This window comes from Streptomyces sp. TRM70350 (assembly GCF_019219825.1).
Classification (GTDB): Bacteria; Actinomycetota; Actinomycetes; order Streptomycetales; family Streptomycetaceae; genus Streptomyces.
Window position 1 is genome coordinate 1 of the sequence record NZ_JAHUXH010000033.1, and the last position, 57,671, is coordinate 57,671.

The 57,671-nt window shown below is 70.2% G+C and carries 47 protein-coding genes and 1 pseudogene (1 of these 48 running past the window's edge); 28 read left to right on the forward strand and 20 right to left on the reverse strand.

What is annotated here, in order from left to right; translation table 11 throughout:
• Positions 1–123 precede the first annotated feature (123 nt).
• The 6 genes and pseudogenes from KWI83_RS32025 to KWI83_RS32050 form a co-directional block, all read right to left on the reverse strand.
• Positions 124–450 (reverse strand): DUF6087 family protein, encoded by a 327-nt coding sequence (locus KWI83_RS32025; protein ID WP_218517890.1) that lies wholly within the window; start codon positions 448–450, stop codon positions 124–126.
• Positions 451–482: 32 nt separating this feature from the next.
• Complete coding sequence (gene tgmC / locus KWI83_RS32030) at positions 483–1,670, reverse strand: ATP-grasp peptide maturase system methyltransferase (protein ID WP_218517891.1); 1,188 nt, start codon at positions 1,668–1,670, stop codon at positions 483–485.
• Positions 1,660–2,630: pseudogene (gene tgmB / locus KWI83_RS32035) on the reverse strand (ATP-grasp ribosomal peptide maturase). Before tgmB ends, tgmC begins: the two are co-directional and overlap by 11 nt.
• Positions 2,627–2,929: a putative ATP-grasp-modified RiPP gene (gene tgmA, locus KWI83_RS32040; RefSeq protein ID WP_218517892.1), complete on the reverse strand. Its 303-nt coding sequence runs from the start codon at positions 2,927–2,929 to the stop codon at positions 2,627–2,629. Before tgmA ends, tgmB begins: the two are co-directional and overlap by 4 nt.
• A gap of 121 nt (positions 2,930–3,050) precedes the next feature.
• Positions 3,051–3,413, reverse strand: coding sequence for a hypothetical protein (locus KWI83_RS32045; RefSeq protein ID WP_218517893.1), 363 nt, complete (start codon positions 3,411–3,413; stop codon positions 3,051–3,053).
• Entirely contained in the window at positions 3,407–3,823 is a 417-nt protein-coding gene (locus KWI83_RS32050) for an ATP-binding protein (RefSeq protein ID WP_218517944.1), read from the reverse strand. The genes KWI83_RS32045 and KWI83_RS32050 overlap by 7 nt, the downstream gene beginning before the upstream one ends.
• 253 nt (positions 3,824–4,076) lie before the next feature.
• Between KWI83_RS32050 and KWI83_RS32055 the strand changes: the two genes are divergently transcribed.
• The 6 genes from KWI83_RS32055 to KWI83_RS32080 all read left to right on the forward strand — a co-directional run bounded on the left by KWI83_RS32055 (position 4,077) and on the right by KWI83_RS32080 (position 9,781).
• Entirely contained in the window at positions 4,077–5,330 is a 1,254-nt protein-coding gene (locus KWI83_RS32055; protein ID WP_218517894.1) for a helix-turn-helix transcriptional regulator, read from the forward strand.
• Entirely contained in the window at positions 5,315–5,845 is a 531-nt protein-coding gene (locus tag KWI83_RS32060; protein WP_218517895.1) for an N-acetyltransferase, read from the forward strand. The genes KWI83_RS32055 and KWI83_RS32060 overlap by 16 nt, the downstream gene beginning before the upstream one ends.
• 105 nt (positions 5,846–5,950) lie before the next feature.
• Complete coding sequence (locus tag KWI83_RS32065; RefSeq protein WP_218517896.1) at positions 5,951–6,784, forward strand: hypothetical protein; 834 nt, start codon at positions 5,951–5,953, stop codon at positions 6,782–6,784.
• The gene (locus KWI83_RS32070; RefSeq protein WP_218517897.1) at positions 6,781–7,566 is read left to right on the forward strand and encodes a hypothetical protein; all 786 of its coding nucleotides are present in this window, start codon (positions 6,781–6,783) and stop codon (positions 7,564–7,566) included. Before KWI83_RS32065 ends, KWI83_RS32070 begins: the two co-directional genes overlap by 4 nt.
• Before the next feature lie 126 nt (positions 7,567–7,692).
• Positions 7,693–8,574, forward strand: a complete 882-nt coding sequence (locus tag KWI83_RS32075) for a hypothetical protein (RefSeq protein ID WP_256363094.1) — start codon at positions 7,693–7,695, stop codon at positions 8,572–8,574.
• A 157-nt stretch (positions 8,575–8,731) separates the two neighbouring features.
• On the forward strand, positions 8,732–9,781 hold the full coding sequence (locus tag KWI83_RS32080; RefSeq protein ID WP_218517898.1) for a YaaC family protein: 1,050 nt from the start codon (positions 8,732–8,734) through the stop codon (positions 9,779–9,781).
• A gap of 268 nt (positions 9,782–10,049) precedes the next feature.
• Here the strand turns inward: KWI83_RS32080 and KWI83_RS32085 are convergent, their stop codons facing one another.
• The 4 genes from KWI83_RS32085 to KWI83_RS32100 all read right to left on the reverse strand — a co-directional run bounded on the left by KWI83_RS32085 (position 10,050) and on the right by KWI83_RS32100 (position 15,430).
• Positions 10,050–10,865, reverse strand: a complete 816-nt coding sequence (locus KWI83_RS32085) for a TIGR03943 family protein (protein WP_218517899.1) — start codon at positions 10,863–10,865, stop codon at positions 10,050–10,052.
• On the reverse strand, positions 10,862–11,980 hold the full coding sequence (locus KWI83_RS32090; protein WP_218517900.1) for a permease: 1,119 nt from the start codon (positions 11,978–11,980) through the stop codon (positions 10,862–10,864). The genes KWI83_RS32085 and KWI83_RS32090 overlap by 4 nt, the downstream gene beginning before the upstream one ends.
• Before the next feature lie 319 nt (positions 11,981–12,299).
• The gene (locus tag KWI83_RS32095; RefSeq protein ID WP_256363095.1) at positions 12,300–14,852 is read right to left on the reverse strand and encodes a tachylectin-related carbohydrate-binding protein; all 2,553 of its coding nucleotides are present in this window, start codon (positions 14,850–14,852) and stop codon (positions 12,300–12,302) included.
• An 83-nt stretch (positions 14,853–14,935) separates the two neighbouring features.
• Entirely contained in the window at positions 14,936–15,430 is a 495-nt protein-coding gene (locus KWI83_RS32100) for a hypothetical protein (RefSeq protein WP_256363096.1), read from the reverse strand.
• A 497-nt stretch (positions 15,431–15,927) separates the two neighbouring features.
• Between KWI83_RS32100 and KWI83_RS32105 the strand changes: the two genes are divergently transcribed.
• Together KWI83_RS32105 and KWI83_RS32110 are read left to right on the forward strand one after the other, a co-directional pair.
• Positions 15,928–19,854, forward strand: a complete 3,927-nt coding sequence (locus tag KWI83_RS32105) for a polymorphic toxin-type HINT domain-containing protein (RefSeq protein WP_308122301.1) — start codon at positions 15,928–15,930, stop codon at positions 19,852–19,854.
• Positions 19,851–20,330, forward strand: coding sequence for a hypothetical protein (locus KWI83_RS32110; protein ID WP_218517902.1), 480 nt, complete (start codon positions 19,851–19,853; stop codon positions 20,328–20,330). Before KWI83_RS32105 ends, KWI83_RS32110 begins: the two co-directional genes overlap by 4 nt.
• Positions 20,331–20,432: 102 nt before the next feature.
• Here KWI83_RS32110 and KWI83_RS32115 read toward each other — a convergent pair whose 3' ends face one another.
• From KWI83_RS32115 to KWI83_RS32130, 4 genes are all read right to left on the reverse strand, one after another.
• Positions 20,433–21,869, reverse strand: a complete 1,437-nt coding sequence (locus KWI83_RS32115; RefSeq protein WP_218517948.1) for a HAMP domain-containing sensor histidine kinase — start codon at positions 21,867–21,869, stop codon at positions 20,433–20,435.
• Positions 21,870–21,878: 9 nt separating this feature from the next.
• On the reverse strand, positions 21,879–22,604 hold the full coding sequence (locus tag KWI83_RS32120) for a response regulator transcription factor (RefSeq protein WP_218517903.1): 726 nt from the start codon (positions 22,602–22,604) through the stop codon (positions 21,879–21,881).
• 73 nt (positions 22,605–22,677) lie between these two features.
• Entirely contained in the window at positions 22,678–23,271 is a 594-nt protein-coding gene (locus KWI83_RS32125; protein WP_218517904.1) for an FMN reductase, read from the reverse strand.
• Positions 23,268–24,359, reverse strand: coding sequence for an LLM class flavin-dependent oxidoreductase (locus tag KWI83_RS32130; RefSeq protein WP_218517905.1), 1,092 nt, complete (start codon positions 24,357–24,359; stop codon positions 23,268–23,270). The genes KWI83_RS32125 and KWI83_RS32130 overlap by 4 nt, the downstream gene beginning before the upstream one ends.
• Before the next feature lie 97 nt (positions 24,360–24,456).
• Between KWI83_RS32130 and KWI83_RS32135 the strand changes: the two genes are divergently transcribed.
• On the forward strand, positions 24,457–24,792 hold the full coding sequence (locus tag KWI83_RS32135) for a YnfA family protein (protein WP_218517906.1): 336 nt from the start codon (positions 24,457–24,459) through the stop codon (positions 24,790–24,792).
• 139 nt (positions 24,793–24,931) lie between these two features.
• Positions 24,932–25,699 (forward strand): SDR family NAD(P)-dependent oxidoreductase, encoded by a 768-nt coding sequence (locus tag KWI83_RS32140; RefSeq protein WP_218517907.1) that lies wholly within the window; start codon positions 24,932–24,934, stop codon positions 25,697–25,699.
• 192 nt (positions 25,700–25,891) lie between these two features.
• Here KWI83_RS32140 and KWI83_RS32145 read toward each other — a convergent pair whose 3' ends face one another.
• A complete protein-coding gene (locus tag KWI83_RS32145; protein ID WP_218517908.1) occupies positions 25,892–27,085 on the reverse strand; it encodes an RtcB family protein in 1,194 nt (397 codons plus the stop codon).
• A 169-nt stretch (positions 27,086–27,254) separates the two neighbouring features.
• Here KWI83_RS32145 and KWI83_RS32150 point away from each other — a divergent pair, with 169 nt between their 5' ends.
• The 3 genes from KWI83_RS32150 to KWI83_RS32160 all read left to right on the forward strand — a co-directional run bounded on the left by KWI83_RS32150 (position 27,255) and on the right by KWI83_RS32160 (position 30,439).
• Complete coding sequence (locus KWI83_RS32150) at positions 27,255–28,094, forward strand: DUF3558 domain-containing protein (RefSeq protein ID WP_218517909.1); 840 nt, start codon at positions 27,255–27,257, stop codon at positions 28,092–28,094.
• 94 nt (positions 28,095–28,188) lie between these two features.
• On the forward strand, positions 28,189–29,034 hold the full coding sequence (locus tag KWI83_RS32155; protein WP_218517910.1) for a DUF3558 family protein: 846 nt from the start codon (positions 28,189–28,191) through the stop codon (positions 29,032–29,034).
• Positions 29,035–29,200: 166 nt separating this feature from the next.
• On the forward strand, positions 29,201–30,439 hold the full coding sequence (locus tag KWI83_RS32160; RefSeq protein ID WP_218517911.1) for a DUF2637 domain-containing protein: 1,239 nt from the start codon (positions 29,201–29,203) through the stop codon (positions 30,437–30,439).
• A 72-nt stretch (positions 30,440–30,511) separates the two neighbouring features.
• Here KWI83_RS32160 and lysS read toward each other — a convergent pair whose 3' ends face one another.
• Positions 30,512–32,257 carry a lysine--tRNA ligase gene (lysS, locus tag KWI83_RS32165; protein ID WP_218517912.1) on the reverse strand — a complete coding sequence of 582 codons (1,746 nt, stop codon included), beginning with the start codon at positions 32,255–32,257 and terminating at the stop codon, positions 30,512–30,514.
• Positions 32,258–32,393: 136 nt separating this feature from the next.
• On the opposite strand from lysS, the gene argS reads away from it, so the two are divergent.
• The 5 genes from argS (at position 32,394) to KWI83_RS32190 (ending at position 40,571) form a co-directional block, all read left to right on the forward strand.
• On the forward strand, positions 32,394–34,163 hold the full coding sequence (gene argS / locus KWI83_RS32170) for an arginine--tRNA ligase (protein WP_218517913.1): 1,770 nt from the start codon (positions 32,394–32,396) through the stop codon (positions 34,161–34,163).
• Between the two features lie 138 nt (positions 34,164–34,301).
• Entirely contained in the window at positions 34,302–35,489 is a 1,188-nt protein-coding gene (locus KWI83_RS32175; RefSeq protein ID WP_256363098.1) for a hypothetical protein, read from the forward strand.
• Between the two features lie 2 nt (positions 35,490–35,491).
• On the forward strand, positions 35,492–37,291 hold the full coding sequence (locus tag KWI83_RS32180; RefSeq protein ID WP_218517915.1) for a hypothetical protein: 1,800 nt from the start codon (positions 35,492–35,494) through the stop codon (positions 37,289–37,291).
• Entirely contained in the window at positions 37,288–38,568 is a 1,281-nt protein-coding gene (locus tag KWI83_RS32185) for a KH domain-containing protein (RefSeq protein WP_218517916.1), read from the forward strand. Before KWI83_RS32180 ends, KWI83_RS32185 begins: the two co-directional genes overlap by 4 nt.
• Positions 38,565–40,571, forward strand: coding sequence for a vWA domain-containing protein (locus KWI83_RS32190; protein ID WP_218517917.1), 2,007 nt, complete (start codon positions 38,565–38,567; stop codon positions 40,569–40,571). The genes KWI83_RS32185 and KWI83_RS32190 overlap by 4 nt, the downstream gene beginning before the upstream one ends.
• Here KWI83_RS32190 and KWI83_RS32195 read toward each other — a convergent pair.
• Complete coding sequence (locus KWI83_RS32195) at positions 40,549–40,965, reverse strand: ATP-binding protein (protein ID WP_218517918.1); 417 nt, start codon at positions 40,963–40,965, stop codon at positions 40,549–40,551. The two genes, KWI83_RS32190 and KWI83_RS32195, sit on opposite strands and share 23 nt — an antisense overlap.
• A gap of 113 nt (positions 40,966–41,078) precedes the next feature.
• On the opposite strand from KWI83_RS32195, the gene KWI83_RS32200 reads away from it, so the two are divergent.
• Positions 41,079–41,906 (forward strand): helix-turn-helix transcriptional regulator, encoded by an 828-nt coding sequence (locus KWI83_RS32200; RefSeq protein WP_256363099.1) that lies wholly within the window; start codon positions 41,079–41,081, stop codon positions 41,904–41,906.
• Positions 41,903–42,151 (forward strand): DUF397 domain-containing protein, encoded by a 249-nt coding sequence (locus KWI83_RS32205; protein WP_218517919.1) that lies wholly within the window; start codon positions 41,903–41,905, stop codon positions 42,149–42,151. Before KWI83_RS32200 ends, KWI83_RS32205 begins: the two co-directional genes overlap by 4 nt.
• Before the next feature lie 53 nt (positions 42,152–42,204).
• On the opposite strand, the gene KWI83_RS32210 is transcribed toward KWI83_RS32205, so the two are convergent.
• On the reverse strand, positions 42,205–42,564 hold the full coding sequence (locus tag KWI83_RS32210; RefSeq protein ID WP_218517920.1) for a DUF805 domain-containing protein: 360 nt from the start codon (positions 42,562–42,564) through the stop codon (positions 42,205–42,207).
• Between the two features lie 342 nt (positions 42,565–42,906).
• Between KWI83_RS32210 and KWI83_RS32215 the strand changes: the two genes are divergently transcribed.
• Genes KWI83_RS32215 through KWI83_RS32225 form a run of 3 tightly spaced genes read left to right on the forward strand, consistent with a single transcriptional unit; the run spans position 42,907 to position 45,515 of the window.
• Complete coding sequence (locus tag KWI83_RS32215; RefSeq protein ID WP_218517921.1) at positions 42,907–43,695, forward strand: DUF4253 domain-containing protein; 789 nt, start codon at positions 42,907–42,909, stop codon at positions 43,693–43,695.
• A gap of 34 nt (positions 43,696–43,729) precedes the next feature.
• Positions 43,730–43,984: an EF-hand domain-containing protein gene (locus KWI83_RS32220; RefSeq protein WP_218517922.1), complete on the forward strand. Its 255-nt coding sequence runs from the start codon at positions 43,730–43,732 to the stop codon at positions 43,982–43,984.
• Positions 43,985–44,039: 55 nt separating this feature from the next.
• Positions 44,040–45,515: a glutamate--cysteine ligase gene (locus KWI83_RS32225; RefSeq protein ID WP_218517923.1), complete on the forward strand. Its 1,476-nt coding sequence runs from the start codon at positions 44,040–44,042 to the stop codon at positions 45,513–45,515.
• A 65-nt stretch (positions 45,516–45,580) separates the two neighbouring features.
• On the opposite strand, the gene KWI83_RS32230 is transcribed toward KWI83_RS32225, so the two are convergent.
• Positions 45,581–50,122, reverse strand: a complete 4,542-nt coding sequence (locus KWI83_RS32230) for a glycoside hydrolase family 38 C-terminal domain-containing protein (protein ID WP_218517924.1) — start codon at positions 50,120–50,122, stop codon at positions 45,581–45,583.
• Between the two features lie 196 nt (positions 50,123–50,318).
• Positions 50,319–51,218, reverse strand: coding sequence for a BadF/BadG/BcrA/BcrD ATPase family protein (locus KWI83_RS32235; protein WP_218517925.1), 900 nt, complete (start codon positions 51,216–51,218; stop codon positions 50,319–50,321).
• 332 nt (positions 51,219–51,550) lie between these two features.
• Here KWI83_RS32235 and KWI83_RS32240 point away from each other — a divergent pair, with 332 nt between their 5' ends.
• From KWI83_RS32240 to KWI83_RS32260, 5 genes are all read left to right on the forward strand, one after another.
• Positions 51,551–52,717, forward strand: a complete 1,167-nt coding sequence (locus tag KWI83_RS32240; RefSeq protein WP_218517926.1) for an ROK family protein — start codon at positions 51,551–51,553, stop codon at positions 52,715–52,717.
• 219 nt (positions 52,718–52,936) lie between these two features.
• Positions 52,937–54,268: an ABC transporter substrate-binding protein gene (locus KWI83_RS32245; protein WP_218517927.1), complete on the forward strand. Its 1,332-nt coding sequence runs from the start codon at positions 52,937–52,939 to the stop codon at positions 54,266–54,268.
• Positions 54,269–54,391: 123 nt separating this feature from the next.
• On the forward strand, positions 54,392–55,369 hold the full coding sequence (locus KWI83_RS32250) for a carbohydrate ABC transporter permease (protein ID WP_218517928.1): 978 nt from the start codon (positions 54,392–54,394) through the stop codon (positions 55,367–55,369).
• 18 nt (positions 55,370–55,387) lie between these two features.
• Entirely contained in the window at positions 55,388–56,266 is an 879-nt protein-coding gene (locus KWI83_RS32255; protein WP_218517929.1) for a carbohydrate ABC transporter permease, read from the forward strand.
• A 28-nt stretch (positions 56,267–56,294) separates the two neighbouring features.
• On the forward strand, positions 56,295–57,671 hold the 5' portion of the coding sequence (locus tag KWI83_RS32260) for a hypothetical protein (RefSeq protein ID WP_218517950.1). 573 nt of this gene lie beyond the right edge of the window; 1,377 of the gene's 1,950 nt are visible here — the first part of the coding sequence; its start codon is at positions 56,295–56,297; the stop codon falls past the right edge of the window.

Consider the following 57,671-nt stretch of genomic DNA (forward strand, 5'->3'; position numbering starts at 1 on the left):
TAGTGCCGGAGCCTCGGCGAAAGACACGCACCCGGCCCACGAGCCCAGGCAGCCAACGCGCACTACGTCGAGGGCCACCCCGCCGCTCCGCGCCCGCCGCAGCCTCAGGCGCGGCGGCGTTGATCACCTCTCTGCCCGGCCGCCACCGTCCGGCCTGGGCGCCTGGGGTTTGCGGTGCTTGCCGGTGCCGGAGCCGAGCGGCTTCGGCACCGGCCCTGAGGGTGAGGGCTTGTTGGCCTCCGGGTACAGGATGGCTTGGGCCTCGACCAGGCTGGCTGCGAATCCGTACAGCTCCCATGTGTGCCCGTTCCAGCGCTCGATGGCGCGGGGCGCATCCGGATTCAGATGTGATGCCCTGGGCCCGTCGCCGGGCATGACAAGCACGGCGCGCAGTCGGCCGATCTTCGCGTCACGGCGTTCCGCCCAGTCCTTCAGCGGCTCGTCGTCCATCCTCGTGTTCCTCGCGTCGGTGGCGGCCTGTCTCAGGAGGGTAGCGGCCACTGCGGGCCGTTCGGGTTCCCGAGCCAGACGGCCTGCTGGTCGCGGGAGACGTTCACGCCGAACGCCGCGGTGTTCGGTGAGCCGTACTCCTCCCAGGTGGCCACCGCCGACTCGATCGCGTCCCACAGGCGGCGGGGGCCGCCCTGCCTGACCTGCCAGCCGCCGTCCGTGGGAGCGAGGACGGCGAAGGAATCGGTAACGCTGTCCAGCAGAAACGTGCTGACCGGGCCGCCATCGACCGCCATCGAGAAGAAACGGGCGTCCGGCGCCGCGAGCTGCGCCATGAACCCCGACCCGGAGCTGGTGAGAAGCTCTGGCCCGCGTACGGCTTTCCGTACCGTTCCGTCGTCGGGGGCCGGCACCATGCCGAGGCTCTCCGGTGCGTCCTGCTGGCGGGCGATCATGAAGCTCGGGTCGTCCTCGCTGAACCACCCGCTCGCGCTGTCACCGGTGACAATGAGTTTGACCAGGCCGAGGGAGCGCATCCAGCCGCGAAGGGTGGTGAGGATGAGGCCGCCAGGGCGGACCTGCTCCAGCCAGGCGGGCGGGATGCTGCGGAAGCCGCACGTGGCGATCAGCCGGTCGTACGGGGCTCCGTCGGGGTGGCCGACGCGGCCGTCCCCCACCAGCAGGTGGGGGGTATGACCGGATCCCGTGAGGGCGTGGCCGGCTCGTCGGGCCACGCCCTCGTCCGTCTCGATCGAGGTCACGCTCTCGCTGCCAAGCCGGTGGCACATCAGTGCTGTCGAGTAACCGGTTCCGGTGCCGATCTCCAGCACCTTCATGCCGTCCTGCACATCCAGGTCTTCGAGCATCCGGACCACGAGGCTCGGCAACGTCGATGACGAGGTCGGGATCGCATTGCTGATCGGCTTCGGGTCGGCCCAGTCGATGTCCCGGCCGTCGAACTGGGTCATCCATGTCTCGTCGGTGTAGACGAGCCGGAGCCACTCCTCCTTACCGACCGTCTCCGGTGTGACCGGCTCCCAGGTGGTGACGCCCGGAGCGCGGCTCTCCCGGTAGAAACGCGGGATGAATCTGTGGCGGGGCACGGCCTCCACGGCGGCCCGCCACTGCGGCGAGCGCAGCCAGCCGTCCTTCTCCAGTTGTCGGGCGAGCCAGCGCCGGAGATCGGCTGCGGCCGTCTCGATGTCGGTTTCACTGGCCACGGAGTCCTCCTTCCAGGAGATCGGTGAGTGCGGCAGTCATCGGCAGACCGGTCGGCGGCTCCATCCATGCCCACTGCCCGGAAGGATTGCACTCGATGAAGATCCACTCGCCGCGGTCGGTCAGAGCGAAGTCGAACGCCCCGAAGGCGAGCCCGAAGTGCTTCAGATAGGCACGCATCGACCGCTCCACCGCGGGTGGCGCGGCAAGCGGCGTGTATGTGTGAGTGCCGTAGTCCGTACGCCAGTCGAGGAGACCGGAGTCGATCCGCACGGCGAAGATCTGCTCGCCGATCACAGTCACCCGGATATCGGCAACCTTGCGCACCCGCTTCTGGAAGAGGTGCATGGTGCCGGACACGGAATCGTCGATCTCGTCGGCGGTCACCTCGGTCACGGGGACGGTCTGGGCCTCGCCGTCGACCAGGTAGAGCGGAACCGAGATCGGCTTGAAGATGACGGCACCTTGCGCCTTGATGAAGGCCCGCGCGTCGTCGGGAACGTTGGTGATCAACGTCGGCGGAAGCGTGAAGCCGGCCGCCGCCGCTGCCGCGAGCCCGGCTGGCTTGTACTCGCGTCGCCGATGCGATTGGGGTGGTTGACGTAAAGGCAGCCGGGCAGCGAGGTCAGGATGCCTCCGAGCCCGTAGCGCGCCTGGGCGACGGCGAACCGTTCGTCCTGCTTGTCGAGGTGGGGGAAGGCAAACCCGGAGGGGCGCCGGTAGTACACGGAACGCACCGCGCCCAGGTCGGCACGTCGGCTCGGGGTCTGCACGCTTCCCCGCCAGCTGTGGGTGCCGCCGATGGCGGCCGAGCACGACAGGGTGGCGGGGAAGTCACCGGAGTCGAACCGCACGACCGGGACGCCCCGGTCGTGCAGCTCGGCGATCACGAAGTCCGCGGTCGGGTCGTCGAGGTTGGTGACGACCAGGACCGGACGATCGTCGTTCGTCACCAGAGTCACTGGTCGGTGTCGTTCCCCGTGTCGCTGTCCGGGGAGTCGCTGTTGCGGTCGCCCTGGCCCGTGGTGCCGGTCGCGGGATTCGTACCGGAGGATGTGCCGTGGCCCGGGGACATGGTGGGCGCCCCGGAAGTGTCGAAGTACCGGGCGGTCTGCGTCTCCGGATCCAGCGTCACCGTCGCGTAGACGGGGCCCTCGACGGGCGGGTACGGGGCGATGCGACGGAGACCCCACGGGGCCGCCGTCAGATGCCCCTGCGGCAGCGGGCTGCCCGTTGGGAATCGATCCATGTGGTTGAACACGGTCTTCCTTCCTGTCAGAAGTTCTGTCCTTCGCCTGACTTGCTCACCCGCACGGCATCGAGGAACACGATCCTGCTTGTGCGGGAGTCTCAGGGGCGCCGGGAAGAAGAGGCGCCGGGGCCTACCTCGAAACCGGACCGGGATTCCGCAACCCGTCCAGGACCCGTTGAAGGAGGCTGATGTCCGGTGCGCGGGCCTCGACTGCCAGTCGGCCGTCGCCGTACCAGCGGCTGAGCTGCTGCCGCCACGCGATCTCGGCACGTTGCATCTCCGCGCGGATCTCGCCGAGAGCCAGTCCCGACTCGACGCGCAGCCGCACAAGGTCGGCGGGAGTTATCCGGACCGACTCTGGGACAGCAACCGCGCCGGCCTCGTCAGACGGACGCGTCGGGCCGAAGGCCAGCTGCACGCACGCGTCCGGGAACGGGTCGCCGACCAGTTCCTCCGAGGGCAGGAGTCGTAAGGAGATACGCGAGATCAGCATGCGGCCGGCACCCGCAGCTCTGCCCAGACGAGCTTGCCCCAACGATGCAGGTCGTAGCCCCACCGCCAGCTCAGCGACTCGACCAGGAGCAGACCACGGCCGCCCTCCGAGTCACCTTCAGGACAGCCCGGTTCCGGGGTGTCTCGGCACTTGTCGGCAACGCCGATCCGAATCACTTCGGCCGTCTCGCGCCGAATCATCACACGAACCACGCGACAGGGCGTGTGGCTGACGGCATTGCTGATCAGCTCCGAAACGATCAGAGTGCCCACCTCGGCCAACTCGCCTATGCCCCAGGTGTCCAGAGCCGCGGAGACAAGCAGACGTGCGCGGCGCGCGGATTCCGGCTCGCACGGCACCGTCTCGGTGTAGCCCGGAACACCGGTCGTGGTTGGTTTGGCGGCGGTCATCGTCACGGGGTCATCCCTCCGAGGCTGGGACGCCCGCCCCGCGACGGGTGCGCAGGGGCGGGCCTTCCTCCACGCCATCGAGAGGCAGGAAGGGGAAACTCGCCCGCTCAACGGCTGGTACCGAGTCAACGGCCCTTGGCCGACGGCGAACAGGAAATGTCGCGCCCCGCCGTGCCTCCGCGAACCGGAAGACTTTACGCTCCGGTGACCTCGGGTCTGGTTCGGCCAGTGACCACAGGGCTACGGTCGGTCCATGGGAGCGAACGCCATCCTCAAGAGTCGGATGGAGGAACTCGGGCTCACCCAGGAAGAATTGGCTGGTCGGATGAACGCTGCGCTGGCAGAGATCACCGGCAGGCCCGGTGACGTCTCCGACCGTACAATCCGCAACCTCCTCAACGGGACCTCCCGCCGCCCCATCGGACGCACGTGTGCAGCCCTGGAGCGGGTGTTCGGTTGTCCCGTCGAGGACTTAGGGTTCAGCGCACCACGCACCATGCAACACCCGCAGGAGGACCCCGTGCGGCGTCGCACTTTCCTCACCTCAGCGACCGGAAGCGCAGCTGCCGCCGTTCCCTTGGTGGCGCAACGCCGGACCGTCGGCATGTCGGACGTGGCCCGGGTCGCTGCCGGGATGAACGCCCTTGTCGAAGCCGACGACCGCCAGGGCGGACACACGGCACTGGAGAAGGCCGCCGCCCAGGGCCGCACCAGGGTGCTGGAACTACAGCAGCGCAACGCCGGCGAACGCGTCCGCCGAGCCCTGTACGCACTGGCCGCCGAGTACACCACCATCGCCGCCTGGTCCTGCATCGACGCCCGCAATCTCGACCAGGCCCAGAGCTACCTGAACGAATCAGCGACGTACGCCGGCCTCTCCCAGGACGGCCCCACCGAAATGCGGGTCTGGGTCAACCTCTCGATGCTCGCCTACCAGCGGCAGAACTGGCCCGAAGCCCTCGCAGCGGCGCAGGCCGCGCAAGCCTCCTCAGCGGCTCGCCGAGACCCGTTCTTCGACTCGCTGGGCCGAGTCCGCGTCGCCCTCGCGTACGCGGCTCTCGGTGACGGCCGTGCGGGCCTGCGTTCACTGGGATCAGCCCAGGACACCTTCACCAGGGTGGCCGACCGAGAGCGTCCGCGCTGGACCGCCTTCTACGGGCAGGCCGAACTTGACCACCTCGCCGCAATCGTCCAGTTCAACAGCGGACGCCACCCTCATGCCGAAGCCATGGCTCACCGCGCGCTGGCCAGGATCCCGACCGCCTTCCGGCGCAACAAGGCCCTCGCGACGGCCCAGCTCGCTCTCGCACAGCTCCACCAGGGAGAGGCCGAACAGGCCACGGCCTCAGCCACCGACGTCTTCACCATCATGGATGGCGACCCATTGCCCGGCCGTATGCGCACGCTCATGGGCGACTTCCACCGGGGCCTGTTCGTCATGGCCCCCTCCGCCTCCTACGTACGAGACTGGGCAGACCGCATGCGAACCGAATGGAGCCGAGCGTGACCGACCTGCGTCACTTCCAGCACGGAAACCTTCCCGAAGGCTTCCGGCAGATGCTCATCGACGTCCACGCCGACGCCTACGCCGACCAGATGGACGACCCCTTCCACCAGCGCTTCGCCTGGTTCGTCGACCACTGGACCGGCATGGACGGCTTCTCCTGTGTCGTGGCCTACGACGACGAGGAACCCACCGGCTTCGCCTACGGCGCCCCGCTCGCCCCCGGCCGCGAATGGTGGCGCTCCACCGCGTACGAGCCGAACAACGGCTATTCCTCCACCTACGCGGTCTCCGAAGTGATGGTGCGCCCAAGCTGGCGTAAGCAGGGAATTGCCGACCGCCTGCACGAGGCGCTACTCAAGGAACGTACGGAAGACCTCGCCGTGCTGCTGGTCGACGTCACACACCCCAAGGTCCAAGCGCTCTACGAGACATGGGGATACGCCAGAGTCGGCGAGCAGCAACCGTTCGCCGACTCACCGGTGTACGCGGTCATGGTCAAAGACCTTCGGGACTGAGTCAGGAACTGGAGCCCATGACTCCCTTGGCGCTGATGGCAAGGCGAGGTGCCAGGACGACGAAATCGACCAGTGCTGTCAGTGGGGCAGGGCAGACTGGACACCGTGACGACACCCGACATCCGGGGGCTGGAGCAGCTTGAGCGCGCCGTCCTGGATGACACCGCCTCTCTCGCTACCGCCCTCCGGCGGTGCATCATGCTGGCTGGCTACGCCCACCACGGGCAACTGCGCGCCTGGGCGCTGAAGGAGCTGGAAGGGTACGCGGCGGCTGATGAGCTGCCCTCGTACCGGAAGGTGCCAGCCGCGCTCGAAGTCGTGGTGGACCTCTATCTACCGGGCCAGATCATCCGGGGCAACACCCAGCGGATCAGCCCTGGGCAGCTACCCGAGCCCGCTCAGGATCGTGGCATCGGAGAGAGCGCACCGATCCGGCAAGGAGTCCGGGAACTCGAAGCCGTCGTCACTCGCGGGGACAGGGTGGTACGTCTGAGCCCGCCCGGCTCGGCTGAATACGTCCTGCTGATGACACAGGAACAGCACCAGTTGGGAAACGAAGGCTCCCACATTACGTCTCTGCACTGGGACGTCTCCGTTGCCAGCATCGAAGGCGTCCTCGATCACATCAGAACTCGTCTGACCCAGTTCGTCGCGGAAGTGAGAGCAGCCATGCCCGCCGGCCAGCAGAACCCCAACCCCGACCAGATCGACTCGGCCGCACAGCAGGCCCTCAACATCACGGGAGGCGACGGCTCCACCTTCAACATCACCGCGTCGAACGCGAAGGCGGACCGGGGCGGCACCGCGAGCGCCAACGTCAACGAACCCACGCCCGCGCCTCCGCAGCCCTGGTGGCACCGCAGCTCAGTCGTCTGGACCGCCATCGGAGCGGTAGCGGCGACCGCCAGCGTCATCGCCACCGTGGTCTTGACGAAATGAGACTCGGCCGAAGCCGCCTCGACCGGCTGGAGCGTCATGTCCTCAACGAGAGCCGCTCGCTCGCCCCGATCCTGCGGCAGGTGATTGCCCTCGGCGGAGACGCCCACTCCGCAGCGCTGCGCACCTGGGCCCTGCATGAACTCCAGGGCTATGAGGGTACGGATGTGCCGGTCCCCGACTACCGGAAGATTCCGGCGCCCCTGGTAATGGACGGCCACAGCGGAAGGTTCCAGTTCCGGGAACAGCCGGTCAGCATGTTCGACCTACCGGACTTCGCCCGTGACAGCCTGGGCGACGAACTCCGCCTCGGAGTCGGTGTGGGCCAGATCGAGTCGCTGGTCGCCAGGCATCCAGGCCAGACCGTGCAGCTCGGTCCGGCCATGGCTGCCGAGCTGGCTGTCGTGATGAGCCAGAACTCCCCCAGGCAGGTGCTCAGGGTGTACTGGTCGGTGCACGTGTCAGCCCTGGAGGGAGTCCTCGACCAGGTCCGTACGCGGCTCCTTCAGTTGGTCGGGGAGCTGCGGGCAGCGATGCCGCATGGCCAGCAGGACCCGACACCGGACCAGATTGCTCAAGCCCTCCAGAACATCAACATCGTCACCGGCGACAATTCCTCAGTGACTGTCACCGCGCCTGTCGCGGTCGCGCACCGACACGGATCAGCGCGCGCAGAGGTTGGAGGAACGGCACATCGCACCTTCCCACGGGCAGTGGGCGTGTGGGCTGTCTTGGTCGCCCTCGTAGCCGCCGTTGCGGTCGCTCTTTGGGGCACGTGGCTCTGAGCCAGCCCTATTCGACAGGGCCTATGAGCATGGGAGACGGCGCCGACCCCAGGCCAGCTCAGCTGGCTGCCAAGCTCTGTAGAAAATGCCGGGCGTGGCAGGGTCTTGGGGGCGAGGATGCTCATCATGGACGAGAGTGCAGTCGACGGCTGGTCACCGGCAGACAACCCCTACGCAATCGCCGTATCGGAGGCTCAGTGGGCACGGCGTGATGTCGCACTGTGCGTCCGGCGCATCCATGCTGGCGATGAAGTAGTCAGCGGGTTCGACTCCCGACAGATCGACGCGAGGCACTTGTGTATCGCGCTGCGGCAGTTGCTGACGGCGGAGACCTTGGAGCAGGCCGCGCTGGCCGATCTCGGCATGGACCCGGAAGTCGGACAGGCGCTGGAACAGGCACGCAAGCGATTCGAACTGTCGCTGCCGGACATCACACAAATCCGAAACGGACTCATCCACTTCGAAAACTGGTCGCGTGGCCTGGGCCACGGTCCGCAGAGCCAGCGGGTCAAGGCTGGTGACGAACCGCGCGACGTGGCTCGCGCCTTCTGGGGTTTCGGCTACGACATCACTACCGACACTGTCTCCATGGGGCCCTACCGAATCAACGTCACTGCCGCCGAGGAGGCTGCCGCCGAACTGGCTCATGCGATCTACATGGCCGCGCGCGCTGTCGACATGAAGAACACCGCCGACCATCGTGATGCCGCCGCCCAGGTCCTCACCGACGCCGAAGTCCCTTGCGCACCGGCGGGGCCGGTCCAAGTCTCCGCAGCGCTCGACGGACGTGTGTGGCTCTCCCTCGACTCCGCGGCCGTCGCTGAGGAGGCCGAACGCCACACCTTGTCTAGGAGGGCACTCTCCGCACTCGCTGGCGCGGGGTTCGGCATCACGTCGCTCGGGCACTTTCAGGCTGACGATCCAGCTCTCCAACTCGCTGCTGGGCAGGCGCTCCGCATCGAACCATGCGCCGCACGGCAGGCGCTCGCTACGGCGCCGCAAGGCTGAAGGGCGACAGTGCTGCTGCGGAGTACCTGGCTTGATGGAATCGCAGACCAACTGGTCTCTGCCCATAGCATCAGATCTGCTAGCCCAATTCCGTCTTGCCCTCACATCCGCACCCACAGCCAGGCACACTGTCCCGCAGAGAAGAAAGCGGGAGCACATGGACGGGACAACAGCCATACGCCTCGGGCTGCGGCACTGCCGCACAAGCCTGACTGAGAAAACCAAGCTCCAGGATTCGGCCTCCAGGAGGAAGACCTTCTCCGCCGCACTGCAACAGTTCGAGGAACAGATGAAGGCGGCGGAGGTCGTCTCACCCGCCACTCGCCCCATCAACCTGTACTACGGCCTCGTCCAGGCCGGGCTGGCAATAACGGCTGCCCATGCAGAAGGAACATGGACCTTCGACAAGCACGGCCTGAAGATCCCAGACATGAAGCGCGGCGTTCCTGACATCGCCGTCCGGCCCGAGGGCGTGGGGGCCTTCCAGGCGGTGTCCGACGCCACAGGATCCGAGCGCACGACGGACGCCATCACTCTCGGGGCCTTGTGGAACTCGCTCCCTGAGCTTGCGGAGATCCCTCTCGAAGGAACGAACGACATCCTTGCGGTCGAGCTCTTGGCGGACAGCCGCACATCTACCGAAGCCACAGACGTCTGGTCGGCCGACCATATCGCTGAGTCCGCTGAATTCCTTTGCGCGACTGTCTGGGTAAACGAGGAAATGCCCTCACTGCCAAACCGCAAAGCGTGGCTGCAGGACTTCATCACCAAGTACCCGGGCCTGGAGGGCTCAGAGCCGTGGGGTGGCGAGGAGGAGGCATTCAGAGAGGCGCGCGCCCGCCGCTTCTCCGTCGAGCTCTGCTGGCCGGCCCCGAAAAAGGGCATGCAGACAGGAGAGATCGCGGAGTTCTTCGACGTCCGGGCCCCTGTCTACCGCTTCAACGAGGACCGCCACCTGCGGCCGGCGTTCGAACCCAGCAAGGCACCACCGACACCGCTGATGTCCTGGTGGCTGCTCCTCTACAGCTTCTCCATGCTGGCCCGCTACCAGCCCCGCCAATGGACCAACGCCCTGGACATCGACAAGTCCCCCGACGCCGCAGCCCTGGAGTACGCCCTGGACACCGCGCTCGAAGTGATTCCCCACCTGGTACTGGAGGGCCTGCGTCAGACGCCGATCCTGCTCTCCAAGCCGCTCGCCTTGTAGGCGGCCAGGGCACATCCAGGGCACATGAGCCTGGGAAACGGCGTTGACCCGTGAGAACTACCGAGAGGAGTTTTCCCAGGTCAACGCTCATTCCCTTGCGAAGCCCCAGGTCAGCGCCCTCCCGCCCCCAATCGCTGCACGAGTGGCAGGACTTCTCGAAGCGGCTTCACGAGGCGGGGCATCAGCCGTATTGCTTGGTGTGGCCCTGAGCTGAGGGCCCGTGGTGTGTGGGCGGGGCTTTCGAGCCCCGCCTTCTTCCTGTAGGCCGTCATGGCGGCGTGAGCGGCAGGGCGTCCGTATAGCCGTTCGTCGGCTTGGGGATCTTCCTGACGGTGTGGGCGTCGAGTGCCGCCGAGGCCGACTTCGTGCCCAGGGTGCCGGACGCGTGCCAGGTGCCGGTCAGGGTCACCCAGGTGTCGGCGGGCGGCGCCTGGACGCCGTGGATACGGACCTTCACCGACTGGGCGTCCGCCGCACAGCAGCTCAGGATGAGCCGCGTCAGATACCAGCCACCGTCCCCGGCCGGGGTGACGAAACCCGTCAGCTGGACCGTGCGGCCCTTGATTGCCTGCTCGCGGTCCTGCTGGACGCGTTGCGTGAAGTCGGTGAGGGTCATCGGCAGCGGCGAGGTCGCGGGCAGCGGGTCGAAGTGGTCCTCCTCCGCGATGGCCTTGGGCGCCTCGCGGGAGGCGGTGAAGGCGCCGAGGGCCGGTGGGGCGTAGAAGAGCAGGCTGAGGGCGGGGAGGAGCAGCAGCCAGGCGACCTTGGGAGTGCCGGAGTGGTCATGGGCACCCTTATCGCGGGCGCCCTCATCGTGGGCGCCCTCATCGTGGGCGCCCTCATCGTGGGCGCCCTCATCGCGGGCGCCCTCATCGTGGGCGCCCTCATCGTGGGCCCCCACGTCCTCCTTTCGTCCCCACCAGGCCTCCGCGGCCGCCAGGGCCAGCAGCAGCACGCCGGATCCGATCAGCAGCGGGCGCATGCCCTCCTTGACGTAGCGCAGGTAGAGGTCGCTGAAGAGGGAGGCGTGCAGGACGCCCAGGCCGCTGAGGGCGAGCAGGGTGATCTGGAGGAGGCGCTTCACAGGAGTACCGCTCCGATCAGTGCGCTGGACACGATCGCCACGACCGTCGTGGCGGCGGAGAAGCGGATCGCGAAGGCCCGGCCGAACGTGCCCGCCTGCAGCGCGATCAGCTTCACGTCGACCATCGGCCCGACCACCATGAAGGTCAGCCGGGCGACCGGCGAGAAACCGGTGAGCGAGGCCGCGACGAACGCGTCGGCCTCCGAGCACACCGCCAGCAGGATGGCGAGCGCGGCCAGGAAGAGCACGGACAGCCACGGTGAGCCGGAGAACGTCTCCAGTACGGAGGGCGGGACCGCCACGTTGAAGGTGGCCGCCGCCATGGCGCCGACGACGAGGAAGCCGCCCGCGTGCAGGAAGTCGTGCTGGAAACCGCGCCGGAACTCGCTCCAGCGGCTGTGGCCCGGGTGGTGACCGGTGTGCCGGACAGCGGGGCGCAGCCATTCCGTCCGGCCCAGTGCCAGCCACAGCCAGCCCATCGCCACCGCCGTGACGAGCGAGGCGAGCAGGCGGGCCAGCACCATCTCCGGGCTGCCGGGGAACGCGACCGCCGTGGCGGTCAGGACGATCGGGTTGACGGCGGGCGCCGACAGCAGGAACGCGAAGGCGGCGGCCGGGGTGACGCCCCGTCCGATCAGGCTGTTCGCGACCGGCACCGAGGCGCACTCGCAGCCGGGCAGGACGACCCCCGCGGCCCCGGCGACCGGGACGGCGAGCGCGGGCCGTTTCGGCAGCAGCCGGTTGAACACCCGCGCCGGTACGAACGCGTTGATCGCGCCCGACAGGGCGGTACCGAGCAGCAGGAACGGCAGCGCCTGCACGGTGACGGCGAGGCACACCGTCCGCCACGCCTGCACGGCCGGTTCGTCCGCCCACCGGCCGACGGCGAAGAGCAGCACGCCGGGGAGGACGGCGGCCGCCAACAGGAGGAGCGGCCAGGAACGCGGCCAGGTGCCGACGGACGCGGCGGCGGCACCGTCCCGCGCCACGCCGTCCCTTTCCGCTCCCGCTCCTTGCGGATCCGCTCCCGTTCCCGGATCCGCTCCCGCTCCCGGATCCGCTCCCGCTCTCGCTTCCACTGCCTCTTGCGTGGCGAGTTGTTCCGTCTTCCGCATGCATGCTCCGCGCGTCGGCTGATCGGAGCGACGATAGCGGGCGCTGCGCGACTCCCGACGCCCAGCGCCCGCCGCGGGCCTCAGGGCGGCGGGTTTCGAAAGTCCCGTCCGGCCCGCGACGCGTGGCAGGGCGCCTCGCTGCGTTGTCGGGATCGCCCGCGTACGCCCACGTACGCGGGCGATCCTCCGCCTCGCGATGCTCGCCCACTGCCTGAACGGCGTGGGAGGTACCCCCAGCACCGGACGCCGCGGGCCCCGCCCCCCCCCCGGGCGGACGGCGCTCCTTTCGAAACACGCCCCAGGGCCTGCCGGGCGTCGCTCAGGCGCCCGACTGCCCCTGCTGGATACGGGCCTCGCCGCCCTCGGTGCGGAACACGTACGCCCACGCCGAGCCCGCGTCCGTGGTGTACGTGAAGGCCGCCGGGTCGGTGGCCGACCGTTCGGTGCCGGTCTGCTGCCAGGCGCCCCACGTGCCGAAGGCGCCCTGCCGGGTTTCGCGGGTGTTGTGGATCGTCCCGTCCGCTGCCCGCGCGACGACCTCGGTGAAGCCGGAGACGGGGTTGATGACGGCGGACGGTGCGCCGGCCGCGGTGAGGTCGCCGGCCTGGGTCCAGGTGGCGGGGAAGGCCGCCCCTTCGCCCGCCTGGACGAGGTTGACGACCTTGCCGTCGGTGGTGCGGGCGAAGACACCGAGCCGGTACCCGGGGTAGACCACCACCGAGGGAACGTGGGTGGTCTTCTGGTCGCCGAGATCGGTCCAGGAGCCGACCGCGCCGTCCTTGAAGGTGGCGGTGCGCAGCTGCCCGGTGGTGTCGGTGCCGAAGAGCTGGATGCCGTCGCGGACGGTCACGGCCGTCAGCGGTCCGGCGAAGCCCTCGCCGTCGAGCCTGATCCAGCCCATGAAGTCCACGTTGGGCCGCTGCTGGGCGCGGTACCAGGGCGTGCCGTCGGCGTCGACGGCGAACTGCACCAGCACGTCGTCGGGCCGCTTGGCGGTGACCGGGGGCTCCTTCATCGCACCGGCCAGGTTGACCCAGTTGCCCCAGGACGAGCCGCCCGCGCTGTGCCGGCGCCACCAGGTCTCGCTGTTGACGTTCTGCGCGGTCAGCGCCACCGCCCCGTCGGGCTGCTCGGCGAGCTGCGTCCGGCCGGAGAACGTCTCGGTGTCCGGGCCGGTCGTCCACTGGACGGAGCCGAAGTCGGCCGGGTCGGTCTGCCGTCCGTGGACGATGCGGCCCGCGTTGTCGGTGTAGGCGTACTCGATCTCACCGGTGGACGTCTGCAGCACACTGGCGGGGCCGGTGCGGTCGGCGTCGACGGCGGGGGACTCGGGCGTGTGGTCGGCCCGCAGGCCGCAGGAGTCCGGGGCGCCGCTCACGCTGGTGTAGCCGGCCCAGTGGGCGCCCGAACCGATGAGGAGGTTGTAGACGCCGCCGAAGTCCCCGGACGGCTCGTGGTAGCGGTAGTGGCGCACATCGCCGTTGGCCTTGACCCGCATGATCACGTCGCCGCCGAAGGACGTGATGTTCTTGGAGTCCCGCCAGTCGGCCCAGCTGACCGTGACGTGGCGCTGGAGCCAGCGCTCGCTCTCGAAGTCGTAGCGCGAGCGCAGCAGATGGCCGGTCGCCGAGTCGATCCCGTACAGCACGCCGTCGTCGGTGGCGACGATGTGGCTGTAGCGGCCCCAGCCCGAGTCGATCTTCTTGTTGCCGGCCGGGTTCCAGCTGTTCGTGGCACTGGTGTACTGGACCCACCGCAGGTCACCGCCGCCGTCGACGTGCCAGATGTGGCCGCCGCGGTCGATGCTGATCTTGTTGCGGTTCTCGGGCAGTCGGTACGTCGTGAACCCGGTGCTGATCTTCCGGTGGTGGATGTCCCACGCGCCGGTGGAGGCGACGCGGTGGCTGAAGTGGAGCCCGTCGGCCTTGATGCCGTAGAAGCTGGCGTGGGGTCCGGCCAGGACGCGGGGGTACTGGTCCCAGCCGGAGTCGATGGTGGAGGCCTCGGGGACGGTGGCCGTGCCGTTGGCCGGGTCGCCCACGTTACGGCGCAGAAGGCTGCCGGCGGTGGTGACGGAGTAGAGGGCGCCGGTGGAGGCGCAGGCCGGACCGACGTTGGCGTTGATCCAGGTGCGCACCTTGTCGATGCGGACGCCGATCGCGCCGGTGCGGGTCTCGGACTCGTCGGTGCCGAAGCAACCGCCCTGCCAGGAGCGGCTGTTGACGCCGACGAGCTGCACGGTTCCACCGGCCTCACGGAAGGCGGGGCCGCCGGTGTCGCCCTTGCAGACGGCGGCCCCGTCCTTGCCGGTGATGCCGACCTCGGTGGCGCTCACCGAGTCCACGGTGAAGGTGCCGGTGTGCAGGCGCAGCGGGGCCCATTCGTCCTTGGTGCGACCGTATCCGGCGACCCGCAGCTCCTCCCCGGCTGCGGGGGCGGTAGCGCTCAGGGCGACGGGCGTGATGCCGGTGACCGGGCCGGCGAGCTTCGCCAGTACGAGGTCCTGGTCCGGGTGGGGGAGAAGCTGGACGACGTTGCGCACCTGCCCGGTCGTGGTGGTCAGGTCGGTGCGGCCGATGGTGGCGGTCGTCGGCAGCGCGGGCGCGCCCGCGGGCACGTCCAGGCCGGCGGCGGGGTTGTCTACGAAGCAGCTGGCGGCGGTGAGCAGCCACTGCGCGTACACCAGCGTGCCGGAGCAGGCGCGTTGGCCGTCGCCGATGTCCAGGCGGGCGGTGAAGGCGTGGGCGTTGTCGGACGCGGGCGCGCCGGTCACGGCCTGGGCCGGGGCGGCGGACACCATCATCGGGGCCGCTGTGAGAGCCGCGCTGAACGCGGCCAGCGCGGTGAGGCGGGTGCTGCGGGGTCTGGGCATGTCCATTTCCTTGAGGGGGGTACGGACGGACCTGGCGGCTCGCAATACAGAACGCCGGTCCGTGAAGAGGCCTGGTCGAAGGGCTACTTGGAGGTGACGATCTCCACGAGCATGTGCTGGCGCCCGTCCGGATCCAGGCCCTCCCCGACCGGCGTCCAGATGTTCTCGTCGACCTGGAAGGTCTTCTCCTCGCTGCCGACGGTCATGTTGACCTCGGTCTGGTAGTCATTTCCCTTGATCGCGTAGACGGCGGGCAGCTCCAGACTCAGATAGCCCTGGTTTCCGGTGACCCGGAAACAGAACTTTTGCCGGCCCCGCGCCGACACCTCCAGCAGTCCGTCCGGACCGCAGTCGGCGAGGACGATGTGCCCGTCGCCGCGCTTGAGGATGATTCCGCGTTCCTGCTGGATTTTGTCGGCCTGCGGATACGCGAAATCCTCCACCGCGAATCCCGGGGCTTCGCCGGCCACCGTGCGCACGGCGGCGGTGTCCGTATCACCGGGTGCACCAGCCGTGTGAGCCAGCACCGCGAGGCCGACGGCGGCACTGGCGGCCACCACCCGAGAAAGCAATCTCATCAGTGTCCCTTGCCTTGAGTTCGTGAAATGCGCAACGCACGCGGGCAAACAGACGACCCAACAGACGGAACCACCAACTCGTCGCGCATCGGATCGAGTTGATGATCAGTGAGTCGGGCCGAATCCGCATCCTGACACCCGCGCACTTCCGCACACAACAGTGACTCGGGACACACGTTTTTGAGGCAGTTCGCCGTTAGACCCACAAGGTGAACGCGCGATTAAACCGGAACACCCCGTTCAGCCACCTGGAAGTCGACCGGAGTTGACCACCCGTCGATGGTGAAAGTCGTAAGGCTATAGTAAAGATCAAGTCGGTCGCACGGACGTGACGTGTCGGTGCGGGCGTCGGGCACGCCCGACGGGACCTACGGGGGAAAACGTGCGCCGATACCAGAAATGCCCCATACGCGCCGTGCTCCGGGCTCCTTCGCCGCGTGCCCCGCTGAATGACAATCAATTAGGGGAGCAACGCGTTGAATGCCAGATTGCGAGCCGTGCCGGGATGGCACGGCGTCGCGGCGGCGCTGACAGCCCTGGTGATGGTGCTGGGGATGGATCTGCGCCCTGCCGCGGCCGCCGACGGCCCACCGGAGTACCAGAGAGCCGACGTCCTGCTGGAATGGGAATACGGCGGCCCGGGCGTACGGCGGGCGGCCGAGGCGGCCCTGCTGGGCTCGGACGCCGACATCGAGACGTTCATCGATCAGGACCTGCCGACCCTCCAAGTGGAGGACATGCGGGTCCAGGTGGCGCAGATCATGGCCGTGGGCGGTCCCGGTGTGCGGGAGGCGGCCAATGTCGCCCTGAGCGGCGGGGAGGCGGAGCTCCAGGCCTTCCTGGACGGCGGTTTCACCCGGCCGTACGAGGACGATCTGCGCGTTCAGGTGGCGCAGGTGATGGCGTTCGGCGGTCCGGGCGTGAAGGCGGCGGGCAGTGCGGCGCTGGACGGCACGGCCGACGACTGGGCCGCGTTCCTCCAAGAGGGCCAGTACCGGGCGCGCGACGACGACAACCGCGTCCAGGTCGCCCGCCTGCTGGCCACGGGCGGCCCGAACGTGAAGCTGCTGGCGGGACAGGCCCTGGACGGCACGGCCGAGGACGTCCAGGAGTTCCTGGACCACGGCTGGGAGGTCGCCGCCGCCCGCGACCAGGAAACGCTCACCGTCACGCAGCTGGCCCAACTCGCCGACAACGCGCAGAAGCAGGCGCAGGAGCTGACCGAGACCGCCAAGGAGGAGGCGGCCAAGGCGGAGGCCGCCACGAAGGCCGCCAAGGAGGCGGCGCAGGTCGCGGCGCAGGAGGCACTCGCGGCCAAGGGCTCGGCCGGCAAGGCGGCGGCGGCCGCGTCCCGGGCGGCGGCAGCCGCGGACCGGGCGGCCCAGTCGGCCCGTACGGCGGTGTCCGCGGCCGCGGCCGCGAACGCGACGGCACGGGTGGCCGCCACCGCCGCGGCACAGGCGGCCTACGCCGCGAGCCAGGCCGGAAACGCGGCATCCACGGCCAGGTCCGCAGCCGCCGCCGCGGCGGGCGACGCCGCCCGGGCCCAGCAGGCGCGGGTGGCCGCGCAGAAGGCGAACGCCGCCGCGTCCGGAGCGCGGAAGGCGGCCGACGCCGCCCACCAGGCCGGCATCGCCGCCGACAACGCCGCGAAGGCCGCCGGAGCCGCGGCCAGCGCGGGCGCCAACGCCGCCGCGGCGGCAGCGGCCGCCGCCGACGCCGGCCGCTGGGCCGGTGAGGCGGGTGCCAAGTCCGACGAGGCACAGGCGGCGGCGGCCCGGGCCAAGCGGCTCGCCGACCAGGCCACGCGGGCGGCGGGCGCCGCGCAGACCAACGCGAACCAGGCCGCCACGGCCGCACGACAGTCGCGGGACGCGGCCAACGACGCCGCCGCGCACGCCGAGGCCGCGGCGATCGCGGCGAACAAGGCGGCCGACGACGCGGGCAAGGCGGTGGACGCCGCCAAGGAGTCCACCGCTGCCGCGAACGCGGCCACCGTGGCCGCCAACAACGCGCTGAAGGCGGCCACGCAGGCCTCGAACGTGGCGAAGCTGGCGCGCGAGGCCGACGCCGAGCGGCTGGCCCAGCAGCAGGACGAGGCGGTCCGCGCGGCAGAGGAGGCCAACCGGGCCCACGAGGCCCGCCGGACCGCCGCCCAGTGGGAGGTCGGCCGCCTGCAGGAACTCAACGCGCAGACGCAGCAGTTGCTGCAGGAGGCCGCCGCGGCGACCGACCCGGCGGTCACCGCCGCCAAGGGCCGACAGGCCGCGGTCAACATGCTCAACAACGGCGGAACCTGGGTGAAGGACGCCGCCGAGGCCGCTTTGGCGGGCACCGACGCGGACGTGGCCGAGTTCGTGCGCACCAGGCTGGCGGTGGCGCTGGAACAGGACGACCGGGCCAGCGTGGCGCACATCGCCACGACCAGCGAGATCCCCGCGCAGCGGCAGGCCGCCCTGGACGTGCTGGACAAGCCGATCGACCAGGTGCGGGAGTTCCTGCGCACCCGCGCCTACCCGGGCAAGGAGGACGACGACCGGGTCGCCGTCGCCAGGATCGCGGCCGTGGGCGGACCGGGTGTGAAGGCCGCCGCCAGCAAGGCGCTGGACGGTACCGCGGCCGACGTGGCGGAGTTCCTTCAGGTCGGGCAGCACAAGGCCCGCGAGGACGACGACCGGGTGGCGGTCACCCAGGCCCTCGCCACCGGCGGCCCCGAGGTCCGGGCCGCGGCCCAGGCCGCGCTGTCCGGTCCCCCGGACGGCCTGCGCGGCTTCCTGGAGATCGGCCTGCACAAGGCCCGGCAGCGGGACGCCAACGCCGCCGCGCACATCGCCGGGATCAACACGTTGCTGCAGGCCGCCTACAAGTCGGCTTCGCTCGCCCACAAGGACGCCGCCGAAGCCCAGAAGGTGGCCGCGGAGGCCCGCAAGGACGCCGCGAAGGCCACCGAGTGGGCGAACAAGGCCAAGGCGTCCGCCGACCAGGCGAAGGAGTACTCCCGGCAGGCCGACGCGTCCGCCGACGAGGCGGCCGAGTCCGCGGACCGCGCCGCCGAGTCCGCGAGGACGGCCAGGGCAGCGGCCGCGGCGGCCCAGCAGGACGCGCAGTCGGCGGCCCGCTCCGCGGAACGCGCCCAGCACTCCGCCAGTGTCGCCTTCACCTACTCCCTGGAGGCCAACACCGCCGCCTACAACGCCGGTGTCTCCGCCGAGAACGCGGACCAGGACGCCGCCGCCGCGGCCAAGGCCGAGAGCGAAGCGCTGAAGACCGCGGCCGACAAGCTGGTCGCGGAACTGAAGGCGCAGATCCAGCAGGAGGCGCAGGAGCCCAGCAAGCCGCTGTCCGACGAAGAGCTTCGTAAGGCTCTTGAGAAGCGGTTGGTCGAGTACCGCAGCGAATACGTCATGGGCAACGAGGACTGGAAGTCCGGCGACGTCATGCTCATCTGCGGCGGTGACGGCGCCGGTGGCATGGGATGCATCACCAGCACCTATCTCGACCGCCTGATCGCCTGGTACGTGGGCGCCGAGGAGATCGAGGCGTGCCTTCGGGACAAGAAGCCCTCCTGTCTCAAGGGCCTCGCCCTCAGCGCTCTGAAGCTGAAGATCCTGAAGAAGACGACCTGCGGGAAGAGCAGCTTCCTGCCGGGCACCCGCGTGCTGATGGCCGGTAACCGGACCAAGGCGATCGAGGACGTCCGGGTCGGCGACCAGGTCATGGCCACGGACCCGCGGTCCGGCCGCACCGAAGCGAAGAGCGTCAAGGCGACCATCACCAGCGACGGTCCGAAGAACCTCGTGGACCTCACCGTCACCGGTCCCGGCGCCCGGACCACCGGCACGGTGGTCGCCACGGACAACCACCCCTTCTGGGTGGCCGGTGAGAAGAAGGCCTGGCTCGACGCCGCGCGCCTCACGCCCGGCGACCGGCTGCGGACCGCGGCCGGTGCCTCCGCGCGGGTCAGTGCGGCCAAGGCGTGGAGCACGTCCGAGCAGCGGGTCCACAACCTGAGTGTCGCCGACTTCCACACGTACTATGTGCTGGCCGGTGCCGCTCCTGTTCTGGTCCACAACGCGAGTTGCCCGATCGGCTTCACGCAGGACACGGTCGGGGATGCCTTCACGGGTATGAACAAGGGTGGCGGGCACGCCATCCGGCACCTGATCAAGGATGGGGTGATCCCCAACAAGGGAAGCGTCGCCTCCCAGGTCAAGTACTTCCAGGACAACTTCTCGCAGATTCTGACGTCGCCGGACAAGACCTTCGACTGGAAGGTCGGTGACACCCAGGCCAAGGGATTCGCCAAGAGGGTCAACGGCAAGGTGGTGGTGATCATGGTGGCGAAGGAAGGGCCGTATCAGGGCAAGGTCATCACGGCCATGGTGCCCCCGGCCAAGAACCTGGCGAAGTGGGGCCTGTTGTGAGTTCCCTCAAAGAGGCCATCACCTGGAGCGGCCCCGCGGTCGTCATCCTCTTCACACTGGGGCGGGCCGAATCCTCCCTGGGACAGGAGGAGTTCGACGTGGCGGGTACGCGCCCGGACGAGGTCGAAATCTTTCCGATCTCCCCCGAGCCAGGGGGGAGGAAGGCGGTCGTCCGGGAGTACGACCTCACCTTCCACGACGTCGACCAGGTCGCCGCCCCCTACCTGCGGCAGTGCCTGCGGAAAGCGGCTGCGCACGCCGAGGGCATCGCATGGTTGGCGTTCGAGGGAGCCTTCCATTTCGACCATCTCTTCACGGACGACATCGCGGACCAGATCTACGGCTATTGCGTGACAGGGGAAGACCCTGTCGTCGCCTGGGATCACGCGACCTTGGCGAGCGATGGCTGGAAGCAGGGGATCGGGGAAGTGCGAGCGGTTCTGGACCGCGCTTTCCCTACGGAGGAAACCGCCTGAAGGAAACCGCCTGAATGAAACCGTCTGAATGACCGCCTGAACGAAGCCAGTGCCGGTGCCTCCCGATGAGATCTCTCATGGGGAGGCACCGGCGTTTTCGCCCTATGCCGAATTCCCGCCCACCGTGAACCCGATCACCGCCCCGCCCCCCTCCCGCCCATACGCGAACGGCGCACCCCCATGCGCCAGCGCCACCTCCCGCACGATCGACAACCCCAGCCCCGACCCCGGCAGGGACCGAGCATCCGCCGCCCGGTAGAAGCGGTCGAAGACACGCACCAGGTCGGCGTCCGCGATGCCCGGCCCCCGGTCGTGGACCTCCACCCGGATCGCCCCCGGCCGGGCCGGCCCGGACACCACGATCTCGATCGGGGCGGTGCCGTCGGCGTCGAACTTCGCCGCGTTCTCGACCAGGTTCGACAGCGCCCGGGTCAGCATCCCCGGCCGCCCCTCCGTCGTCGTGTCACCGCTCGCCCGCACCTCGATCCGCCGCCCGGTACGCCGTCGTGCCAGGCCCGCGACATCCTCCGCGAGGTCGGCGACGTCGACCCGCTGCGGTGGCTCGGCGTCCGACTGCCCGGCCGCCAGGTCCACCAACTCGTTGACCAGGTCGGTCAGTTCCCGTGCCTCCTGCCCCAGGTCGGCGACCAGCTCGTCCCGCGTCCGGGGCGGCAGCTCGTCCATCCGGCGCAGCAGCGAGATGTTCGTACGCAGCGAGGTCAACGGCGTACGCAGCTCGTGCCCCGCGTCCTGCACCAGCCGCCGCTGATCCTCCTCCGACTGCGCGAGCCGCCCCAGCATCCGGTCGAACGCCCGCCCGAGCCGCCCCACCTCGTCGCTGCCGGTCACGGGTACGTCGATGCCCAGCCGCCGGGTACGGGCCACCGCCTCCGCCGCCGACGTCAGGAGCACCAGCCGACGGGTGATCCGCCGTGCCAGCCACCAGCCGAACAGCCCCGCCCCGACCACCACCGCCGCCATCAGCAGCACCGTCCGCTGCTGCAGCGCCCGCAGCAGATCCTCGGTGTCGCTGAACTCCTGCGCCACCTGCACCGCGCCCCGCCCGCCGCCCAGCGCGACGGTCGCGACCCGGTAGACGTCGTCCCCGACATCGACGTCCTCGTCCTGGGCCAGCTTCCCCGCCCGTGCCGCCCCCGCGATCTCCCGGTCGGCGTCGGTGACCGGCAGCCCGGGACTGCCCGGGTCGACGACACCGCCGTCCGGGCCGAGCACCTGCACATCCGTACGGGCGGGCCGGACGAAGTCGTGCCCCGGCGCGGAGGAGAAGTCCTCCGGGACCATCCGGCGCTCGCCCACCTCGACCCGCAGATCCTGCACGACCTCGTCGAACACCGTTTGCTGGTCGACCCGCACCAGCCGGGCGGCGGCGCTGTAGGACAGGATCCCGACGAGCACGGTGACGACGGCGGTCACCGTCGCGAAGGACACGGCGAACGTCGTCCGCAACGACACCAGTCGCGGCCGCCACCACCCACCGGACCCGGCACCGGCACCGGCACCGGATCCGGCCCTCCGCAGGAGCCCCACTCAGTCCTCCCGCAGCACGTAACCCACCCCACGCACGGTGTGAATCAGCTGCGGCGCCCCCGGCTCGTCCAGCTTCCGGCGCAGATAACCGACGTACACGGCGAGATTCTTCGACCCCGGCCCGAAGTCGTACCCCCAGATCCGGTCGTAGATCGTGGAGTGGTCGAGCACGATCCCCTCATTGCGCACCAGCAGCTCCAGCAGCTCGAACTCGGTGCGCGTCAGCTCCAGCTCCCGCTCCCCGCGCCAGGCCCGCCGCGCCTGCGGGTCCATCCGCAGCCCGGCCGCCTCGATCCGCCGCCCGGGCGGCGCCGCCTTCTCCGGTGCGCCGACGGCGGCGGCCCCGGTCGCCTCCGGCGGAGCCGTACGCCGCAGCAGGGCCCGCAACCGCGCGAAGACCTCCTCCACGTCGAACGGCTTCACGACATAGTCGTCGGCGCCCGCGTCCAGCCCCGCGATCCGGTCGGCCGTCTCCACGAGCGCCGTCAGCATCAGGATCGGCGTCCGGTCCCCCTCGGCCCGCAGCACCCGGCACACCTGGAGGCCGTCGATCCCCGGCATCATCACATCCAGGACCAGCACGTCCGGCGGCGTGCGGTGGGCCTGCGCCAGCGCCTCGACACCGTCGGCGACCGCGGTGACCCGGTAGCCCTCCAGGGTCAGGGCCCGTTCCAGGGCGTGCCGGATCGCGCGGTCGTCCTCGGCGAGCAGAACAGTCTGGGGCACCTGTCCAGTGTGGCAAAGCGCGGCGGTCGTACGACCTGACGAGCGAGCCGCCACCGATCCTCTTACTGGCCTCTCACCTGTCGGAACGCAGGGCGGCGAGCTGCTCCTCGAACGGGACCACCTGGAAGCCCTCCTCAACGGCGGGTTTCGCTCCGGGCAACCCCGTCATCAGCCCCGCCAGTTCCCCCGCCGCCCGCTCGATCCGCCCGTCCAGGCCCGGCGCGCCCCAGTCCTCCGAGGCGGCGTACACGGCGGTCGGGACGACCACGGCCCGCAGATAGGAGAAGAGGGGGCGCAGCGCGTGCTCCAGAACGAGGGAGTGCCGGGCGCTGCCGCCGGTCGCGGCGATCAGCACCGGCTTGCCCACCAGCGCCTCCGGGTCGATCACGTCGAAGAAGGACTTGAACAGCCCGCTGTACGACGCCGAGAACACCGGCGTGACGACGATCAGCCCGTCCGCCCCGGTGACCGCGTCGATCGCGGCGGACAGGGCCCGCCCGGGGAACCCGTTGGTGAAGTTGTGCGCGATCTCCACGGCGAGTTCACGCAGCTCGACGACCTCCACGTCCGCCGCGACACGACCAGCGGTGGCCTTGGCCAGCCGGTCGCCCAGCAGCCGTGTGGACGACGGCACACTCAGCCCCGCGGACACCACGACGAGCCTCATTCGACCCTCACCCCTTCCGAAGCGGCGGCCAGCAGGGACTGGTGGGTCGGCGCCTCCGGCACGTTCGCCGGCCGCCCGACCGCGAACTCCTTGCGCAGCACCGGCACGACCTCCTCGCCCAGCATGTCGATCTGCTCCAGCACGGTCTTCAGCGGCAGCCCGGCGTGGTCCATCAGGAACAGCTGGCGCTGGTAGTCACCGGCGTACTCACGGAAGCCCAGCGTCTTCTCGATCACCTGCTGCGGCGACCCCACGGTCAGTGGCGTCTGCTCCATGAAGTCCTCCAGGGACGGCCCGTGCCCGTACACCGGCGCCACGTCGAAGTACGGCCGGAACTCGCGCACCGCGTCCTGCGAGTTCTTCCGCATGAACACCTGCCCGCCGAGCCCGACGATCGCCTGCTCGGGCGTGCCGTGCCCGTAGTGGGCGTACCGGGCCCGGTACAGCTCGACCATCCGCTTGGTGTGATCGGCGGGCCAGAAGATGTTGTTGTGGAAGAACCCGTCGCCGTAGTACGCGGCCTGCTCGGCTATCTCCGGCGAGCGGATCGACCCGTGCCAGACGAACGGCGGTACGTCGTCCAGCGGCCGAGGCGTCGAGGTGAACCCCTGCAACGGCGTGCGGAACTTCCCCTCCCAATCGACCACGTCCTCGCGCCACAGCCGGTGCAGCAGGGCGTAGTTCTCGATGGCGAGGTTGATGCCCTGCCGGATGTCCTGCCCGAACCACGGGTAGACCGGCCCGGTGTTCCCGCGCCCCATCATCAGGTCCACCCGGCCGTCGGCGAGGTGCTGGAGCATCGCGAAGTCCTCGGCGATCTTCACCGGGTCGTTGGTGGTGATCAGGGTGGTGGAGGTGGAGAGGATCAGCCGCTCCGTGCGGGCGGCGACGTAGCCGAGCATGGTCGTGGGCGAGGACGGCACGAAGGGCGGGTTGTGGTGCTCACCGGTGGCGAACACATCGAGCCCCACCTCCTCCGCCTTCAGCGCGATGGCGACCATGGCCTTGATCCGCTCGCGCTCGGTCGGCGTACGGCCCGTGGTCGGGTCCGGCGTGACATCGCCGACGCTGAAGATCCCGAACTGCATGGTCGCTCAACCTCCAAGTTGTTGACCGTTCAACCATACCGGGAAACCGGCACCCCGCTCCCCGTATTCCGCGAACCCGGCATGCCAGGCTGACCCCATGCTCGTCCTCCGCTCCGCCGCCCTCTTCGTCATCGCCGCGATCTTCGAGATCGGCGGCGCCTGGCTGGTCTGGCAGGGGTACCGGGAGCAGCGCGGCCTGCTCTGGATCACCGGCGGCGTCCTCGCCCTCGGCGCCTACGGCTTCGTCGCCACCTTCCAGCCGGACGCCCACTTCGGCCGCGTCCTCGCCGCGTACGGCGGGATCTTCGTCGCCGGTTCCATCGGCTGGGGCATGATCGCGGACGGCTACCGCCCGGACCGCTGGGACATCACGGGCGCGCTGATCTGCCTCGTCGGCATGGCGGTGATCATGTACGCGCCGCGCGGCGACTGACCCGCACGACGACCGACCGGCACCGAAGCCAGGAAACGCACCGTGGGATCACCCACCCCACTCCCCCAACCCCACTCCGCCACCCACCCCTTGCCTATCCTGGCGACCAGGCCCCCGATCTCCACCGAGGAGCAGCCGTATGACCCCCACCGCAGCCTCCCGTATCGCCGTCGTCACCGGCGCCAGCAGCGGAATCGGCGCCGCGACGGCACGGCAGCTGGCGGCCGCGGGCTACCGCGTCGTCCTCACCGCCCGCCGCAAGGACCGCATCGAGGCGCTGGCCGAGGAGATCAACGCGGCCGGCGGCCAGGCGACCTCGTACCCCCTGGACGTCACCGACCGCGCGGCGGTGGACGAGTTCGCGACCGCCTTCAAGACGGTCGGCGTGCTCGTGAACAACGCGGGCGGCGCACTGGGCGCCGACCCCGTGGCCACCGGCGACCCGGCGGACTGGCGCCAGATGTACGAGACGAACGTCATCGGCACCCTCAACCTCACCCAGGCCCTGCTCCCCAAGCTGGAGGCGAGCGGTGACGGCACGGTGGTGGTCGTCTCCTCCACCGCGGGCCACGCGACGTACGAGGGCGGCGCGGGCTATGTGGCCGCCAAGCACGGCGCCCACGTCCTGGCCGAAACGCTCCGCCTGGAGATCGTCGGCCGGCCGGTCCGGGTCATCGAGATCGCCCCCGGCATGGTCAGGACCGACGAGTTCGCCCTGACCCGCTTCGGCGGCGACGAGGAGAAGGCGGCGAAGGTCTACGAGGGCGTCCCCGACCCCCTCACCGCCGACGACGTCGCCGACACCATCACCTGGGCGGTCACCCGCCCCAGCCACGTCAACATCGACCTCCTGGTGGTCCGCCCCCGAGCCCAGGCGTCCAACACGAAGGTCCACCGCGCGAAGTAACTCCCCGGGCTCCCGCCCATCATGCGCAAGTCGAGCCTTGCCCGGGGCGCGCCCGCGTGGTTCCTGGCGTGCTCGCCGCCGCACTTCTCGATGCCGGTCAGCGACACGTCCATGCGGGTCGCAACGCAAGCGCGGCCACCAGCACAGGCTTCAACCCGGCGAGACCCCCGGCTCACCGGGGACCTCAGCGCATCAGCCCTTCACACAGACAACCTGCCGCAGCTTCGCCACGACCTCCACCAGGTCCCGCTGCTGGTCGATGACCTGCTCGATCGGCTTGTAGGCGCCCGGGATCTCGTCCACCACACCAGAGTCCTTGCGGCACTCCACGCCCCGCGTCTGCTCCTCCAGGTCCTTCGTGGAGAAGCGCCGCTTTGCGGCGTTACGGCTCATCCGCCGGCCTGCGCCGTGCGAGGCGGAGTTGAAGGACTTCTCATTGCCCAGACCCTTCACGATGTACGAGCCCGTGCCCATGGAGCCCGGGATGATCCCGTACTCCCCGGAGCCGGCCCGGATCGCGCCCTTGCGGGTGACGAGCAGGTCCATCCCCTCGTACCGCTCCTCCGCCACGTAGTTGTGGTGGCAGGAGATCTCCTGCTCGAAGACCGGCTTGGCCTTCTTGAACTCCTTGCGGATCACGTCCTTCAGGAGCGCCATCATGATCATTCGGTTGTACTTGGCGTACTCCTGCGCCCAGAACAGGTCGTTGCGGTACGCCGCCATCTGCGGGGTGTCCGCGACGAAGACGGCGAGGTCGCGGTCGATCAGGCCCTGGTTGTGCGGGAGCTTCTGGGCCACGCCGATGTGGTGCTCGGCGAGTTCCTTGCCGATGTTCCGGGAACCGGAGTGGAGCATAAGCCACACCGAACTGGATGAATCTACACAAATCTCGACAAAATGATTTCCGTGGCCAAGGGTCCCCATTTGCGCAGCCGCCCGTTCCTTGCGGAACCGGACCGCCTCAGCAACCCGGTCGAACCGCGCCCAGAAGTCGTCCCACCCCCCGGTCGCGAACCCGTGCAGCCGCCCCGGGTCGACGGGGCTGTCGTGCATGCCCCGCCCCACCGGAATCGCCGCCTCGATCTTCGACCGCAGCCGCGACAGATCCCCGGGAAGATCGTTCTCCGTCAGCGACGTCCTCACCGCCGACATCCCGCACCCGATGTCCACCCCCACCGCCGCAGGGCACACCGCGCCCCGCATCGCGATCACCGACCCGACCGTCGCCCCCTTGCCGTAGTGCACGTCCGGCATGACCGCGAGCCCCTTGATCCACGGCAGCGTCGCGACGTTCCGCAGCTGCTGGAGCGCCACGTCCTCGACCGTCGCGGGGTCCGTCCACAGACGGATCGGCACCTTCGCGCCCGGCATCTCGACATACGACATATCGTCCTCATTTCCCCCGGAAGAAAATCAAAGCCTCACAACGCAAAACCGGCGCCAAGGTCGACGTAAAGGACAACGGACCGGCGTTCACGGCAGCGCGTGCGATACACATTGTCTCCAGGGTGAGCCCCGGGACAGCAAGCGATTAACCAGCGAGAGGAGCCTGACCGTGCAGCGGAAGGCGTACGTAACCGGCGTCGCGGCGCTCCTCGCGGCCCTGCTGGCCGGCTGCACCGGCGGCTCCGACGACGGCGACACCACGGACAGCGCCAACTCCGACAACGCCGGTACGGCACCGGCGGCCGCCCAGCCCGGCCGCTACCGCACCCTCCCCGAACCCTGCCGCGCGGTCCGCGAGGACACCCTCGACTCCCTCCTGCCCGGCCTCCGGCAGATCGCCGACGAGGAACAGCGCGAGCAGGCCTACCAGGGCAAGCCCACGCTCACCTACGACAACGACCGCAAGGTCGGCTGCCGCTGGAAGGTCGAGTCCACCTCCGCCACGAACCACCTGTTCGTCGACTTCGAGCGCGTGGTGTCGTACGACAACGCGGTCAGCGACGACAACCAGGCGCAGGAGCTGTTCGCGGCCGAGCAGGAGGCGGCGGACCTGCCGGAGCCCACGGCGACGCAGACGGAGACGGGGACCGCGACGGAGTCGGAGTCCCCGACCGGGGCGACCTCCCCGTCCGCCACCGTCTCCCCCGGCACCCCCTCGGGCACCCCCAGCGGCACATCGAGCGCCACCGCCACCGCCACCCCCACCGCCCTCCAGCCCCGCGTCCTCGACGACCTCGCCGACGAGGCCTTCGTCGACGACGAGCTGAGCAGCTCCGGTTCGACGGCCAAACGGCGCACGGTGACTGTGGCGTTCCGCACGTCCAACGTCATCGTGACCATCGAGTACGAGGAGCAGCCGGCGACCGTCGGAGTCGTCCCGGACAGCAAGGAAATGCAGGACAGGGCCCGGAAGCTGGCCGCGCAGCTGGCCGATTCGCTCGCGGAGTAGCGCTGCTTCGGGCCCCCGCGTGAAGGGACCGAACCGAGTCCGCACAGTTCCCTCACCGCGTACCGTGACCCCTCGGACCCGTAACCCGAGTGTCATGAGTGAAGGAACCATGCAGCGACGAGCACAGCGAGCCGACCAGCCTTACCAGCGAGCCAGCCGCCGCCTCAGCCGCGTCCTTGTCGGCGCGGCGGCCGTCCCCGTGATGCTGATCGCCGCCGGCTGCTCCTCGGACTCCGGCTCCGGCGCCGACGCCAAGCAGGTGTCCGAGAGCCCGGCGGGCGCCTCCGCGAGCCCCTCGCCGACCGTTGAGGCGGCGGCGTACGCCAAGCTGCCCGAGCCGTGCAAGGTGCTGTCGAAGAAGACGCTGGAGGAACTGGTCCCGGAGGCGGGCAAGTCGGGCAAGGAGGGCAGCTCGGACGATGTGTCGGCCCGGGCCGGCTGCTCCTGGGACAGCCTCGACAACAACGGCGTCAAGGGCTCCCAGTTCCGCTGGCTGAACGTCTCCCTGCTGCGCTTCGAGTCCGACGTCACGCGCGGCTCGGGCGAGCAGCGGGCGCGGGATTACTACGACAAGCAGGTCACCGACGTCCAGTCGGCCGAGGGCGCCAAGAACACCAAGGCCGAGCAGCTCACCGGCACGGGTGACCAGGCGACGGCCGTGCGCTACGACCTGAAGAAGAAGGAAGGCGCCTTCAAGCAGCAGACGATCGTGGCGCGCGTCGAGAACGTCGTCGTCACCCTCGACTACAACGGCGCGGGCCTGGCGGGCGACGAGACACCGGACGCCGACGACCTGATGAAGGCGGCGAAGAAGGCGGCCAAGGAGGCGGTGACCGCGGTCACGAAGGCGAACGAGACGGACGCCTCGGCGACTCCGGGCGGCACCAACTCCCCCTCCGGCTCCGCCACTTCGTCCGCGACCCCGGCGAAGAAGAGCTGACCCCGGGGACCCGGGGGATCACCGGCAGCCACCGGAAGTGTCACGGAAGGGCTGACGTACACGATCCGGCCACCCGCTCCCCGTACACATGTGCCACTCTGTTGGGCGCGCAACAACACGCAGTGGGAGGGGAATACGGGTGGCCGCGCCACTTCAGCTGACACGGATGCACCGCGTTCTCATCGGCGTGGTCGTGTTCGGTGCCGTGATCATCGCGGGCATCGGCTTCGCGGGGTCGTACGCGGCCGTACGCGAGCTCGCCCTCAAGAAGGGCTTTGGGGACTTCAGTTACGTCTTCCCCATCGGCATCGACGCGGGCATCTGCGTCCTGCTCGCCCTCGACCTCCTGCTCACCTGGATCCGCATCCCCTTCCCGCTCCTGCGCCAGACGGCGTGGCTGCTGACGGCGGCGACGATCGCCTTCAACGGCGCGGCGGCCTGGCCGGACCCGCTGGGCGTCGGGATGCACGGCGTCATCCCGATCCTGTTCGTGGTCGCCGTGGAGGCGGCCCGGCACGCGATCGGCCGCATCGCGGACATCACGGCCGACAAGCACATGGAGGGCGTCCGCCTCACCCGCTGGCTGCTCTCCCCGGTCCCCACGTTCCTGCTCTGGCGCCGGATGAAGCTGTGGGAGCTGCGCTCCTACGACCAGGTCATCAAGCTGGAGCAGGAACGTCTCGTCTACCAGGCCCGCCTCCGCTCCCGCTACGGCCGTGCCTGGCGCCGCAAGGCCCCGGTGGAGGCCCTGATGCCGCTGCGCCTGGCCAAGTACGGCGTCCCCCTCGCGGACACGGCCCCGGCGGGACTGGCGGCGGCGGGCATCGAGCCGACACTGATACCACCGGCACCGCAGCAGCACGCCTTGGAGTCGGCTGCGGCACCTCCCAGCGAGCAGCGCCCCCAACGCGACGGCGACCAGGACTCCGCGCACCTCGACCAGCCGGAGCACCAGAACCCCTGGCTCCACGCCCGCGACCCGCAGACCATCGAGTACCACGGCGGCTACGACCCCGACTACGACCCGGAAGCCGCGTACGCCGAGTGGTACGAGGAGCAGCGCCGGGCGGAGCAGTCCCAGCAGTACCAGCAGCAGTACGAGGAACCCCCGCCGGTCCCCGAGCCCTCACCGGAGGACACCGGCACGTTCCCCATCCCGGTGGGCCCGGGCCGCACCCGGGAACTGGGCGAAGGCGTCGGATCCCTGCCCCCCGTACCGGACGACGAGTCGTTCTACCAGGTCTTCAAGCAGTCGATCAACGGCAGCTACCCGACCCCGAACCAGCTCATGGACAACATCGAGGCGGAGTTCGGCATCCGCCTCGACGGTTCGGAGGCCAAACGCCTGGTCAACGACTTCACGAACCGCCATTACACGGAACTGGAAGAAGACCACATCGCGTAAGACGAAGTGAAGGCAAGAGGAAGTAAGACAAAGCAAGACGAAGGGGCCCTCGCTTGAGGGCCCCTCTCTGTCCTACTCCCCGAGCAGCCTCCGTACCCGCTCCTGCCCCACCGCCAGCAGCAGCGTGGGCAGCCGCGGCCCGGTGTCCCGGCCCACCAGCAGGTGGTACAGCTGCGCGAAGAACGCCCGCTGGGCCGTCTTGATCTCCGGCGGCAGTTCCTTCGGCGTGGCGTCGGCGGGGAAGCCCGCCTGGACCTTGGGCACCCCGTACACGAGGTGGGTCAGGCCGTCCAGCGACCAGTGCTCCGCCAGCCCGTCGAGCAGCAGCCGGATCGACTGCTGGGACGCCTCGTCGAGCGACTTCAGCAGCTCGACGTCGGGCTCCTCGCGCACGATGGTCCGCTGGTCGGCGGGCACGTGCGTGTTGATCCACGCCTCGGCCTTGGCGTACCGGGGCCGCACCTCGTCGAGCGAGCCGAGCGGCTTGTCGGGGTCCAGCTCGCTGAGGATCCGCAGCGCCTGGTCCTCGTGCCCGGCGGTGATGTCGGCGACGGACGCGAGGGTCCGGTACGGCATCGGCCGCGGGGTCTTCGGCAGCTCACCGGCGGCCGTGCGCACCGCACGGGAGTGCGCGGCCACGTCCGCGGGCAGCGCGGAGCCGTCGGCCACCTTGGCGTCGAGCTTGTCCCACTCGTCGTAGAGCCGCTGGATCTCCTGGTCGAAGGCGATCTTGAACGACTGGTTGGGCCTGCGCCGGGCGTACAGCCAGCGCAGCAGCTGCGGCTCCATGATCTTCAGCGCGTCGGCCGGGGTGGGCACCCCGCCCCGCGACGACGACATCTTCGCCATCCCGGAGATCCCCACGAACGCGTACATGGGCCCGATCGGCTGCTTGCCGCCGAAGATCCCGACGATCTGGCCGCCCACCTGGAAGCTGGACCCCGGGGACGAGTGATCGACACCACTGGGCTCGAAGATCACCCCCTCGTACGCCCACCGCATCGGCCAGTCGACCTTCCAGACCAGCTTGCCGCGGTTGAACTCGTTCAGCCGGACGGTCTCGGAGAAGCCGCAGGCCGTGCAGGCGTACGTCAGCTCGGTGGTGTTGTCGGCGTAGGAGGTGACGGTGGTGAAGTCCTTCTCGCAGTTGCCGCAGTAGGGCTTGTACGGGAAGTACCCGGCGGAGCCGGAGCTGCCGTCGTCCTCGCTCGCCGCCCCGGAGCCCTCAGCGGCCTCGATCTCGGCCTCGTCGACGGGCTTCTGCTGCGACTTCTTGGCCTGAGCCTTCGGCTTGGTCCGGTACTGCGCGAGCACGGCGTCGATGTCGCCCCGGTGCCGCATCGCGTGCAGGATCTGCTCGCGGTACGCCCCGGAGGTGTACTGCGCGGTCTGGCTGATCCCGTCGAACTCGACGCCCAGCTCGCCCAGCGACTCGATCATGGCCGCCTTGAAGTGCTCGGCCCAGTTCGGGTACGGCGACCCGGCGGGCGCCGGCACGGAGGTCAGCGGCTTGCCGATGTGCTCACTCCAGGACTCGTCGGCCCCGGCGACACCGGCGGGCACCTTGCGGTACCGGTCGTAGTCGTCCCACGAGATCAGATGCCGCACCTCACGGCCCCGCCGCCGGATCTCGTCGGCGACGAGGTGCGGGGTCATGACCTCCCGCAGGTTCCCCAGGTGAATGGGCCCGGAGGGCGAGAGCCCGGACGCGACGACGACGGGTTTGCCCGGGGCCCGACGCTCCGACTCCTCGATGACCTCATCCGCGAAACGGGAGACCCAGTCGGTGGTCTCGGTGCTCAGAGCCACGATCGGCACGTCCTCTTTTTCCTGAGAGCTGTGGTGGAGATTCTCCATTCTCCCAGACCGCATCGCGCCCGGGAAAACCGCTTTACCCCCCATGGGATACTGACCGTGTCTATCTGAACCCACGAGGAGAACGGCACCCACTTCTATGGCCCCGGTCACGTCCCTCAGCGACTCCGTCAACCAGCAGCTCGCCTCCGCCATCTCCGCAGCCCTGCCGGAGACCACCGCGGACCCGCTGCTGCGACGTAGCGACCGGGCCGACTTCCAGGCGAACGGCATTCTGGCACTCGCCAAGAAGGCGAAGGCGAACCCTCGTGACCTGGCGACGCAGGTCGTCGCCCAGGTGGTCACCGGTGACGTGATCAAGGACATCGAAGTCTCGGGCCCCGGCTTCCTGAACGTCACGCTCACCGACAGGTCGATCATCGAGAACCTCGCGGCCCGGTACGCCGACACCGACCGTCTCGGTGTACCCCGAGCGGAGCGTCCCGGCACGACGGTCATCGACTACGCCCAGCCCAACGTGGCGAAGGAGATGCACGTCGGCCACCTCCGCTCCGCGGTGATCGGCGACTCGGTCGTCCAGCTCCTGGAGTTCACCGGCGAGAACGTCATCCGCCGGCACCACATCGGCGACTGGGGCACCCAGTTCGGCATGCTCATCCAGTATCTCGACGAGCACCCGCACGAGCTGGACCACAAGGCCGGCATCGAGGACACCGCGGTCTCCGGCGAGGAGGCGATGTCGAACCTCGACCGCCTCTACAAGGCCGCCCGCAAGCTGTTCGACTCCGACGAGGAGTTCAAGACCAGGGCGCGCCGCCGCGTCGTCGACCTCCAGGCCGGCGACCCGCACACCCTCGCCATGTGGCAGAAGTTCGTCGACGAGTCGAAGATCTACTTCTTCTCCGTCTTCGAGAAGCTGGACATGGAGGTCCGCGACCCCGACATCGTCGGCGAGTCCGGCTACAACGACATGCTCGCCGAGACCTGCCGCCTCCTGGAGGAATCAGGAGTGGCCGTCCGCTCGGAGGGCGCGCTGTGCGTCTTCTTCGACGACATCAAGGGCCCGGACGGCAAGCCGGTCCCGCTGATCGTGCAGAAGTCGGACGGCGGCTACGGCTACGCGGCGACGGACCTGTCCGCGATCCGCGACCGCGTCTTCAACCTGAAGGCGAACAGCCTGATCTACGTGGTGGACGCCCGCCAGTCCCTCCACTTCAGGATGGTCTTCGAGACGGCCCGCCGGGCGGGCTGGCTGAACGACGACGTGAAGGCGTACCAGCTGGCCTTCGGCACGGTCCTCGGCAAGGACGGCAAGCCGTTCAAGACGCGTGAGGGCGAGACGGTCCGCCTGGTCGACCTCCTCGACGAGGCGATCGACCGCGCCTCCGCGGTCGTACGGGAGAAGGCCCAGGACCTGTCCGAGGAGGAGATCGCCGAGCGCGGCGCCCAGGTGGGCATCGGCGCGGTGAAGTACGCCGACCTGTCCACGTCGGCGAACCGGGACTACAAGTTCGACCTGGACCAGATGGTCTCGCTGAACGGCGACACCTCGGTCTACCTCCAGTACGCCTACGCCCGTATCCAGTCGATCCTCCGCAAGGCCGGCGAGTCCCGCCCGCAGGCCCACCCGGAGCTGGACCTGCACGAGGCGGAGCGCGCGCTGGGCCTGCACGTGGACGCGTTCGCGGAGACGGTCGCGGAGGCGGCGACGGAGTACGCCCCGCACAAGCTGGCGGCGTACCTGTACCAGCTGGCGTCGCTGTACACGTCGTTCTACGACAAGTGCCCGGTGCTGAAGGCCGAGACCCCGGAGCGGATCGAGAACCGCCTGTTCCTGTGCGACATCACGGCCCGCACCCTGCACCAGGGCATGGCCCTCCTCGGCATCAGGACCCCCGAGCGTCTCTGACAGCCGGTTTCCCCGCTCGACCCTCCAACGGCGCTTGTCCTGTTACCTTTTGAGACCGTTGGTCATCGAGGGGGACTGCGGATGTCCGGGGGACGGACGACGCGGCGGAGTTCGTCATGCGTCGTGTTCGATGTCGGGTTGGCGGCGGAGCACCTGCCCGCGGAGTGGGCCGAAGGGCCGCTGCCCGCGCTGCTCGCCGACGGGTCGGCCGCCGACCGTGACCGGCGTCTGACGTACTTCGAACCCCGCGTCGGCGCGTCCCTGTTCGGCACCCCGGCCCGCCCGGCCCGCTGGCACCTGCGCCGCCCGGCCGACGCGGACGAACCCGCTGTGGAGGCCATGGAGTTACTTCGCGTGCCCGCCGCCGCCGGTCTGCCGGACCGCGACGCGGGCCTCTGCGTCCTGCACGTCCGGCTTGGCGACGACCCGCTGGCCGAGCTGGCCGCCCTCGCCGCCCTCCCCACCGACCACGCCCGGCTGGCGAAGCTCCTGCCGAGGGGCGTACGGGTCGCCGACGGCGCGAGCCGCGCCTGGACCCTGGCGCACGTGACGTTCCCGCAGGGCCCGCCGCCCACGGTGATGCCCGCCGCGTACGCCTCCTGGAGCACGCCCGACCAGTGGCTGTGGCTGCTGGCCTCCCGAAGCCCTCTGGAGCGCTTCGCCCCCGACCCCGAGGACACCGACCTGTTGGCGGGCCGGGTGCGGTTCTCCGCCGACTGGCAGGCGCTGGTGCTGCGGGACGGGGCCGCGTTCGTCGGTCTCTCCCCGGACCCCGGCGGCGAGGAGACGTTCCACGCCACCGCCGCCCACCTTGTTCACACCATCTACCTCGACGTGTTCCTGCTGGGGCGGCTCCAGCACCTGGGCGCCAACTCCCTCGCCAACACCGGCTCCGCGCTGACCGTGCGTGAGTCCGACGCGAAGCGCCTGCTCCGTCTCGAAGGCCGCCTGATCGAGCTGCGCCGCGCCCTGTGGTCGTCCCACATCACCTCCCGCGGCAAGGCCAACGAGCTGCTCGAACGCTTCCAGGAACAGCACCGCCTGGACCAGTTGCTGGCACACACCGGAACCGGCCTCGCCGAGACGGCCCGCTACGTGGAGGCGGCCCGCTCCCGCCGGACCTCGGTCGCGCTGGGCCTGCTGTCGGCGGTGGGCCTGCCGTTCGGCGTGGCGTACGCGGCGGGGGCGCTGTGGGGCACGCCGGGGCCCTGGACGCTGCTCGTCACGACCGTCGTCGCGCTGCTGCTCACGATCACGGCGTTCGTACTGCTCCCGTCGCTGCGGGGCCTGGTGTCCGACACGGTGTGGGACAGGGCGGAGGACTGAACATGGCCCTGGTGGCGCTCTACCGTTCCGGTCCGCTCAGGCAGCGGATCGCCAAGGGATACAGCGTGTACGTCCCCGATCCCGGCCCCGGCCGAGGCGCCGCGGAGCTGGTCGCCGCGCTGCTGGCCAACCCGCCGCTGCTTCCCACGAGCCCGTCCGGTCAGCCGTACGCCCTGCGGGGCGGCGCACGCACCCGCGCCGCGCTGTGGATCGACACCGGCCGCGTCTCGCTGCACGACCCGGCGTCCCGCGCGCACGTGGCCGGAGCACTGGCGGCGTCCGTCGCCCAGGTGGCCGCCGAGGTCCACCGCCGCGGCGGCCTGCTGCTTCCCACCGGCTGGCAGCAGCAGGCCGACCCGACCGCCGGGCTCTGCGCCGACCTGCACTCCGCCGAGGTGCTGGGCCCGGTCCAGCGCGAGCTGCTCACCAATCTCTTACGCGAGCACACCGCACCCCTCATCGCCCTGACCGGCCGCCAGCTGTACGGCCCCGGCGGCGTCGCACCGGGCGGCTCGGCACGTCTCTCCCGCTCCTTCGACCAGGTCAGCACCCGCTACCTCGACTCGTGCTCGCCGGAGCACCTGGAGCGGGTGCGCACCCGGCTGCGCCAGGAGGAGCGGGTCGGCCGCCTGGAGGCCATGGACGTCAGCCCGCTCGGCGTGCCGGAGGCGGGCGCCGACGGCGAGGTCACGGTGCGGCTGTTCGACGCCCAGGTCACCGTCGGTGCCACGCTGGCGCACGCGCTGCTCGTGCAGGCCCTGGCCATGTGGTCCCGCGACCTGGAGCGCACGGGACGGCGGGTACGTCAGGTGCCGCAGTCCCTGATCGAGCAGAACCGCGCCCGGGCCGTCGCGCACGGCCTCGCCGCCGAACTCCGCGTCGATCAGGGCAGGCGCGTCGAGGGACCGCCGAGGACACAGCCCGCGGGCCGTGCGGTGCGCGCGCTGCTGTCCGAGCTGCTTCCGTACTTACGCCAGCTGGACGCCACCGTCGATGAACTGGCCCCGCTGTTCATCGGCGTGGAGCTGGCCGAGTCGGCGGGCACCTCCGCCTTCGTACGCAACGAGAACGACCTGCTGACCCGCTGGCACACGGACGATCGGACCGCCCTCGCCCCCGAACGCCTCTCCCAGGGCCTGGCCACCCCCGACTGGCTGACCACGGACCACCTCAGCGCGACCAACAGGGCTCTCGCTCCCGGTAGTTGGGCGGCGGCCCGCATCTGGCTCACGGACCGCATAACGGAGCCCACGCCGCAGCCGGACCGGAAACCCGACCAGGACCGACGGCCTCAGCAGAACCGGAAGCCGGAGTCACGCCGGAAGCCCGACCGCCCGGCGCCCCTCACCGCGGATCAGCTCCTGGACCGGCTCGCCAAACCCGACATCCCCGCCCCCGAGGTCCTGGACGCCCTCCGCTCCTACTGCCGCACCGGCGGCGCCCTCGACCTCACCCGCCCGCTGCGCTCCCGGGGCCGCGACGAGGCGCGGGCGTTGCGCCGGGTGCTGCGGCCGCAGGCCGGGCAGCGGGTGCGGTGCGAGGAGCCGCTGTCGTCGTGGGAGGACGGCGCGGCGACCCGTGCCGTACGCGCCGCGGGCGAGCAGGGGGTGGCGCTGCTGCACTGGGACCTGCCCGCGCAGGACCGCGCCAAGGTGCGCGACTCCCTGCGCAGGATGGGCCGGGCACCCGGCGGCGTACGGCACATCCTGCTGACCGACACGACCTACACCGCCCGCGAGGACGAGAAGCGCGGCACGGTCGAGGTGCTGCTCGTGGCTCCGCGTGAGGAGGCCGACCGATGACCCAGCACGCTCCGGTCGTACCGGTGACCCTGGATCTGCGCGCGTTCCGGCGCGTCCCCCGCTCCACGGACGAGTGCGTGGCGCTGTGGGAGCGCCTCGAACCGGCGGTGCTCACGCTCGACCCGATGGCCGGGCCCCGGGTCCGGTTCGATCTCGGCGACGAAGGCGAGGTCGGGGTCTGGTTCCTCGCCCCGGCCACCGCGCCGCGGCCGCTCGGCCCCGCCACGCACTTCGCCGTCCGGGGCGTCCTGGAGCCCCCCGAGATCCGGCACGCCTGCACCACCTGCCGAGCGGCGGGCACCACCACCTACGCCCCGTACAAGTGCCCCGGCTGCGACGACGGCCAGCGCGTGGGCCGCGCCTGCGAGGCGCACGCCGTCTTCCTGGACGGCAGCCTGCGCGCCACCTGCCCGAGCCACACGCCCGCGTGCCGGTGCGGCACGAAGGCCGTCGCCTACTGCGGCGGCCCGCACTGCCGTACCCGCAAGGCGTGGTGCGAGACGCATCTGCGCCGCCACCCAGGCGACCCCACCGCCGCCTACTGCGAGGACTGTCACGCCGAGCGCTTCCCTGCGTGCGAGCAGGAGCGCTGCACCGGCAGCGGCTACATCCGATGCGAACACCGCACGCTGTCGGCGATGAAACCGTGCGGCCGCCGCATCTGCGCCGAGCACGCCCGGCGCTGGCAGGTCTACGGCCCGTACAACCGCGGCCTGGCCCTGTGCACCCGGCACCACCAGCAGCTCTCCTCGACCCCGCCCGAGGGCCTGATCGACGTGATCCTGGCCGGTACCGTGGCCCGCAGCGGCCGCGGCAGATCGGCGACCCGTCGCCGGGTTCCGCTGCCGCGCATCAGCACCGTGCGGCACATCCTGATCAACACCCGCGGGACCGTGCTCGACATGGAGGCCGTCGACCGCCTCTTCACCACCGTCGAACAGGGGCTGCGCGGCCGCACACCGCGTGACACGAACCTCTCGACCGCCCTGGAGCTGCTCGCCGGGCACCGCGCCTCACGACGCGAGGACATCGCGCGGTTCCGGGAGCAACACGTCGAAGGCCGCGGTCACTTCGACCGCCTGGTGCAGGAGCTGCGCCGCGGCGGCCGGCACGAACTCGCCGACGCCGTGCGGTTCTCCGACTTCCGGCCGCGCAGCCAGATCCTGTTCGTCCGGGTGCCGGATCATCTCCAGGGCCTCTTCAAGGGAAAGGGCGGGTCGAACATCAAGCAACTGGGGCAACGTGTGGGCGTGAACATTCAAGTGGAGCGCGGATGACTGCCTTCAAGCTCTCGGCGGCCGACACCCGGCTCGTCACGGCGACGGGCCCCGGCCTGGTCGCCGACAACCGGCTCGCCGTCTCCCCGTCCCGGCTGACGGACGAGTCGGCGGCCGTCCTCCAGGTGCACGACACCGGCGGCACCCGCTCGGTGGCGGTACGACTCCTGCCCGCACCCGGCGTCCCCGCCGACGTGATCGTGGCCCCCGCAGCCCTGGTCCAGGAGCACCGCGTCACGCCCGAGGAGGGCTGGGAGCTCGCATCGGCGGACGCCGTCGTCCCCGCCATGCTGGAACTCGAACTCCCCCCGGGCCCGTCCCTCGACGACGCCGCGACCCTGCTGCGCGGCGCCCCGCTCCTCTGCGGCCACGTCTTCGCCCACGGCTTCGAGGCGTCCCCCGACGTCTGGATCGACGCCTCCGGCACCCTCTTCCTGGTACGCCAGGCCCTCGACCACGGTGGCCGGCCGCTGCGCGGCCTCCTGCGCGTCGGCCCGGAGACCCGGCTGACCCTCTTCGCGCCGGGTGAGCGCAGCGGCGTGGACATCGTCGTGCTGGCCGACTGCAGCGGCTCCATGAGCATCGAGGACATTCCCGCCACGGTCGGCGACGAGGGCAACTGGCTCAGCCGTCTGCGCACCAGCACCAGCCGCACCACGATCTCCCGGATGCACGCCCTCAAGGACGCGCTCGGCGCCATGATCGACGCCCGGATGCGCTACGACGGCGTGGGCACCCGTTTCGCCCTGGTCCGCTTCGACCACGACCACGAACCGATGTTCCCCAGCCGCTGGGGCATGGAGGAGGTCTCGGACCCCCATTCCGTCCAGCGACTGCGCGAGGCCGTGTCCCTCCTCAACTACCGCCAGTCCGGTACGGACATCGGCAAGGCGCTGCACAAGGCCGGTGAACTCCTCCACCGCTACGGCGTCCCCGGCAACGAGCGCCTCGTCGTCCTGGTCAGCGACGGCGCGCACTTCGCGCCGCTCCCCGACGAACGCAGCGGCGAGTCCGTCTCCGGCACCCAGGACCCGGTGTCGCTCATGGAGGACCTGCACGCGGGCCTGGGCATCCGCCTGCACGCGGTCGGCATCAGCGACGAGGCCCTGTTCGACCGCTGGTGGCAGTCCCAGCGGCACCGCCCCGGCTGGACCCCGCAGGCCCACGAGAGCATGGTGCCCAACCACCGCATGCTGGGCGAGCTGGTGACGGTCGCGGGCGGCGACCGGCAGCGCATCGGCGGCCTGGACGTCCTGGAGAAGTACTTCGCCGAGCTGGGCAGCGGAGTCGTACGAGCCGTGGGCCGCCCGGCCCGCCCCCGCCTGCCCGCGCTCCAGCTCACCCCCGGACAACTGGCCGCCGAGCCCCAGCGCCGCGCCACCACCGACCCCCGGCAGCGGCGCACCTGGGAGGCATCGGTGGAAGACGCCCTGGTCGCCTACAGCAGGGTCTGCGAGGCGTCCCGAGCCCGCCTCGGCTACCAGCTGCTCCGCTCCTCACCGCCCGACGACTTCGCCCGCCTGCGCCGCCAGTGCGCCGATCGCGCCGACTTCACGGCCTGGCTGTCGGTGGCGTACCAGGTCTTCAACGAGCGCCTGCACGGACCCCTGCGCATCCCCAAGAAGGATCCCGCGAAGGTACTGGACCTGCCTCAGCTCGCGGCCCCCTTCTGGGACGGCCGCATGTCGCAGCTGCACGAACTGCGCAACTTCTACCACCACGACCGCGACATGGAGGAACGCGCCGAGCGGAACCGCATCGCGGGCGGCATCATCCACAAGCACACGGGCAGTTACGCCCCACTGGAGGACGACGCCGACGCCTGGCACGCCCTGCAACTCGGCCTGGTCCGCGACCTGGCGGCCCTGCTCAACGAGGCACACGCGATACTCAACGCCGCCCCCGACCCGGAACCGGCCACACCGGAGGACCCTGCACCCGCCGCGCAGGCGAGCCCGGCCGCCGCAGGGGGGATCCGCATCAAATCGCAGGGCTACGACTGATGACGAACTCGCACCACACCACCTTGCCGGGTTCACGCTCCCCCACGCCCCACTTGTCACTGAGCGCGGCCACGAGCAGCAGCCCCCGCCCGCCCTCGTCGGCCTCGTCGGCAACCCGCGGCACACCACCCCCGCTGTCGTGCACTTCCACCCGCAGTACGTCCCCGTCGTACCGCACGCGCAGCAGGAAACCCCGCCCCGGCGGTACGCCGTGCAGCAGGGCGTTGGTGGCCAGCTCACTGACACACACGGCCACGTCCTCGGCCCGCTCCCACTCTCCGAGCCCCCAGTACCTGAGGGACCAGCACGTGAAGTGCCGGGCCGCGGACACGGACCGGCGGTGGCGGGCGTAGAACTGGTCGCGCTGATAGGGGAGTTCAACTTCGGCATTCACGGGACGAATGTCGCGCAGAGTCACTAGCGTTGATCAGTGTGTGAGAGCGTACGGATTTTTTGTACGGCTTCACACAGGGTCGCGCACGGGCACGCGTGGGGAGTTGAACCATCTTGAACGCCAAGAAGCCGCCGCGGAAGAAGAACCTGACGGCCATGAAGATGCTCGGCGCACAGCTCAGCGCCGGTCGCCGCGCGGCTGGTTTCACCCAGCGCTCACTGGCCGAGATCGTCAACGTCGACGAGGAGACCATCGCCTCGATCGAACAGGGCAGACGCCGACTCACACCGGACCTCGCCGTCCGCCTGGACCAAGTGCTGGATCTCAAGGGGTTGTTGGAGGCGGGCGTCGACAACCTCCCGGAGATCGACCAGTTCCCGATGTGGGCGGAGCTGTACATCCAGCATGAGCAGGAGGCCATTGCGCTGTCCCTGTACGCCAACCAGGTCCTGCCCGGCCTGCTTCAGACGGAGGCGTATGCCCGCGCCGTCCTCCGCGAACGCGTCCCCGCGTACGCCGAGGACGAGATCGAAACCAAGACGGCGGCTCGAATCGGCCGCCAGGACATCCTGCGCCGCAGGGTCCCGCCGACCGTCAGTTTCGTCATCTGGGAGCCGGTGCTCAACCTGGCCGTCGGGGGACCCGAGGTCCACGCCGAGCAGCTTCGCCACCTGCGCGCGTGCGCCGAACTCCCCGGACTCTCCGTGCAGTTCCTGCCACTGTCCAGCCCGTCGCACGCCGGTCTCAACGGCCCGTTCGTACTGTTGGAGACCCCGGACCACCAGCACCTCGCCTACATCGAAGGCCAGCGCGGCAGCCAGTGGGTTTCTGACCCGGATGAGGTGTCCATCCTGTCGCGCAAGTATGCGATGCTGCGAACCCAGGCCCTGACCACACAAGACTCCATGGGCCTGCTGGATCGCCTGCTAGGAGAGCAATGAGCGCCGACGCCCTTCAGTGGTTCAAGTCGTCCTACAGCAGCAGCGAAGGCGGGCAATGCCTGGAAGTCGCCTACACCTGGCGCAAGTCCAGCTACAGCGGCGACGAGGGCGGCGAATGCTTGGAAGTCGCGTTCTGCCCCCACACCATCCACATCCGCGACTCCAAGAACCCGGCAGACGACAGCCCCACCCTCCACGTCACCCCCGCCACCTGGACGGCGTTCACGAAGTTCGCCGCCCGCTGAACGCCGAAAGCCGCCCGGAGGAACCGGGCGGCCAGGGCTTGTGCGTCCGTACGTCAGGCCTGGGCCGGAGCGAACTTCGGGTTCTCGCCGTACTTGTTGGCGCCCGCCTCGCCGTCGAGGCAGAGGAAGACCAGCATCACGATGGAGCCGACGAGCGGAATGATCCCGATGAGGATCCACCAGCCCGTACGACCGGCGTCGTGGAGCCGCCGTACCGTGACGCCCAGACCGGGCAGCAGGAGCCCGATGGTCAGAATGGCGGTGAGGATCTGCGAGCCGAGGACGGCGGCGTCGACGATCGCCAGCACGACGGCAATGATCGTGTAGACCAGCGCGAACATCCAGTATTCCTTGCGACGCGCACGCCCGCTGAACACCGCGTACTTCTTGACGACTTCGACGAACCAGTTCATTGCATCCCCCCAGGGATCGATGTACGGAAGCCTCACCGATCGGATCCGGCCAAGCGCAGACCGTACGTAGCTGACGCGGTCCCGTCAACGCGATAGATACGCCCTGCTCATCCCTCCGACCGACCCCGGACCGTGCACTCCCGACGACGAACAGCCGTCGTTTTCCGGACACATCCCGCCAAGATCACCGACCACGACACCCAGGAGCCGCCGAACCGTGTGCGATCCGTTGCCGCTCCTACGCCGCTTCGAGGCTGGAACGATCTCGAACCGTTGCCTCGCCGCCCGCCCCGGCCCTCCGCTCCGGGCCCGTTGTCAGTGGCCGCCTCTACAGTCACTGGCATGGCGACTCTTCCGAACCCGCTGCCCACGCTGGCGACCGACCCGAGCGGCCGTTCCCTCGGTCTCACGCTGCAGCCCGGGACACTGATCGATGTCACGGACGAAGGCCGCTGGCACGAGCCGCTGTTGTGGCACGCCGTGCAGCCCGCGACCCCCGGTGACTGGACGGCGTTGGCACCGGCCCGCCGCACCGCGGGCCTGCTCCCGCTGCTCATAGACGTCGGCGGCAGCCAGGGCGGGCCCGAGGGCTGGGAACTGATGCCCGGCGACACCTCGTACCCCGGGGATCACGACCCCGACGAGGTACTGGCCGAGTACTGGGAGGACACCGAGGACGACGACTGGCCGGGCCTGGCACCCGAACCCCGGCCGGATTCCGCCTCCCCCGACCCCGACACCCTGGCCACGGACATAGCCGACCACCTCCTCACGGACGGAACCTGGCTCAAGGAACCCCGCCTCGCCCTCGTCCCCGCCCGCCGCAGCGCCGACATCCCGGCGGCGATCGGCTGGTCGGGCCCCGTGAACCACGAGAACGACGTGGCGCGCCTGTGCGCGGTACTCCGCTCCTGGGAGGACCGCTTCGGCGTACGCGTCGTCGCCCTCACCTTCGACCAGCTGATCCTCTCGGTCGCGGCACCGCCCACCACCCCCGCCGAAGCGCAGGCGGTGGCGGTCGAACACTTCGCGTTCTGCCCCGACACCATCAACCAGAGCAGCACCCCGTCCCTCGACGCCTACGCCGAGCAACTGATCGACCAGGAAATCTGGTCTTTCTGGTGGGACTGAGCCGGAAGCCGGAAGCGGGAATGAGGACAACACCATGAGCGACAAGGCGCGGAAGCTGTTCGAGGCGCTTGACCTGGACAAGAACGGGACCCTGACCCGCGAAGAGGTGATCACCGCCCTGCGCACGAAGGGCCCCACCCTCGCCGCCTCCGGCGTTCTGCCGTTCTGGGGCGTGGGAGACGCCGACGCCTCCTCCGCACTGTTCGACGCGGCCGACCAGAACGGGGACGCCGTACTGACCCTGGAGGAGTTCTCGGCGGTGGTGGACCGCCGTTTCGGCTGGCGCTGACATTCCGCCCACCTGGTGCGACGCTGGAGTGAGGAGTGCGAGCCCGGGAGGCCCGATGGGACGCGATGTCCCGGAGGTGGTCTTCACCCGCGAGGACCGCCGCCGGTACCGGATCAAGGTGCAGAGGTGCCTCGACGCGTTCGCCCAGATGCTGCGCGAGGCGCGGTTCGAGTCCGAGCGACCGCAGGTGGGGCTGGAGATCGAGCTGAACCTGGTCGACGACGCCGCCGAGCCCGCCATGCGCAACAGCGACGTACTGGAGGCGATCGCGGACCCGGCGTGGTCCACGGAGCTGGGCCGGTTCAACCTGGAGATCAACGTCCCGCCCCGCCGGCTGACCGAGGGCGGCCCCGACTCCTGGGAGTCCGAGATCCGCGCCGCGCTCAACCACGCCGACGAACGAGCCAGGTCGGTCGGCGCGCACCTGATCATGATCGGTATCCTCCCCACACTCCGCCAGGAGGACGTCGGTGAGTGCGCGCTGTCCGAGAACCCGCGCTACCGGCTGCTCAACGACCAGGTCTTCGCCGCCCGGGGCGAGGACCTGCGCATCGAGGTGGACGGCGTCGACCGGCTGCGGACCTACGCCGACACGATCACCCCGGAAGCCGCCTGCACCAGCACCCAGTTCCACCTCCAGGTCTCCCCGGAGGAGTTCCCCGGCTACTGGAACGCGGCCCAGGCCATCGCCGGGATCCAGGTCGCGCTGGCGGCCAACGCGCCGTTCCTGTTCGGCAAGGAACTGTGGCACGAGACCCGTATCCCCCTCTTCGAACAGGCAACCGACACCCGCCCGCAGGAGATCAAGGTGCAGGGGGTGCGGCCCCGGGTCTGGTTCGGGGAACGCTGGATCAACAGCGTCTTCGACCTCTTCGAGGAGAACCTCCGCTACTTCCCGGCTCTCCTCCCCCTGTGCGACGAACAGGACCCCCTGGAGACACTGGAGCGGGGCGACATCCCGGAACTCGGCGAGCTGACCCTCCACAACGGCACCGTCTACCGCTGGAACCGCCCGGTCTACGCCATCGCCCACGACAAACCGCACGTCAGGGTCGAGAACCGGGTACTGCCCGCCGGCCCGACCGTCGCCGACACCCTCGCCAACGGCGCCTTCTACTACGGCCTCACCCGCGCCCTGGTGGAGGAGGAACGCCCGGTGTGGTCCCGGATGTCCTTCGCGGCCGCCGAGGACAACCTGCACACGGCGGCCCGCCACGGCATGGACGCGCTGCTGTACTGGCCCGGCATGGGCGAGGTCCCGGCCCCCGAACTGGTCCTGCGGCGCCTACTCCCCCTCGCCCACCGGGGCCTGGAACACTCCGGCATGGACGAGGCCTGGCGAGAACCCCTGCTCGGCATCATCGAGCAGCGCTGCGTCACGGCCCGCAACGGAGCGGTCTGGCAGAAGGAGATGTTCCACCGAGCCGCCACCCACGCGCCCGGCCGCCACGAGGCCCTGCGCCGCATGACGCAGCTCTACATCGACTACATGCACCTCAACGCCCCGGCCCACACCTGGCCGGTCGACTGACGGGAGCCCGGAACCTCAGATCCGGGCCCTGGAGCCGACAGACCAACCGCGCAGCGCCGCGGCCGTCAGGGAGATGCCGTCACGGGCACGGTGGCCGAGTACTGGACGGTGCCGAAGGCGGAGACCTTGGCCAGCGCCCACCAGTCGCCGCCGCTCTCGCCGCTGTCGCTCGTGTCGCCGGGTCGGTGCGTCACGGCGTAGTGGAGTTCCGTCACGGCTCTCGGGGACACGGTGAATCCCTGGATCCGGGGCGTGATCGCGACGGCGTCGCCGGGGGCGCCCCACGTGCCGTACGGGCTGATGATGCGGGCCTCACCGCGGACTTCGCTCAGCGCCTGGCCGGTCAGGCGCAGGACGAGGCGATCGGGCGCGGGGTGGGAGAGGTCGATGCCGAAGGGAGCGACCTCTGAGCCTCCCCCGACGGCGACGGGCAGCGCGTCCTCCAGGATCTGGCCGATACCGTCGAGGATGCGGGCCGCCACGAAGTACGTGCCCGGTGCCGCACCCTTCTCCGGCCGCACGGTGATGTCGAACTCCGCGAACTCGCCCGGAGCCAGGTCGTACCGGAGTGGCGCGTGCGCTGCCACGGTGAGGCCCGCCGGGACGCACAGGGAGACAGTGCCCCTGGCCGGGAGGACGGAGGTCGCGACGGTGATGCGTATGGTTTCCGTGACTCCCGCTGAAGACGCCTCGCTCTTCGTGCTGCCCGCGGGCTCGCCGGCCTCCCCCGCCTCAGCGCCCTCGCCGAGCCGTTCGGTGCGCTCCAGGCGGAGGCTGACCGGGAGATGACCGAGGGGGGCCGGGCCTGTGTTGTGCAGCCAGTAGCGGGTGAAGACGGGCTGGACGGGTTCGCGGGCCGGGCCGCTGCCAGCGGGTTCCGATGTGGGCCGGTCCGACCGGGACGGGGCCGGGTCGGAGGCGGACAGGCCCGAGCGGCCGGACAGGCCGGGGCGGGCCGCGATCGTCGCGACGTCCGCCGCCGCCAGGCCGATGCTCAGCGAACCGTCCGCGTCGGCGGTCAGCGGTCGTACCGTGCGCTGTTCCAGCAGGTCCGTGGCCTCACCGGCCGTGAACCCGCCGTGTCCGCCGTGCAGGCGGACCCGCGCGGTCACCGGCCGGCCCTCCGACTCGTACAGGCGCATGACCAGGCCGTCGGAGGCGGGGTCGGTGTCGCCGGGGAGGCCGGAGGCCATGGGGTTGCCGCGCGGCTTGAGCGCGGAGAGCACGACGTTCGCCGGTTCGACGGTCAGGAGGGAGGTGCGGGGCGGGAGTTCGCCGTCGGAGGGAGTGGTGGGCAGGGCGAGCAGGGGATGGTTCGCCTCGCGTCCGGCGCGTACGAAGCCTGCCTGGCGCCAGCCGCCCGGTCCGGCGACGAGGCTGTAGTGGAAGTCGTGCGTCCAGTGCTGGAGGGCGAAGCTGCTGCCGTCGGGGGCGGTGCGGCGCGGCCCGTCGAGCCAGACGCCGCTGGGCCAGTCGGTGCAGGAACGCATGAGGGAGAGGTAGAGGGTGCCGTCGGTGGTGGCGACGGAACCGGGGGTGCCGTGATTGACCAGGGCGGCGGAATAGTCGTCGGCGGGTTCGGCCGTGGTGGGCAGGCAGTCGGGTACGGGGACGTCGATCACCGCGTCGGAGAGGTCGGCGGTGAGGGCGTCGGTGTCGCTGACGATCAGTACCGGGAGATCGCGCGGGCCGCGCAGGTCGGCGCCGGGCACCCAGGCTTCGCGGCGGGTACGGGCTGCGGGCACGAAGACGCGGCCGTGTGTGGCGAGGGCCGCGCGGTAGGCGGCTTCGTCCGCTCCGGTGGCGGCCAGGACGCGTTCGGTGAAGGCGTTGTCAGTGCCGGGTGCCACTCTGATGTCGGGGAGGTTGGAGTCCGCGTCGAGAGAGCCGTGGCGCGGGCCGTCCGGGCGTGTGCAGGTTGCGGTCACGCCCTGGGCGACGAGAGCGGCGAGGAGGGGGCGTACATCATGGTCTTCGGGGGCGATCACTTCGGCGACGCCGATGGCGTGCGACAGCGCGCTGCGCCCGCTGCCGTCACCGGTGCCGGAGTCGGCCGAGTCGGCCGGATGCAGGGCGATGCGGGCGGTCGTGGAGAGCCCGGCCCAGGTGTGTGCGGGGTTGTCCAGCGTCCACAGGTGCTCGGCGGTGTCGGTCTCCGGGAAGCCGAAAGGCCGCCCGATCGCGGCGAATCCGACCTCGGAGACCGGCAGGGTGCCGGGCAGGTCGAGGTCGAAGCGGACCCGCAGCAGCCTGTCCTCACCGATGGAGCCGTCCACGCGGGTGCGGAAGTCGATGCGGGAGCTGCCGTGGAGGAGGGTGGCCGTCTGTGTGAACCGCAGGGTGTCCAGGCGCACTTCGGTGGTGATCCGCGCGCCGACGGCGGAGCGCTCGACGCGTACGGAGGTGGCGGGCCGGGCGCCGGTGCCCGTGCCGGGCCCCTTGGGGAGCAGATGCCAGGGGCCCTCGCCCCAGACGGGGTGGGTCGTGTACTCGTCCTGCAGGGTCAGTTCGCCGCCGAGGCCGCCCGGGCGGAGGAGTTCGCGGCCGGTGCGCAGATCGGAGATGCGGCTCAGCGCACCGCCGCGGTCGGGGTCGGCCTCGATCCGGAAGATCTCGTTCTCGATGGTGGTGGCGTCCGCGACGAGGGCCCAGCCGGTGGTAGCCGGTTCGGGTTCGGTGTCCGGTCGGGGTGCGGTGCCCGGTCCGGACTCGGTGTCCTGTCCGGGCTCGGTGGACGCCCCGGGTTCGACGAGCTGGTAGACGCGGTGGCCGAGCGAGGGTACGCCCCGGGCGAGGAAGGAGAGAGCGGAGCCTTCGGTGACCGAGGGCACAGGCCGCCCGGCCTCGTCCCGGACCTCTGCGCCTGCCGCACCGTCCACGGTGACGAGGCCGTCCCGTTCCCAGGAGAGGGTGTTCGCGACCAGCAGGGGCCGCCCCGGCGTGTGCGCGCTGCCGCGGGTGTCGGTTCGGGCGGCGAGCTGCCCCAGCGCGTCCGTCCGCACCCTGTCGCCGAGTTCGTACGCCTCACGCCAGTTGTCGGCGAGATCGAGATAGACCTGGTCGGACTCGGTGCCCGTGACGGCGTCGTGGTGCGCACCATAGGCGAGGAGGCGCCACGCCTTGTCGAGTGCCTCGCTGGGAAAGCGCTCGCCGAAGAGGCTTGCGAGGGCGGCTAGCCGTTCCCCGTCGAGTACGGCCGTCTCGGCGGCCCGCTGCGCCTGCTTCGTGTCGATGTACGAGACGTCCTTGCCGGTGAAGACCGGGTTCATGTCACGGGTCTGCGGCGTGATCACGCTCGTCGTACGCGAGCGGGACGGGGACTGCGCCTCACGCCGCACGGCCGCGAAGAAGTCCCGCGGCAGGCCCATCGTGAAGCGTGGCCAGACATAGCGCTTGGCCCACTCCCGGTGGATCTCGGTGCACCAGCGCGACGGCACGTTGTGGTCGTGGCCCACCGGCAGCATCACATTGCGCGTGGCGGCGACCTTCTTCAGCTGCGCGTACTGGTCATACGCGGCCACCATCGCGGCCTCGAGCGAGTCGGTCCGGTGGATGGCCCAGCCGGCGGTGTAGTGCGCGCCCATGTAGTGGGTGAGGACGCCGCGACCGCTGGGCGCGATCCACTCGAACTCGCTGGGGAACTGCATCCGCGCGATGTCCCCGGTATGCCCGATGGGCCCGGAGTTGTGGAAGGGGCCGCGCGCCCAGGCGCTGGAGTCGAGTCCGGCGTCGGCCATGATCCCGGGGTGCGCCGGGTCGTGACCGAACACGTCGAGCAGCCACCCGGAACGCGGATCACCGCCGAGTACGTCCCGCTGGTAGCCGATGCCGTAGACGGTGTTGCGGATCGTCGACTCGGGGTGGGTGAGGTTGGTGTTGGGCTCGTTGTAGCTGCCGCCGACCAGTTCGATCCGGTCGTCGCGCAGGAAGCGGCGCAGGTCGGCCCGGTCGCGTGGGAAGGCGTCCCAGTGCGGCTTGAGATAGTCGATCTCCGCGAGCACGAAGCGGTAGTCGTCGTCGTGCCGGGCCGAGTCGAGGTGGGCACGTACGAGGTCGAAGGCGCTGCGCACATGGGGCGGGCGGAGCCGGTCCACCCAGGGCAGATCGGGGAGTTCGTGGCGGACTTCGGTGAAGCCTGCCTGGGTGTTCCACCAGACCGGGTCGTAGTGGAAGTGGGAGACCATCCACATGGTCCAGCCGGTGGCCTCGGCCGTGACGGTCGCCTCGGCGGTGCAGCGGTGGGCGCCGGAGTCCTCCGTGGTGGTGCGGGCGGCTCCGGAGTCGACGGCGGCGGGGCACGAGGCGCTGGAGCCGACGGCGGTGAGGCGGGCGGCTTCGCAGTCCTCGGCGGTCTCGGCGATCGCGGTGACCCGGTGCAGCGATCCGGCGGGGGCCGGGGCCGAGAAGACGACCCCGACCTCGGCGACGGCCTCCCGTCCCGGCCCGGGTGCGGCGATCAGCGCCGGTTCCGGCGTGCTGACCGTCGGCCCTTCGACCCGGACCCGTACGCGGCCGGTCCCGCCCTGCAGGGTCACACGTACGACCTGGCGGGGGGACTGCTGCGTACCGACGAAGAGGTCGGTGGACCGGACGTCGCGGATCCGCATGCTGGCGTGGGCCTTTCGGTGGCTGTACGGGAGGTGGCTGGTTGGGCGGCGGCTGGATGGGCGGCGACTGTAGAGGCGGTGGCTGTATGGGCTGGTCGCAAGCGGTTGGGCACCGGTCGCGCGTCCCGGGCGGTGCGCCCTGCGGCTGGTACGTCCATCAGGGCCACGTCCAGGGGCGGTACGTCCGGGCAGCGGTCTACAGCAGAGCGCGGGCCAGTTCGACGGCACCCTCGACGGGCGGTACCCGCAGCGGGTGCAGTCGGGTGCCGGGGAGGTCCCTGCCGAGCGCGTCGTCGAGCGCGCTGTAGAGGGCGGCCTGGCTGAGGACGACCCCGCCGGCCAGGACGACGTCGTCCACGACGGCGCCGCGGTCGGCGAGTCGCTTCACGAGCGCGGACAGGGCCCGTCCTCCCGCGGCGATCACGTCGCGGGCGAGGTCGGACCCGGCTGCGGCGGCGCCGAAGACGGCATCGGCGTGCCGACCCCACTCCGCTGACACGTCGGCCGCGGCTTCCAGCACCCCGCCGAGCGCCGGGACTTCGACGATCCCGAGGGCGGCGAGCAGCCCGCGGGTGAGCGGATCGGGAGGATCGCCCCGGTCGTGCGCGGCGCAGACGGCACGTGCTGCCTCGCGTACGAGTCCGGCGGCGCTGCCCTCGTCACCGAGGACGGCGCCCCAGCCCCCGACACGGATCTGCGTCCCGTCGGCGAGGTGCCCGACCGCGACGGAGCCGGTGCCGGCCACCAGACCGACGCCCTGCTTGAGGCCGAGGGCGGGGACGAGGAGTTCGGCGTCGTTGACGATGCGCCGGGGCACATCGAGATGGGCACCGAGCGCCTGGTGCAGGAGGGCGCCCTGGCGCGGGGATTCGCAGCCGTGCGCCCCGACGGCGACGGATGCGGGCCTGGCCCTCGCGGGCAGGGCCTCCCGGACGAGCGCAGCGAGCCACTGCGCGGCCTCACCGGGATCGTGCGGCCGCCAGCCACTGCTCGGACGGACGGTGTCGACGACGACGTCCGTACCCGAGCAGGCGCGGAGATGGGTCTTGGTGCCGCCCACGTCGATACCGACGGCCATGGACGCGGATTCCTGCACGGATCCTCTTTCGTCGTTGCGCGGTGATTCCATGCGTAGCGAACGGCGGGCGAACCGTGCCTGGGCGCGCGAGAGCCGTTGCCTCGCAACGGGCCCCGCGGATCAGGAGCGTGGGCGTCGCCAGGCGAGCAGCGGTCGAGCGGTCGGGAAGCCCCGGGACGGGCTTCTGATGAGCGCGGCAGGCGAGTACCGCGCGAGTTCGTTAGGAAGTTAACTAACCAAGTAGGGTGCGTCAAGAGGCACGGAATCCCGATGCCCTGCGACCTTGCGACCAGACGCCTTGCGACCACACGCCTCGCGACCAGACGCTGCGGCACGACCTGAGGGAGAACATGCACCTGAGTGAGAGTGCCCGCGCGGTATTCGCCGTGCTGGCCGGGGCGGGCACCGCAACCCGTCCCCAGCTGGCGGCCGGTGCGGGCCTGTCCAAGCCGACCGTCTCCTCCGCCATGGCCGAGCTCGAGGCCGCCCAGCTCGCCGCCTGCTCCGGAACCGCCTCCGGTGGCACCGGCCGGTCCGCCGCCGTCTACGGTCTCGGGCCGGCTGCCGGCGCCGTGCTCGCCATCGACCTCGGCCCCACCCACACCCGGGTTCGGGGCTGCGCCCTGGACGGCACCCTGCTCGCCCAGGCCACCGGCTCCCGGGCGGATGCCGCCGACGCCGTACGCAAGGCCCTCGCCTCGCTGCCCGCCGGGGGCCCACTGCGCGCGATCGTCGTCGCCGTGGGCGACGTCACCACGCAGGACCCGGAGGGCACCGGTATGCGCCCCGCGACTGCCAAGGCCGGCCCCGCTTTCGACGCCATGTCCGTCGCGCTGCCGCCGGGTGTTCCCGTCCACCTCGAGAACAACGTCAACTGCGCCGCGCTCGCCGAGCTGCACGAGGGCGCCGCCCGCGGCCGCCACGCCTTCGGCTATCTGCGGATCGGCGTGGGCATCGGCCTCGGCATCGTCATCGGCGGCAAGGTGCTGCGCGGAGCGAACGGCGCCGCGGGAGAGGTGGCCCGGCTGCCCTATCCATGGGACGAGGGCCGCGAACCGCGCCACGAGGCCCTGGAGGAGTACATCGGCGCGCGCTCCCTGTTGCGTCGGGCCCGTGAGGCCTGGCAGGACGCCGACGGCCCGCGCCCCCGAACCGTCGAGCGGCTCTTCGCCCTCGCCGAGGAGGGCCATGCCACGGCCCGCGCGGTGGTCGGCCGCCATGCCGCCGACGTGGGCCGGCTCGCCACCGCCGTGGCCGCCGTGCTGGACCCGGGACTGATCGTGCTGGGCGGCGCCACCGGCGCGGACCCGCAGCTCCTGCCCGGTGTACGGGCCGAACTGGCACGGCTGAGCTGGCCCACCGAGGTGGTGAGCAGCACCCTCGGCGACAGCGGCACCGTGGCGGGCGCGAGCCGGCTCGCGGTCGCCCATGGAATTCAAATCGTGACCGGAAGGCACGCGGGCGAAGCATTGACGGGTAACCGAAGGTCTGCCAATGTCCGGACAAGCGCTTTCTAAGTCGGCGGGACCCGACTCAGGGCGAGGGGCTCCGCCCTACGGCGGAGCGGCGTACGAGGGCGTGCTCGTACGGTCACGGCCGGGATGACGGCCAAGGAATCCTCACCCGCCAGGGCGGCGCGACCGGGCGAGGTCGCATGCCGGAAAGCGCACTCCACAGAACGACCCGAGCCGCGCGACCGGCCGGGGGATCCGTCACGCACATCCAGGGAGGACCCGGTGGGTCACCAGATCTCGCGCAGAACCCTCTTCCGCACCGCGAGCGGCCTCGCCGTCGCCGGTGCGCTCGGCAGCTCGCTCAGCGCCTGCAGCGGCGGAACCGGCGCCGGCAGCACCAGCAGCGACCTGACCATGACCTGGTGGGGCAGCGACGACCGCCACAACGCCTATAAGAAGGCGCTGAAGTACTTCCAGGAGAAGAACCCGAAGATCAAGATCCGGGAGACCTACTCCGGCTACGAGGGGTACTTCGACAAGTTCAACACCAACGTCGCCGGCGGCAGCGCCCCCGACCTGCTCCAGATGGACACCGCGCTCGTCGCCCAGTACGCCCGCAAGGGCGTCCTCGCCCCGCTCGACTCGTACGTCGGCAAGAGCCTCGACCTCACCGGCTTTTCCAAGACGCTCCTCGCCGCCGGCACCGTCGACGGCAAGCTGTACGGCGTCCCGTCCGGCATCGGCGTCAACCAGCTCACCGTCAACCGCAGCGGCCTGGAGAAGCTGGGCCTGAAGCTGCCGGACCGCGAGTGGACCTGGGCCGATCTGAAGAAGACCGCCCAGCAGGTCTACAAGAAGAGCAGCGGCAAGATCTACGGCGTCGACGACGGCGGCGGCTCCACCCTCCAGTGCTTCGAGATCTTCGCCCGTGAGAAGGGCGAGACCTTCTTCTCCGACGACGGCAAGAAGCTCGGCTTCACCCCCGACACGCTCCAGGAGTGGTGGGAGTACTGGGCCGAGATGCGCAAGACCCACGCATCGCCGCCGCCGGCGATCACCTCCGCCGCGCACAACGACCTCACCAAGAACGCGGTCGTCATCGGCAAGGCCCTGTTCACCTTCGACTCCGGCGTCTACGGCGCGGGCGGCTCCATCACCGACGCGCAGCTGGACTTCCTGCCGACCCCGCAGGGCGACTGGTCCGGCGCCCGCGAGGGCAACTTCGTCAACGGCGGTGTGCTGCTGAGCGCCACCAAGGCCAGCAAGAAGGTGGCCGACTCGGTGAAGATCATGGGCTTCTTCGCCCAGGACGAGACGGCGATCAAGGACATGCAGCTGTACCGGGGCATCCCGCCGACGCAGAAGGCCCGCGACCTGATCGCCTCGGGCCTGACCGAGACGGACAAGCTGAACATGGCGAACGCCGACTACATCTCCCAGCGCGTCTCGAAGGCGACGAACGCCCTGCCCGCGCCGGTGCCCCCACCGCAGGGCGCCGACCAGATCTGGGACCTGCTGTTCCAGTCGAACCTCGCCGTCGCCTTCGGCAAGAAGTCGATCAAGGCGCAGCTCGGCGAGTTCTTCGACCAGGCGCCAGGGATCCTGAGCGCCTGAGCGCTCCGCTGGAAGCACAGTGATGAACCCGCGCCGCGCAACCGGACACCGAGAGAGCCGACCGGCTTCAGGCGCCCCGCAGGCGAACCGCAAAAAGATGGGCTGAGGGCCAGGGAGATGAGTATGACCTCCGCGCAGACCGACGAGGTCGTGAAGGAGCCGCCGGCTGCGGCGACCCCGTCCGACCAGCGGGAACGCGACCGTATGCGCCGCCGCCTCGCCAGACGGCGGGGCGGCGGGTGGTGGCCGTACGTCTTCCTGGCCCCCTGGTTCGTCGGCCTGTTCGGCCTGACGATCTACCCGATGCTGGACTCGCTGTACCTGTCCTTCACCAAGTTCGACCTGCTGACGCCCGCGCAGTGGGTCGGACTGGACAACTACAGCAAGATGTTCACCGACGACCCGGTCTTCTGGGACTCGGTGCACGCCACCCTCCTGTACGTCGTCGTCTCCGTACCGCTGAAGCTGGCGCTCGCCCTCGCCGTGGCGATGCTGCTCAACCGCGACCTGAGGGGCATCGGCCTGTACCGGGCCGCCTTCTACCTGCCGTCGCTGCTCGGCGGGGCGGTGGCCATCGCCATCGTGTGGCGGCAGGTTTTCGGCGGCGAGGGCCTGTTCAACGACTTCCTCGGTTGGTTCGGCATCCAGGGCCAGGACTGGATCTCCAGCCCGGACACCGCGCTCTACACGCTCGTCCTGCTGGCCGTCTGGCAGTTCGGCACCCCGATGGTCATCTTCCTCGCGGGCCTGAAGCAGTTGCCGAAGGACGTGTACGAGGCGGCCGCCATCGACGGCGCGAGCAACGTCACGCGCTTCTTCCGGATCACCCTGCCGCTGCTGACCCCGATCGTCTTCTTCAACGTGGTCCTGCAGATCATCGACGCGTTCAAGACGTTCACCCCCGCCTTCGTGGTCAGCAACGGCACCGGCGGACCGCTGAACTCGACCATGCTGTACTCCCTCTACCTGTACAAGAAGGGCTTCACGGACCTTCAGATGGGGTACGCCTCGGCGCTGGCCTGGGTGCTGTTCCTGGTCATCGCGGGCTTCACGGCGGTCAACTTCATCGCCAGCCGCTACTGGGTCCACTACGACGACTGAAGCCGGAGTCCTTCACCCATGTCCGCCATCACGCCGAACGCGTCGCCGCTGCAGAAGCTCCGCTCGCTCACCGGCCCCCGCCGCATCTTCGTCCACACCCTGCTCATCGGCGTGGCCGTCGTCATGCTGTATCCGCTGCTGTGGATGCTGAGCAGCTCCCTCAAGCCCGACACCGAGATCTTCACCCACCCCGGGCTCATCCCGAACGCACTGCGCCCGGAGAACTACTCCGAGGGCTGGAGCGGCTCGGGCAACTCCTTCTCGCTCTACATCACCAACTCGCTGATCGTCACGATCGGCGCGGTGATCGGTAACGTCATCTCCTGCTCGCTGGCCGCCTACGCCTTCGCGCGTTTCGAGTTCCGCGGCAAGAAGATCTGGTTCGGCCTGATGCTCGGCACGCTGATGCTGCCCACGCAGGCCGTCCTGATCCCGCAGTACACGATCTTCTACAACCTGACCTGGATCAACACGTTCCTGCCGCTGATCGTGCCGAAGTTCCTCGCGGTGGACGCCTTCTTCATCTTCCTGATGGTCCAGTTCATCCGCTCCATCCCGCGCGAGCTGGACCAGGCGGCCATGGTGGACGGCGCCAACCCTTTCCAGATCTACTGGAAGATCATCCTGCCGCTGATGAAGCCGGCCCTGGTCACCACCACGATCTTCACCTTCATCTGGACGTACGACGACTTCCTCCACCAGCTCGTCTACCTCCAGCAGAACGACAAGTTCACCGTGCCCCTCGGCCTGACTCTGTTCCTGGACCAGACCAGCGGCTCGTCGTACGGCGCGATGTTCGCGATGTCCACGCTGGCACTGGCACCGACCCTGATCTGCTTCCTCGTCTTCCAGAAGCGCCTCGTCGAGGGCCTCGCCACCACCGGAATGAAGGGCTGAGCCCCACGTGACCACACCCGTGGAACCCGTGCTGCTCCCGCACCAGCGCACCTCCCTGCACGACCAGCCCGACAGCCCCGAGGCGTACGACGCCGTGCTGGCACGCGTCGCCGCCGAGGCCCTGGACCGGATCACCCCCGACGGCAACCTCGAACGCCCCGGCTGCACGGACGACATCGGCGACACCTCACTCGGCATCTCCTCTCTGCTGGCGCTGGCGTGGCGGCGCACGGGCGACGACCGGCTCCCCGAAGCCGTGTCCCGCAGCGTGGACTTCCACCTGCGCGAACGTGTCTTCCGTACGGACAACCCCGGCTACCCGAACCTGCGCCTGCGCGACTCCGGTGAGCCGTACGCCCGTTACGTACTCGGCGACGGCGCGCACCCGATCGGCGACTGGCCCAGCACGGTCTGGGCGCTGCTCCAGGCGGTGAATCTGCTGGACATCGGCCAGGGCCTGCTGTCCGACGAGCAGTCCGGCGCGCTCACGGAACTGGCCTGCGGCTACTGGCGCTGGCTCACCGAGGTCACCTTCTTCAATCCGCAGGACGCCACCAACCAGGCCATCGGCTGTGTGGTCGGCGGTCTCATGCTCGCCCGCCACCTCCAAGGCACGGAGGCGGAGTGCGTCCACGAGACGGCCATGCGCCTGTACACCGAGGAGATCCGCTCCCGCCGGCTGCCCGACCGGGGCGCGCTGCTGCCCGCCGAGCACGGGGGCGCGTACGACAACAACTACGGCCCCATCTCGCTGTCCTTCCTCGCCCAGGCCCACCGGGTCAGCGGCGAGCAGGTGTTCGTCGAGGACGGCGACGACATCGCCCGCTATATCGACGCGCGGCTGTCGTCCTGCGGCTACGACGTCGGCGGGCCGCGCTACAGCGAGCAGCACTCCGGTTTCGAGGCGGTCCTGGGACTGCGGCTCTTCAGCCGCCGTATCCGCGCCGACCTCGGCCGCTACCGCGGTGACACCCGGTGGGGCTACCACGCCGCCGGTCCGGACGGCGCCATGGACGGCCACTTCGCCTTCATGCTGGTGTGGCAGGCGCAGGACACGACCCGCTGGTACCGGGCGCCGCGTACCTCTCCCGTCCGCCATCAGCTGCGCAGCGCCCGTGTCTCCGTCTCCTTCGACAACGTGCTGACGCCGTCGCTGATCGAGGCCGCCGGTACGCTGCTGCTGCCCGCGGCCGCCGACCGCCAGCACGGCATCGGACCGGCCGTACGGCTGGCCGGCGGGGGCAGCTTCCTGCTGACCAGGCCGATGGGCGAGGTGCGGGTACGCGACGCAGCCGCCCCCGGGCTCATGGCGAAGCTGGTCACCAAGCCGGTGGTCAGCGCCGCGCAGGTCCTCGTCCACACCCAGTCGCTGTACGTGACCGACGGGACGTCGCTGTGGCTGACG

Bases quoted from the DNA above. Each gene is read 5' to 3' on its own strand.
- KWI83_RS32025 (WP_218517890.1), bottom strand. From the start codon at position 450: ATGGACGACGAGCCGCTGAAGGACTGGGCGGAACGCCGTGACGCGAAG.
- KWI83_RS32045 (WP_218517893.1), bottom strand. From the start codon at position 3,413: ATGCTGATCTCGCGTATCTCCTTACGACTCCTGCCCTCGGAGGAACTG.
- KWI83_RS32050 (WP_218517944.1), bottom strand. From the start codon at position 3,823: ATGACCGCCGCCAAACCAACCACGACCGGTGTTCCGGGCTACACCGAG.
- KWI83_RS32055 (WP_218517894.1), top strand. From the start codon at position 4,077: ATGGGAGCGAACGCCATCCTCAAGAGTCGGATGGAGGAACTCGGGCTC.
- KWI83_RS32060 (WP_218517895.1), top strand. From the start codon at position 5,315: ATGGAGCCGAGCGTGACCGACCTGCGTCACTTCCAGCACGGAAACCTT.
- KWI83_RS32070 (WP_218517897.1), top strand. From the start codon at position 6,781: ATGAGACTCGGCCGAAGCCGCCTCGACCGGCTGGAGCGTCATGTCCTC.
- KWI83_RS32075 (WP_256363094.1), top strand. From the start codon at position 7,693: ATGGACGAGAGTGCAGTCGACGGCTGGTCACCGGCAGACAACCCCTAC.
- KWI83_RS32080 (WP_218517898.1), top strand. From the start codon at position 8,732: ATGGACGGGACAACAGCCATACGCCTCGGGCTGCGGCACTGCCGCACA.
- KWI83_RS32090 (WP_218517900.1), bottom strand. From the start codon at position 11,980: ATGCGGAAGACGGAACAACTCGCCACGCAAGAGGCAGTGGAAGCGAGA.
- KWI83_RS32095 (WP_256363095.1), bottom strand. From the start codon at position 14,852: ATGCCCAGACCCCGCAGCACCCGCCTCACCGCGCTGGCCGCGTTCAGC.
- KWI83_RS32100 (WP_256363096.1), bottom strand. From the start codon at position 15,430: ATGAGATTGCTTTCTCGGGTGGTGGCCGCCAGTGCCGCCGTCGGCCTC.
- KWI83_RS32125 (WP_218517904.1), bottom strand. From the start codon at position 23,271: ATGAGGCTCGTCGTGGTGTCCGCGGGGCTGAGTGTGCCGTCGTCCACA.
- KWI83_RS32130 (WP_218517905.1), bottom strand. From the start codon at position 24,359: ATGCAGTTCGGGATCTTCAGCGTCGGCGATGTCACGCCGGACCCGACC.
- KWI83_RS32135 (WP_218517906.1), top strand. From the start codon at position 24,457: ATGCTCGTCCTCCGCTCCGCCGCCCTCTTCGTCATCGCCGCGATCTTC.
- KWI83_RS32140 (WP_218517907.1), top strand. From the start codon at position 24,932: ATGACCCCCACCGCAGCCTCCCGTATCGCCGTCGTCACCGGCGCCAGC.
- KWI83_RS32145 (WP_218517908.1), bottom strand. From the start codon at position 27,085: ATGTCGTATGTCGAGATGCCGGGCGCGAAGGTGCCGATCCGTCTGTGG.
- KWI83_RS32155 (WP_218517910.1), top strand. From the start codon at position 28,189: ATGAGTGAAGGAACCATGCAGCGACGAGCACAGCGAGCCGACCAGCCT.
- KWI83_RS32160 (WP_218517911.1), top strand. From the start codon at position 29,201: ATGCACCGCGTTCTCATCGGCGTGGTCGTGTTCGGTGCCGTGATCATC.
- argS (WP_218517913.1), top strand. From the start codon at position 32,394: ATGGCCCCGGTCACGTCCCTCAGCGACTCCGTCAACCAGCAGCTCGCC.
- KWI83_RS32180 (WP_218517915.1), top strand. From the start codon at position 35,492: ATGGCCCTGGTGGCGCTCTACCGTTCCGGTCCGCTCAGGCAGCGGATC.
- KWI83_RS32185 (WP_218517916.1), top strand. From the start codon at position 37,288: ATGACCCAGCACGCTCCGGTCGTACCGGTGACCCTGGATCTGCGCGCG.
- KWI83_RS32190 (WP_218517917.1), top strand. From the start codon at position 38,565: ATGACTGCCTTCAAGCTCTCGGCGGCCGACACCCGGCTCGTCACGGCG.
- KWI83_RS32205 (WP_218517919.1), top strand. From the start codon at position 41,903: ATGAGCGCCGACGCCCTTCAGTGGTTCAAGTCGTCCTACAGCAGCAGC.
- KWI83_RS32210 (WP_218517920.1), bottom strand. From the start codon at position 42,564: ATGAACTGGTTCGTCGAAGTCGTCAAGAAGTACGCGGTGTTCAGCGGG.
- KWI83_RS32215 (WP_218517921.1), top strand. From the start codon at position 42,907: ATGGCGACTCTTCCGAACCCGCTGCCCACGCTGGCGACCGACCCGAGC.
- KWI83_RS32220 (WP_218517922.1), top strand. From the start codon at position 43,730: ATGAGCGACAAGGCGCGGAAGCTGTTCGAGGCGCTTGACCTGGACAAG.
- KWI83_RS32225 (WP_218517923.1), top strand. From the start codon at position 44,040: ATGGGACGCGATGTCCCGGAGGTGGTCTTCACCCGCGAGGACCGCCGC.
- KWI83_RS32230 (WP_218517924.1), bottom strand. From the start codon at position 50,122: ATGCGGATCCGCGACGTCCGGTCCACCGACCTCTTCGTCGGTACGCAG.
- KWI83_RS32240 (WP_218517926.1), top strand. From the start codon at position 51,551: ATGCACCTGAGTGAGAGTGCCCGCGCGGTATTCGCCGTGCTGGCCGGG.
- KWI83_RS32250 (WP_218517928.1), top strand. From the start codon at position 54,392: ATGACCTCCGCGCAGACCGACGAGGTCGTGAAGGAGCCGCCGGCTGCG.
- KWI83_RS32255 (WP_218517929.1), top strand. From the start codon at position 55,388: ATGTCCGCCATCACGCCGAACGCGTCGCCGCTGCAGAAGCTCCGCTCG.